This is a genomic window from Sphingomonas natans, assembly GCF_030546695.1.
Lineage (GTDB): Bacteria > Pseudomonadota > Alphaproteobacteria > Sphingomonadales > Sphingomonadaceae > Sphingomonas_I > Sphingomonas_I natans.
This window is the reverse complement of the sequence record NZ_JAUOTP010000003.1, coordinates 573,980-631,650: the sequence shown is the minus strand read 5'-3', so window position 1 is coordinate 631,650 and position 57,671 is coordinate 573,980. Positions and strand designations below refer to the sequence as shown.

40 protein-coding genes and 1 pseudogene (1 of these 41 cut by a window edge) are annotated in these 57,671 nt (G+C 63.5%); 18 read left to right on the top strand and 23 right to left on the bottom strand.

What is annotated here, in order from left to right; all coding sequences use genetic code 11:
* From Q4F19_RS09650 to Q4F19_RS09640, 3 genes are all read right to left on the bottom strand, one after another.
* Positions 1 to 1,265, bottom strand: partial view of a TonB-dependent receptor gene (locus Q4F19_RS09650; protein WP_303541928.1) — the start only. It extends 1,729 nt beyond the left edge of the window; 1,265 of the gene's 2,994 nt are visible here — the first part of the coding sequence; its start codon is at positions 1,263 to 1,265; the stop codon falls past the left edge of the window.
* Between the two features lie 152 nt (positions 1,266 to 1,417).
* Positions 1,418 to 2,365, bottom strand: a complete 948-nt coding sequence (locus Q4F19_RS09645) for a FecR family protein (RefSeq protein WP_303541927.1) — start codon at positions 2,363 to 2,365, stop codon at positions 1,418 to 1,420.
* A 3-nt stretch (positions 2,366 to 2,368) separates the two neighbouring features.
* On the bottom strand, positions 2,369 to 2,833 hold the full coding sequence (locus tag Q4F19_RS09640) for an RNA polymerase sigma factor (RefSeq protein WP_303541925.1): 465 nt from the start codon (positions 2,831 to 2,833) through the stop codon (positions 2,369 to 2,371).
* 10 nt (positions 2,834 to 2,843) lie between these two features.
* Between Q4F19_RS09640 and Q4F19_RS09635 the strand changes: the two genes are divergently transcribed.
* The gene (locus tag Q4F19_RS09635; protein ID WP_303541923.1) at positions 2,844 to 3,140 is read left to right on the top strand and encodes a hypothetical protein; all 297 of its coding nucleotides are present in this window, start codon (positions 2,844 to 2,846) and stop codon (positions 3,138 to 3,140) included.
* A gap of 366 nt (positions 3,141 to 3,506) precedes the next feature.
* Here Q4F19_RS09635 and Q4F19_RS09630 read toward each other — a convergent pair whose 3' ends face one another.
* The 4 genes from Q4F19_RS09630 to Q4F19_RS09615 all read right to left on the bottom strand — a co-directional run bounded on the left by Q4F19_RS09630 (position 3,507) and on the right by Q4F19_RS09615 (position 9,919).
* Complete coding sequence (locus Q4F19_RS09630; RefSeq protein WP_303541921.1) at positions 3,507 to 4,886, bottom strand: BNR repeat-containing protein; 1,380 nt, start codon at positions 4,884 to 4,886, stop codon at positions 3,507 to 3,509.
* Positions 4,887 to 5,038: 152 nt separating this feature from the next.
* The gene (locus Q4F19_RS09625) at positions 5,039 to 8,239 is read right to left on the bottom strand and encodes a TonB-dependent receptor (protein WP_303541919.1); all 3,201 of its coding nucleotides are present in this window, start codon (positions 8,237 to 8,239) and stop codon (positions 5,039 to 5,041) included.
* An 85-nt stretch (positions 8,240 to 8,324) separates the two neighbouring features.
* Complete coding sequence (locus tag Q4F19_RS09620) at positions 8,325 to 9,326, bottom strand: FecR family protein (RefSeq protein ID WP_303541917.1); 1,002 nt, start codon at positions 9,324 to 9,326, stop codon at positions 8,325 to 8,327.
* Positions 9,323 to 9,919: an RNA polymerase sigma factor gene (locus Q4F19_RS09615; RefSeq protein WP_303541915.1), complete on the bottom strand. Its 597-nt coding sequence runs from the start codon at positions 9,917 to 9,919 to the stop codon at positions 9,323 to 9,325. The genes Q4F19_RS09620 and Q4F19_RS09615 overlap by 4 nt, the downstream gene beginning before the upstream one ends.
* A 47-nt stretch (positions 9,920 to 9,966) precedes the next feature.
* Between Q4F19_RS09615 and Q4F19_RS09610 the strand changes: the two genes are divergently transcribed.
* Together Q4F19_RS09610 and Q4F19_RS09605 are read left to right on the top strand one after the other, a co-directional pair.
* Positions 9,967 to 10,377 carry a hypothetical protein gene (locus tag Q4F19_RS09610; RefSeq protein ID WP_303541914.1) on the top strand — a complete coding sequence of 137 codons (411 nt, stop codon included), beginning with the start codon at positions 9,967 to 9,969 and terminating at the stop codon, positions 10,375 to 10,377.
* Positions 10,374 to 10,673 (top strand): PIN domain-containing protein, encoded by a 300-nt coding sequence (locus tag Q4F19_RS09605; RefSeq protein ID WP_431312382.1) that lies wholly within the window; start codon positions 10,374 to 10,376, stop codon positions 10,671 to 10,673. The genes Q4F19_RS09610 and Q4F19_RS09605 overlap by 4 nt, the downstream gene beginning before the upstream one ends.
* 306 nt (positions 10,674 to 10,979) lie before the next feature.
* Here the strand turns inward: Q4F19_RS09605 and Q4F19_RS09600 are convergent, their stop codons facing one another.
* From Q4F19_RS09600 to Q4F19_RS09580, 5 genes are all read right to left on the bottom strand, one after another.
* Entirely contained in the window at positions 10,980 to 11,192 is a 213-nt protein-coding gene (locus tag Q4F19_RS09600) for a hypothetical protein (protein ID WP_303541912.1), read from the bottom strand.
* A 69-nt stretch (positions 11,193 to 11,261) separates the two neighbouring features.
* Positions 11,262 to 14,522 (bottom strand): error-prone DNA polymerase, encoded by a 3,261-nt coding sequence (locus tag Q4F19_RS09595; RefSeq protein ID WP_303541910.1) that lies wholly within the window; start codon positions 14,520 to 14,522, stop codon positions 11,262 to 11,264.
* Positions 14,519 to 15,964: a Y-family DNA polymerase gene (locus Q4F19_RS09590; protein ID WP_341850181.1), complete on the bottom strand. Its 1,446-nt coding sequence runs from the start codon at positions 15,962 to 15,964 to the stop codon at positions 14,519 to 14,521. Before Q4F19_RS09590 ends, Q4F19_RS09595 begins: the two co-directional genes overlap by 4 nt.
* A gap of 268 nt (positions 15,965 to 16,232) precedes the next feature.
* Positions 16,233 to 16,997, bottom strand: coding sequence for an ImuA family protein (locus tag Q4F19_RS09585; RefSeq protein ID WP_303541908.1), 765 nt, complete (start codon positions 16,995 to 16,997; stop codon positions 16,233 to 16,235).
* A 161-nt stretch (positions 16,998 to 17,158) separates the two neighbouring features.
* Positions 17,159 to 17,341, bottom strand: a complete 183-nt coding sequence (locus Q4F19_RS09580) for a low affinity iron permease family protein (protein WP_303541907.1) — start codon at positions 17,339 to 17,341, stop codon at positions 17,159 to 17,161.
* Positions 17,342 to 18,350: 1,009 nt separating this feature from the next.
* Between Q4F19_RS09580 and Q4F19_RS09575 the strand changes: the two genes are divergently transcribed.
* The gene (locus Q4F19_RS09575; protein WP_303541905.1) at positions 18,351 to 18,686 is read left to right on the top strand and encodes a hypothetical protein; all 336 of its coding nucleotides are present in this window, start codon (positions 18,351 to 18,353) and stop codon (positions 18,684 to 18,686) included.
* Positions 18,687 to 18,714: 28 nt separating this feature from the next.
* Here the strand turns inward: Q4F19_RS09575 and Q4F19_RS09570 are convergent, their stop codons facing one another.
* Positions 18,715 to 19,299 (bottom strand): SOS response-associated peptidase, encoded by a 585-nt coding sequence (locus Q4F19_RS09570; RefSeq protein WP_303541903.1) that lies wholly within the window; start codon positions 19,297 to 19,299, stop codon positions 18,715 to 18,717.
* 621 nt (positions 19,300 to 19,920) lie between these two features.
* Between Q4F19_RS09570 and Q4F19_RS09565 the strand changes: the two genes are divergently transcribed.
* Entirely contained in the window at positions 19,921 to 21,309 is a 1,389-nt protein-coding gene (locus Q4F19_RS09565; protein WP_303541901.1) for a Dyp-type peroxidase, read from the top strand.
* A 166-nt stretch (positions 21,310 to 21,475) separates the two neighbouring features.
* Here Q4F19_RS09565 and Q4F19_RS09560 read toward each other — a convergent pair whose 3' ends face one another.
* A complete protein-coding gene (locus Q4F19_RS09560; protein ID WP_341850180.1) occupies positions 21,476 to 22,030 on the bottom strand; it encodes a Ros/MucR family transcriptional regulator in 555 nt (184 codons plus the stop codon).
* Positions 22,031 to 22,731: 701 nt separating this feature from the next.
* On the opposite strand from Q4F19_RS09560, the gene Q4F19_RS09555 reads away from it, so the two are divergent.
* The 3 genes from Q4F19_RS09555 to Q4F19_RS09545 all read left to right on the top strand — a co-directional run bounded on the left by Q4F19_RS09555 (position 22,732) and on the right by Q4F19_RS09545 (position 25,727).
* The gene (locus tag Q4F19_RS09555) at positions 22,732 to 23,280 is read left to right on the top strand and encodes a hypothetical protein (protein ID WP_303541900.1); all 549 of its coding nucleotides are present in this window, start codon (positions 22,732 to 22,734) and stop codon (positions 23,278 to 23,280) included.
* Between the two features lie 65 nt (positions 23,281 to 23,345).
* Complete coding sequence (locus Q4F19_RS09550; RefSeq protein ID WP_303541898.1) at positions 23,346 to 24,335, top strand: strawberry notch-like NTP hydrolase domain-containing protein; 990 nt, start codon at positions 23,346 to 23,348, stop codon at positions 24,333 to 24,335.
* Between the two features lie 1,110 nt (positions 24,336 to 25,445).
* The gene (locus Q4F19_RS09545) at positions 25,446 to 25,727 is read left to right on the top strand and encodes a hypothetical protein (protein WP_303541896.1); all 282 of its coding nucleotides are present in this window, start codon (positions 25,446 to 25,448) and stop codon (positions 25,725 to 25,727) included.
* 289 nt (positions 25,728 to 26,016) lie between these two features.
* Here the strand turns inward: Q4F19_RS09545 and Q4F19_RS09540 are convergent, their stop codons facing one another.
* The 3 genes and pseudogenes from Q4F19_RS09540 to Q4F19_RS09530 form a co-directional block, all read right to left on the bottom strand.
* Positions 26,017 to 26,337, bottom strand: a complete 321-nt coding sequence (locus Q4F19_RS09540; protein ID WP_303541895.1) for a hypothetical protein — start codon at positions 26,335 to 26,337, stop codon at positions 26,017 to 26,019.
* 43 nt (positions 26,338 to 26,380) lie between these two features.
* A pseudogene (locus tag Q4F19_RS09535) lies at positions 26,381 to 27,192 on the bottom strand (OmpA family protein).
* 1,008 nt (positions 27,193 to 28,200) lie between these two features.
* Positions 28,201 to 28,938, bottom strand: a complete 738-nt coding sequence (locus tag Q4F19_RS09530; RefSeq protein ID WP_303541893.1) for a GntR family transcriptional regulator — start codon at positions 28,936 to 28,938, stop codon at positions 28,201 to 28,203.
* 139 nt (positions 28,939 to 29,077) lie between these two features.
* On the opposite strand from Q4F19_RS09530, the gene Q4F19_RS09525 reads away from it, so the two are divergent.
* From Q4F19_RS09525 to Q4F19_RS09485, 9 genes are all read left to right on the top strand, one after another.
* Complete coding sequence (locus Q4F19_RS09525; protein WP_341850179.1) at positions 29,078 to 30,031, top strand: PfkB family carbohydrate kinase; 954 nt, start codon at positions 29,078 to 29,080, stop codon at positions 30,029 to 30,031.
* A gap of 188 nt (positions 30,032 to 30,219) precedes the next feature.
* Positions 30,220 to 31,917 (top strand): ShlB/FhaC/HecB family hemolysin secretion/activation protein, encoded by a 1,698-nt coding sequence (locus Q4F19_RS09520; protein WP_303541890.1) that lies wholly within the window; start codon positions 30,220 to 30,222, stop codon positions 31,915 to 31,917.
* Positions 31,917 to 39,491 carry a hypothetical protein gene (locus Q4F19_RS09515; protein ID WP_303541889.1) on the top strand — a complete coding sequence of 2,525 codons (7,575 nt, stop codon included), beginning with the start codon at positions 31,917 to 31,919 and terminating at the stop codon, positions 39,489 to 39,491. The genes Q4F19_RS09520 and Q4F19_RS09515 overlap by 1 nt, the downstream gene beginning before the upstream one ends.
* Positions 39,488 to 42,583, top strand: a complete 3,096-nt coding sequence (locus tag Q4F19_RS09510; RefSeq protein ID WP_303541887.1) for a CHAT domain-containing protein — start codon at positions 39,488 to 39,490, stop codon at positions 42,581 to 42,583. Before Q4F19_RS09515 ends, Q4F19_RS09510 begins: the two co-directional genes overlap by 4 nt.
* Positions 42,584 to 42,755: 172 nt before the next feature.
* Complete coding sequence (locus Q4F19_RS09505) at positions 42,756 to 43,181, top strand: Pycsar system effector family protein (RefSeq protein ID WP_303541886.1); 426 nt, start codon at positions 42,756 to 42,758, stop codon at positions 43,179 to 43,181.
* Positions 43,182 to 43,589: 408 nt separating this feature from the next.
* Positions 43,590 to 43,817 (top strand): GlsB/YeaQ/YmgE family stress response membrane protein, encoded by a 228-nt coding sequence (locus Q4F19_RS09500; protein ID WP_303541885.1) that lies wholly within the window; start codon positions 43,590 to 43,592, stop codon positions 43,815 to 43,817.
* 280 nt (positions 43,818 to 44,097) lie between these two features.
* The gene (locus Q4F19_RS09495; RefSeq protein ID WP_303541882.1) at positions 44,098 to 44,439 is read left to right on the top strand and encodes a response regulator; all 342 of its coding nucleotides are present in this window, start codon (positions 44,098 to 44,100) and stop codon (positions 44,437 to 44,439) included.
* 742 nt (positions 44,440 to 45,181) lie between these two features.
* Positions 45,182 to 47,098 carry a hypothetical protein gene (locus Q4F19_RS09490; protein ID WP_303541880.1) on the top strand — a complete coding sequence of 639 codons (1,917 nt, stop codon included), beginning with the start codon at positions 45,182 to 45,184 and terminating at the stop codon, positions 47,096 to 47,098.
* Positions 47,099 to 47,119: 21 nt separating this feature from the next.
* Positions 47,120 to 48,745 carry an alkaline phosphatase D family protein gene (locus Q4F19_RS09485; protein WP_303541878.1) on the top strand — a complete coding sequence of 542 codons (1,626 nt, stop codon included), beginning with the start codon at positions 47,120 to 47,122 and terminating at the stop codon, positions 48,743 to 48,745.
* Positions 48,746 to 48,766: 21 nt separating this feature from the next.
* Here the strand turns inward: Q4F19_RS09485 and Q4F19_RS09480 are convergent, their stop codons facing one another.
* Genes Q4F19_RS09480 through Q4F19_RS09465 form a run of 4 tightly spaced genes read right to left on the bottom strand, consistent with a single transcriptional unit; the run spans position 48,767 to position 54,718 of the window.
* Positions 48,767 to 51,952, bottom strand: a complete 3,186-nt coding sequence (locus tag Q4F19_RS09480; protein ID WP_303541876.1) for an efflux RND transporter permease subunit — start codon at positions 51,950 to 51,952, stop codon at positions 48,767 to 48,769.
* A 4-nt stretch (positions 51,953 to 51,956) separates the two neighbouring features.
* Positions 51,957 to 53,102 carry an efflux RND transporter periplasmic adaptor subunit gene (locus Q4F19_RS09475; protein WP_303541975.1) on the bottom strand — a complete coding sequence of 382 codons (1,146 nt, stop codon included), beginning with the start codon at positions 53,100 to 53,102 and terminating at the stop codon, positions 51,957 to 51,959.
* A gap of 5 nt (positions 53,103 to 53,107) precedes the next feature.
* A complete protein-coding gene (locus Q4F19_RS09470; protein ID WP_303541874.1) occupies positions 53,108 to 54,370 on the bottom strand; it encodes a TolC family protein in 1,263 nt (420 codons plus the stop codon).
* Between the two features lie 54 nt (positions 54,371 to 54,424).
* Complete coding sequence (locus Q4F19_RS09465; protein ID WP_303541872.1) at positions 54,425 to 54,718, bottom strand: hypothetical protein; 294 nt, start codon at positions 54,716 to 54,718, stop codon at positions 54,425 to 54,427.
* A 530-nt stretch (positions 54,719 to 55,248) separates the two neighbouring features.
* On the opposite strand from Q4F19_RS09465, the gene Q4F19_RS09460 reads away from it, so the two are divergent.
* A complete protein-coding gene (locus Q4F19_RS09460) occupies positions 55,249 to 55,713 on the top strand; it encodes a Ros/MucR family transcriptional regulator (RefSeq protein ID WP_303541870.1) in 465 nt (154 codons plus the stop codon).
* A gap of 323 nt (positions 55,714 to 56,036) precedes the next feature.
* Here the strand turns inward: Q4F19_RS09460 and Q4F19_RS09455 are convergent, their stop codons facing one another.
* Both Q4F19_RS09455 and Q4F19_RS09450 read right to left on the bottom strand, forming a co-directional pair.
* Complete coding sequence (locus Q4F19_RS09455) at positions 56,037 to 56,483, bottom strand: hypothetical protein (protein WP_303541869.1); 447 nt, start codon at positions 56,481 to 56,483, stop codon at positions 56,037 to 56,039.
* Positions 56,484 to 56,599: 116 nt separating this feature from the next.
* Positions 56,600 to 56,845, bottom strand: coding sequence for a hypothetical protein (locus tag Q4F19_RS09450; RefSeq protein ID WP_303541867.1), 246 nt, complete (start codon positions 56,843 to 56,845; stop codon positions 56,600 to 56,602).
* Between the last annotated feature and the right edge of the window lie 826 nt (positions 56,846 to 57,671).

Here is a 57,671-nt window from a genome sequence, read left to right as displayed (position 1 = left end):
TTGTAGGCGTTCGCCTTGGTGCGCGAATAAAAGCTGTCGAAGCCGAGCTCGACGCCGTCCGTCACTTCCTGATGGCCCGAGGCGAAGAAGCTCAGCCGCTCCTGCTTCGGATAAAGATCGCCATATTGATAGGTGGTGCAGCGCGGATCGACCGCGCCGGTCGCGGGCTGGATGAAGCTCCCGGTCGCCACGCCGGCTGCATTGTTGGTGCGATAGGTGGCGGGAATGCACGAATTGCCGATGATCCGCAGATCCTGCCCGCCGGTGCCCGAAAAGTCGTTGGTCAGGAAGGGCTTCGTCGAGGCGCGCAGCCGGCTGGTCGCCGAATATTCGCCGGAGATGATGATTCCGCCGCCGTCCCATTTCTTGCCGGCCGACGCATTGCCGTTGAGCAGGTGATAATTGCTGCCGAAGCCCGACCGGATCGTGCCCTCGACGCCGTCATAGTCCCGGCGCGTGATGACGTTGACCACGCCGGCGACGCCGTCCGACCCGTAGGTCGCGGACGCACCGTCCGCGACGATCTCGACCCGCTGGATTGCCGACGGGGGGACCATCGAGGGATCGGGCAGGCTGGAGAGGGCACCGACGCCGACGATGCGGTGACCGTTTACCAAGGTCAGCGTTGCGCTCTGGCCGATGCCGCGAATGTCCGGCCCCGTTGAAAGGCTGCTGTTCGAACGCTGGCCCGGCCGCGGCGCCGTATTGAAGCTGGCGAGCTGGGGGACCGTCGCGAGCAGTTCCTGCGTGGTCGTGGCGCCCGTTTGGATGATGTCGTCGCGGCCGAGCTGGATCAGGTTCGATCCGGTCGGCGGAGTGCCGCGAATGCTGGAGCCGGTGACGACGATATCGGCTACCTGCTCGTCCGACGCGGGCCTGCTGGCGGTTGCCGCATCGCTCGGAGCCGGATCTACGGGTGTGGCAGGCTGCTCCGCGCTGCTGGCCGTCTGCGGGCTGGCGGCAGCCTCTGCGCTTGCCAGAGCATAGGTCTGGTTGCTCGTCTGTTTGGCGGCGAGGCCGGTTCCGCTGATCAGCCGATCGAGCGCGACGGGGACGGTCATCGTGCCGCGGACGGCGTTCGCCTGCTTGCCATCGGTCAGTCGACGCGCCGCGACGATCTGAACATCGGCCTGCTTGCCGAACTCGACCAGTGCCAAAGTCACGGGCTTGGCGGCGATGTCGAAGGGGCGGGCTTGCGCATAAGCGGAGCCGGCTGCGGCCACAGCGAAAATCGTAGTCGTCGCGAGCAACCTGTGATCGATCATAGATATCCTCCCCATCCGACTATCGTGTGCCGGTAAGAGGAAGAGCTTCGGCGGTGGAAAATCCTTGAAAAGAATTTCGCGCTTCGCGAATTTTTTTCGAGCGAGCGGGACGCGCACGGGCCCGCGAGCAGTACCTTGCCCCAGCCAGGCGCCTAAAGACTGTGCGATCCGCGCGATCCGATCCGTATCTCCCCGACGGGGTCGATGGACACCGGCACGTTGAACGTCACGCGGAGGGCTTTGGCGAAGCCCTCAACGTCGTCGGTCCGAAAGAAGCCGTCCAGTCGCTCCGACGCCAGCGCCGGATCTTCGAGCACGAGCTGCCGCTGGTTGTATCGATTGAACTCGTCGATCGCGGCGGACAGCGTCTCACCCTGAAGATCTATCCGGCCATTGCGCCAGGCAAGGGCTTGGTCGATCGATCGCGCCGCACTCCGGCGAACCTGCGCGGTATCAGACAGAAAGACATGATCGCCGGCGCGCAATTGGACACCTTCATGGTCGCGGCCCTCGGTCCAGGCCCTGACGACACCTTCGGTCACCAGGATATCGGCGCCCTGATCTCGACGCCTGACCGAGAATGCGGTGCCGACCGCGAGCACGCGGACCGCGCCAGCCTCTACCAGGAAGGGGCGGCGCGGGTTGCTCGATACTTGGAACCATGCCTCGCCGCGCCTGAGATCGATGTCGCGGTGGTGATCCGCATAAGCGATCTTCATCTCGCTTGCGGTGTTGATCGCGGCGACCGATCCATCCGGCAACGGCAAGCGCCGTATCTCACCGACGGCGGTCGTTATCGTATGACCCTTTCGCCACAGCGCGACGCCGCCGACTAGCGACGCCGCCAGAGCGGCGCCACCTCCGAGCACGAAGCCGCGCCGCACGTGATCCACCTTGGCTTTTGCCGCTTCTTGGTCAGCTGCCGGGTCCAGCGCGAGCCACAAGGCATGGGCATGTAGGAAAGCGCCTTGATGCCGCTTGTCCTGCCCAAGCCACGCGTCGAGCGCTTCTTCTTCGGCCGACGTCCAGTCCTCGCTGTCCAGGCGAGCAACCCATCCGGTCGCGATCTCGTCGATCTCGTTCCCGCTTTCGCTTGGCATCGACTAGTTTCTCGCTGTCCGGAGCACGTCCTCATTATCGGTCTGGCCGCCGTTACTCCAGCCTAATCGAACAGCTTTCAGCCCGAGCCAGATCTGCTTTTCGACAGTCTTTTCGCTGATGCCGAAATGTTGTGCGATTTCCCGCTGCGACCAGCCCTCGAGCTTGCGGAGCTCCACGACCTGGCGACACTTGGGAGGAAGCGCGCGGATCAATGCCAGCAGGCGCTGATAATCCTGGCGATCCGCGGCTTGTCGTTCCGGCGACGACTGATGGACGTCGTGGCACGCATCGATTTCAGCGATCGTCTGAAGCTCCACTACGCGCTCGCGGCGAAGGCGGCGGATTGTGAGGTTGCGAATGATCGAGAAAAAATATGCTCGGGGATCGTCGATATGAGCGACCGTCTCAAGCGTGGCGATCCGGCAATACGCGTCTTGAATGATTTCATCGCTATCCTCGCGCTTCACCCCCCAACGCTTGAGCCACGCCCGCATCCGCTGTTCGCAGGGGATGATGTGCTCCGACACCCAGCGCGCCCGCGCGACCTTCAAAGCTATTGCTGGCGAGACTTTGCTAGCCAAATCATCCTCCGGCTCGTTTTCCGGTCTGGGAGACGGCTCGATTCAGCCTTTTCCGTCCCAGCCGATTTATCTGACAATTGGAGGCGCGGTCCTTGGCTTTGTCAATGTGGATGATCGGATCGATCCGCCGCTGCGGCATCGATCCTGCTTCCTATCTGCCGACGGTCGCTGCGGTACGCTCGGCGAAAGCTGAACGAATGCCGGTTTCGGTATGCCGCTACGCGTTTGGGTGCCCGCTTCCGGGTCCGTGGGCCCGCGAAACCGCCGAACTGCTGCCGCTCTATAAGTCGCCGTTGACACGCCGATACAAGTCTCGACGAAACGAGGCAGGCCGTTTGCGTCGAGACTGACAGCAAGTCGCATCCACGTTCCATTGGGAAGCGGCCGGCGGGGCTGGACATCTGCCTTCGGGTCTTTTCCGAATGCCGGGCAACCCAGTCGTCGCTGGAAAGCGGACCGGCGGCCATGTCGAATTGGCCATCGATAGTCGTCGACCAGTGCGAGGCAGTTATCCACGGCTATCGCTGCAGCGGGTCGTAAGATGGCAGGGATCCTGTCCTTAGCGTAACTCGGCGGCCGTCTTAGGCGGCATCACAAGCGTGAGAACGGTTGGAGTGGGGATAGTCATGTCGGGCACGTCCCGATGTGGAGGGCGCGAAGGCCAAGCGAGCGCGATGCCGGATCCAGCTGAATCCTCTACGGTGTTGAGCATCATTTCCGACGGGATCGCGACGAACGGGACCAGCCGCTCGGCAAGGAGCGTAGCACGCTTTTCCGCGAGTAGCTTCAGCGTCCGCGCATCGAGCAGGAAGTCGATCGCCTTGCCGTCGCGGATCACCGACACCCTGATCTTGTCGCTTCCGACTGGCACCGGGCCGGCCACGAACAACCTGCTGTCGAGCGAACCGCCGCCCCGGAAATCCCAGCGAAAGCCGCGCCATTGGCTGACCTGCGCGATCGTCCATCCCGCAGGATCCCGGCGCGCGACGTAGATCTGCGTATCGCCCGCCGCATCGAACTTGTGGAAGGTGATCATCGCCCGTCCGGCGGGATCGAAGCCGACGACGGTGTTGTTGTTGATCATCCCGCCCCCGGCAGGCACGCGATCGACGATCTCGGCGGTCGACAGCGTGATCGGCAGATGCAGCGGTTTTCCGTCGGAGCTCTCCCAATGCACCAGATCGCGGCTTTGCGCGTAGGACAGATCGTGATTGCTTTCCGCCATCGGCGATTCCCGCCAAACCCACGCAATGTGGAAGCGCTTGTCCGGGCCGAGCACGGGGCCGACGAAATAGGCGTTGCGCTGCCCTTCGCCGTCGGTGAGCGGCACGTCCAACAAGTGGCGCCAGCGCCCGCTCGCAGCGTCGAAGATATTGTAGATCTCGTTGCCGTTGCCGCTGGCCCCATCGCGATATTTGAAGACGAGATGTCCGGCGGCGTCGTGGAGGAAGATCGGATAGGTCGCGCTTCGCTCCAGCGGCGCGTCGGCCATCACCGGAACGCGGACCAGGGTGCGCACGTCGCCGGGCGTCGTCGTGCGGTAATAGAGCAGCGGATCGCGGTGCATGTTCGCCGAGACATGGATGTTGCCGGCCGCATCCACCGCCATCGCAACATAATTGTGCGAGTCCCAATTTACCCAGGAATCAAGCTTCTGATACCGCCAACCCGCGCCATCGCTCCGCGGCCGCGAGGCGATGGTGAGTTGTCGGTTCGCGTCATAATAGCCGACGAAGATCGTCGTGTCGGTGACGACAAGGGCCGATTTTACGCTGTGCCCCGACCAGACCGTGTCGATCGCCGATAGCTCGAACGGGGTAGCGGCCGGGCTCGCGTGCGTTGCCGTCTGACCCGCGAGCGGCGCCGCGGCGACGCCCAGCCAAACGGCCGATGTTGCGGCCGCGAAGAGGAAGCCGGTTGGGCGGCGGACGGTGGACATGAGTTCGTTCCTCGGAAAGCGATACAGTCGTGCACGATGCAATGCGCGTATGTCAGGGTCTGCTCGGCCAGTGTTCGGCCGGGATGGCGGCATAAGGGCAGCTTCGCCGCGGTCGGCGCGACATCGCCGCCCTTTGCCTATGCCTCTTCTCGTCAGAACGTCCCGTGGAAGCTCAGCGTGAACGTCCGGCCGTCATAATCGACCTGGCGCGGGATGCCCTGGACGACCTGATACTGGACCCGCTTCGCATCATTCAGATTGAACGCATCCAGGGACAGCGAATATTGATCGCTGAACTTGAACGAAAGCGAGGAATCGACCTGTCCGCGCGTCGCGACGAAGCTGTTTCCGCCGGTGAAGCTGTTCGCGCCGGTCAGCGAATATTCGTCACGCCATGTATAGACGACGCGAAAGCCGATCTTCGGGCTTTCATAATAGCCGATCAGATTGACGTTGTTCTTCGACACGCCGGGCAGGATCGCCTTGCTGCCGTTGGAATTGGTGCCGGAGATGTGCGTGTAGGAATAGTTGAACTGCCCGCCCAGATTTTTAAGCAGCCCGGGCAGGAAATCGAAATTCTGCTGAACCGTGAACTCGAGGCCCGTAACGGTGATCGGGTTCGGCTGATTGTAATTGCCGGACGCGGTGATGATTGCGGGATTGCCCGCGACGAGGAGGTTGCTGAAGCAGGTGGTGCCGACCGTCGTCAGGCGGCCGAGGCCCAGCGATGAGGCGTCGGCGGGGCACAGTCTGTCGAGCCGATTCTCCGCCGCGATCAGGTTCGTGATGACCTTCCGATAGAATGCCAGCGAGACGAGCCCGCCGGGCCGGTTATACCATTCGATCGATGCGTCTTCCGAGGTGGCGTAATAAGGCTTGAGGTCCGACCCGCCATATTGGATCGCATAGCCGGTGGAGTTCGGGCTGACGGTCGTCGTCGGCGTCAGGGTGCGGACCACGGGTCGGACGAAGGCTTTGTTGTACCCGCCACGCAGAACGAGCTTCGAGGTCAGATTGGCCGCCAGGAAGACCGACGGCAGAAAATCATGATAATTCTGCCGAAATTGCGTGGGCACGAACGCGGTCGCGCCCGTCGAGGTGACCTGCTGCGATAGCGCGTTGATCAGCTGGTGCGTCTGCTCATAGTGGACGCCCGCATAGCCCTTGATCGGGATGTTGAAGATCTCGAAGCCGAGCTGCGCCTGGGCATAGGCCGCGAAGATGTTGCGGCGCGCACCGAAATTATACAGCGAATACGCCGAATTGGTCGGATCGTTGATCCAGCCGGTGGGCGTCACGACATCGCCGGGGCTGGTCGTGACCGGCTGCAGGCGGGAAACGATATAGTCGTAATCGAGCTGCGGCCAATTCGTGAGATAGTCACCGCCGTTGCCGCCGAAGAAGCTGCTCGTATAGGGATTGTCGCCCAGGAATTTGCTGTCGATATTCTGGGTCTGCACGCCCTTCGCGCTCGTGCGATAACCCTGCGAGATGTAGCGGTCCTGCTGATAGCGCGCGCCGAGGGTGATCCCCGACAGGAGCGGCAGCTCGAATTTGCGCTCGATCTCGCCTTGCGCGGCCTTGGTCTTGTTGACGCCATAGGCCGAAGAGCCGGCGACGATGATCTGGTCGCCATTCGCCGCAACCTGGGTCGGCTGGTTGGCGGCAGACCAGGTGAAGGGGCCCGAGGGCACGATCACGGCCGGATTACGGTTGAGCGTCAGCAGATAATTGCCGATGTCGCCGCCGCCCGAGTTGAACGCTCCGTTCGCGCCATTGCCCGCCACCGTCGGCAGGTTGCGGACGTCGAGCTGGGTTTCTACCGAATTGTTCTCGCCGCGCGAATTGGTCAGCGTACCGGTGATCCGCCAATCGTCATGCTTCCACTCGGCGGTGCCGATGACATCCCACATCTGCTCGAGCAGAGGCTGGGAGCGAATCGAGTCGTTGATCTGGACGTTCGCGAAGTTGAACCCCTGCACATAGGCGTTGCCGTCATCCTGGACGACGACGGGCGTCGTCGGGCTGATGATCGCCCGCGTGGAGCGCATGTCGAGCTCCATGAGGTTCGTGAAATTGTTCTTCAGGTTGCGGCGGGTGTAGAAGCCGGTGGCGCCGATCCGCAGCTCGTCGGTCGGTTTCCATTCGGCGCCGCCGGCCGCGGTCAGCAACGAACCTTCGTTGAACTTGACCGCCTGGCGCTGATCGGACGCGTAGAGCACGCCCGTCTTGCCCTTCGCGCCTGTGCCGGTGGCCGCACAAACTTGGCCGGAGGGGCAGGTGCCGTTGCTGTTGAAGGGGGCATAATAATCGGCGAACGAGGCGAAGCCGGGCGTCGTCGTCGGCGACAGCGGCGAGTAGGCATTGAAGAAGATCGAATCCCGCCGGAACCGCTCCTTCTTATAGGCGACGACGCCGAACACGGCGAGGTTCGAGGTCAGATGCTTATTATAGCCGATCGTCGCTGCGGGCGTCTTGTACTTGCCGAGCGTGTCATATTCGCCCGCCAGCTTGAAGAAGCCGCCGTCCTTGCGCGAGAGCGCCGGCTGGATCTGGAGATCGACGATGCCCGAAAGTCCGCCGGCCTGATCCGTCGCGGAGATCGTCTTGCGGACCGCGATCGCGGAAAAGACATCGGCATTGAACGCGCCGAGTGGGGTTGCGCCGTCCAGCACCGGATCGGCGAAGGCCTGCCCGTTGATCGTATAGCGGGCATAGGTTCCTGGCAGGCCGCGGAGATTGATCGTCGCGTCGCGCGATGCGGCCTCGCGGTTGATCTGGACGCCGGGAATGCGTTGCAGCGCTTCGCCGACATTAAGGTCCGGGAAGCGGCCGAGGCCGTCGGAGGAGATGCTGTCCGAGACGCCAAGATCGTCGCGCTTCATGCGCAGCGCGTCGATATAGGACTGGCGGAAGCCCGTGATGACTATATCGGTGCCGGCTTCCTCGGCGCTGGCCGCGGCGGCGGGCGATGCGGGCGGCATCGGCTCGCTACTCGCCTGAACGGGGCGCAAAGGGACTGTCGCGGGCACCTCCTGGCCCGTCGAGCCAGCCCTGGCAGCGACCACGGCGTAGGTATGTTCGCCCATCTGGCGGGCGGTCAGTCCGGCCCCTTTCGTGAACCGCTCGATGGCCACGGGGACCGTCATCGATCCGCGCACGGCATTACCGCGCTTGTTCGCCGAAACGTCGCGGGCCACGAGTATCTGGACGTCGGCCTGCTTGCCGATCTGGACGAGCCCGGGCGCGATCGGCTGCGCCGGGACGTCGAACGCCTTCGTCTGGCCGACGGCGGGTGCGACTGTGGAAACGAGACAGGTCAGTGCGGTGGTACCGCAAAGCAGCTTGCGCATCATAGCATTCTCCCCCTTTTTTGGCAGATGCGATGCATCTGCACTGGGAAAGAGACCACGAGCGCGAATTTACCCTTAAAAAAATCTATGTTGTGATCTGCATCGAGCCGATCCGGATCTCGTCCGGCCTGCTGAAGTCGACCGGCACATCGAAGGTCGCGTTCACCGCGCGCGCAAATCCGTCGATATCGTCGGTGCGGAAAAAGCCGTCGAGGCGCTTGTTCGCGATCTGCGGATCGAGCAGGATGATCCGCCGCCGGTTGTAGCGGTTGAATTCGGAAATCGCGTCGACGAGCATTTCGTCGACCAACTCGATCCGGCCGCTCCGCCAGGCGAGAGCATGTTCTCCCGAGGCGCTCGCCACTACGACGTCCTGCAGCCGGGCGTTGTCGGCGAGGAAAACGCTCTGGCCCTCAACCAAGCGGGTTCGCTGCGATCCGGCATCCTCGGACCAGATCTCGACGATCCCCTCGGTAACGGCGATATCGGCGCCAGCCTCGCGGCGCCGAACCGAGAATGCCGTCCCGATTGCGAGCACCCGGATTGGGCCGGTTTCGACTACGAAAGGCTTGGCGCGATTCTTGGCCACCTGAAACCAGGCTTCGCCTTGGTTTAGGCGGATATCGCGCCGGGCGCTGCCGAACATCACATCGACCTCGCTTCCGGTATTCAGGGCAGCAATCGATCCGTCATCCAGCGGTACATGGCGGATCTCGCCAAGGTCGGTGCGGAGCACCGTGCGCTGCTTAATTAAGGTGATCCCGCCCACCAAGGATGCGGCAAGGGCCGTTCCGCCGCCGACCATGAGGGCTCGCCGGTTCAAAACCGCGCGATCAGGCGCTGGATCGGTGGCGACGTCGTCTTGTCCGGCGATTCGTGCTTTCGGCGATTGGGAATGCGGGCCGCATTTTCGTGCCAGCATCGACCAGGTTGCCTGCGCCTGTAAGAGCGCGCCATGACGACGAGGCTCGCCGGCGAGCCAGGCCTGAAGCTCGGCTTCAAGCTCCGCGGACCAGCCGCCCGCATCCATGCGTGCCACCCAGGCGACCGCGTCATCTCGCATGTTAGAACCGCTGATGCCGCTCATCGGATTTTGGCTCCTGCCTGAAATCGCCCGTCGGACCTGTTCCTGGCCTGCGCCTCTTGTTTGTCCCAAGCCTCCCGGATAGCCCGAAGGCCAAGCCGGATCTGACATTCTACCGTCTTTTCGCTGATTTGCAGGTGAGCCGCAATCTGCTTTTGGGGCCAGTCCTCAAGCTTCCTGAGGCGAATGATCTGACGGCATTTCGGCGGCAACCTGTCGATCAGAGCGATGATCTTTTCGTAGACCAGCCGATCGGACGTTTGGTCTTCGATATCGTGAGAAGGGTGGTCCTGAAATGCATCGACTTCCGCGATCAGTTCGAACGAGACAATGCGCTGACGCCGATGCCGACGCGCCAGAAGGTTGCGAACGATCGAGAAAAAGTAGGGCACAGGACGATCAATATGATCGAGGCTCTCCAGTAGCGCGATCCGGCAATAGGCATCTTGTAGGAGCTCGTCGGCATCTTCGGGCGACACTCGCCAGCGGCTGAGCCAGGCGCGCATCCGCGGCTCGTACGGCACAATTTGATCGGCGACCCATGCGGCCCGCTTCTGTCGCGCCTGAAGTGCCCTGACCGAAGCGCACTCGTTCATATCCATCCCCCGAACGGGCCTGTGCTTCGGCCCTCGATATGGCCTCGTTGGCACAACCGGCATGGGCGGACAAACAGCGTTATCTCACCAATTGCAGCGACCATCCCTCTTTCCTGATGGCGGACGGCTTCATTCCGGGCGACCGGATCGATCCGAAGGCAATGCGGCGGACCCTGGATGCGGTCGCGCGCACCTGGGATCTGCGACAAACTTGGGGTTGGGACTATCCGATGATCGCGATGACGGCGGCGCGTGTCGGCGATCGCGAGCATGCGGTCGACTGGCTATTCGTCGATCGCAAAAACAATCAGTGGGGCGTGACCGGTATGACGCCGCGCGTGCATCTGGACGGGGCGGCCGACGCGTTGAAGGCGGGCGGCGCAGGGGGCGCCCAACTTGCGGACAATCCCGATGGCGCGGGCTATCGCCGAGCGGCCGAGACCTACAGCGGCGAATGACCCGCGCCGTTCTCGACGCATCAGCAAAAATCGCTCGTCTTCAAGGCGAGCGCGGTGCGGGCAAGGTCGCCGGCATCGTCGCCGAAGCAGCTGTTGGCGTGTTCAATCAGGCAGAAGTGGTGAGTCATTGCGTTCGCTTCGGCGCACCGATCGACGAGATCCGTGCCATGCTAGGCGCGCTCCCTTACAGCATCGTCGAAGCCGACGAGGCATTCGCCGGGACGCAGGAGGCTCCGCGCCGTGACAGCCTCTGCAGGACTGTCACTCGGCGACCGTTTTTGCCTCGCCTTGGCTAAGCGAATAGATGTGTCCGCCTATACCGCGGATCACGCGTGGAAGGATGTCGCGACCGCCGTTGGCGCGAAAGTCGTGGCGATACGCTAGAGCGGGGTCGACCTGGCGGTGGGCGTCGAGAAAACCCCGGCAATCGCTCGCATCCCCCGCGCATCCGAAAAGCACATCGTCCGCTAGATCGTGGTTCATCGCGAGCGACGTTCGTAGACCGCAGTCGGACCGCGGCGGCAAAAGCATCCCGGGGAAAATAAGGACCAGAACCGACAACTGTTGGTGCAGGCGACGGCTATCGGTAGGCCGGAGCGCTGCTAATCATCGGCATAACGTCCCGCCGTGCGCAGCTGTCTCACGACGCCGTTGAACGCCGCCGTACAGCCTTGGGCCCGACCGATGTCGTTCTCACCCTTGGCCGCATCCCAGAACAATTCCAACGGCCATCGGTCTGGGCAATGATGAAGGAGGCATCGCAGCGCGAGCCGCACCTCGACCGTATCGACGCGGACCTTCGTGGAGCGGGTCATTGCCCCCCGCAGGACGCGCACAGAGAGGTCGATGACGAGGCGCTGGTGACGCGATAGCTCCCCGACCACCTAGTGGAAGTTCCGGGATTTGATCCTGACCACGTCCTCTGGATCCCGCCCTTCGGCGTGCGGAGGCCAGTACAGATCGCGCGGCTGCGGGCTCCATCCTCGGTCGCCGCGATCCGGCGATCCCGGATGCGTCGCGCCGTCGCCCGGTCCGGTGCGATGCGGGAACGCCATGTCGCCGACTTGCCGCAGGAGATCGCCATAATCGATGATCTTCTGGATGATGACATGGATGACCTCGCCTTCCTTCTGGACGATGCCGCGCATGCCGATCATCGACGCCGACATCACCGTGCGCCGCTGCGCTTCGAAGCGGTCGGGCCACAATATGCCCTGCGCAACGCCGCTCTCATCCTCGATCGTGATGAACAGCACACCCTTCGCGGAGCCCGGCTTCTGGCGGACGAGGATGACGCCTGCGACCTCGACGGATTTGCCGTCGCGGATGCTCGTCAGATCGGCGCAGCGCCGCACGCCGCGGCGAGAGAGATCGTCGCGCAGGAAGGAGAGGGGGTGGGCGCGCAGCGACAGCTGCAAGGTCCGGTAATCCTCAACGACCTCGCGCCCGTCCGTCATCGGCCGCAACGCGACCTCCGGCTCCATGCCTTCGGGGCTGAATTCCGCCTCTCTCGCATCGGCGGCCGCGAACAGCGGCAGCGGCGCCTCGCCAAGCCCCTTGACCTTCCAGATGCCCTGGCGGCGGTCTTCGCCGAACGCGTGGAACGCGTCTGCCTCCGCCAGGCGTTCGATCGCGGCTGGCGGCACACCCGCGCGACGCCAGATTTCTTCAACCGACCCGTAGGCCGCATCTCCGCGGGCCGCGACGATCGCCGCGCCATGCAGGTTGGCAAGCCCCCGGACCTGGCGAAAGCCGAGCCGGACAGCTTTGTAGCGATCGCGGCTCTCCTCGAGCGTGCAATCCCAGCGGCTGGCGTTTGCGCAGACCGGCCGGACCTCGACATTATGCTCGCGCGCGTCGCGCACGATCTGGGCAGGCGCGTAGAAGCCCATCGGCTGGGCGTTCAGCAGCGACGCGCAAAATACGTCCGGATGATGATGCTTCATCCACGACGACGCGTAGGCAATCTTGGCGAAACTGGCCGCGTGGCTCTCGGGAAAACCATAGGAGCCGAAGCCCTCAATCTGCTTGAACGTCCGCTCGGCAAAGTCACGCGGATATCCGCGCTCGACCATGCCGTCGACGAGTTTGTCGTAGAAATGGCTGACCCCGCCCGTCACCTTGAACGTCGCCATCGCCCGGCGGAGCTGGTCGGCTTCGACCGCGGTGAAGCCAGCCCCGACAATCGCGACCTTCATCGCCTGCTCCTGGAACAGCGGCACGCCGAGCGTCTTCTCAAGCACGGCGCGCAATTCGGGTCGGGGATATTCGGGCTTCTCGCGTCCCTCGCGGCGACGCAGATACGGATGGACCATGTCGCCCTGGATCGGCCCTGGCCGCACGATCGCGACCTGGACGACGATGTCGTAGAAATTGGCTGGCTTCAGACGGGGCAGCATCGACATCTGCGCCCGGCTCTCGATCTGGAACACGCCGAGCGTATCGGCCTTCTGGATCATGGCGAAGACGTCGGGATCGTCGTCCTGGAGATCGGCCAGCCCGACGCGGACGCCTTTGACTTCCTCCAACATGTTGAAGGCGCGGTTCATGCAGCCGAGCATGCCCAGGCCCAGCACGTCGACCTTCATGAACTTGAGCAGATCGATATCGTCCTTGTCCCATTCGATGACCTGCCGATCGACCATCGCCGCGGGCTCGATCGGCACGAGGTCATCGAGCCGGTCATGGGTCAGCACGAACCCACCGGGATGCTGGGACAGATGGCGCGGCGTGCCGATCAGCTTGGTCGCCAGATCGAGTGCCAGGCGCAGCCGGCGGTCGCCGAGATTGAGGTTGAGCTCCTTGGCCTGCTTCTCGCCGACGCCATCAGCTGACCAGCCCCAAATCAGCCCGGCCAGCGCCGCGGTCATGTCCTCTGGCAGGCCGAGCGCCTTGCCGACCTCGCGCATTGCGCCGCGCGCGCGGTAGCGCGTTACGACCGCCGTCAGCGCGGAATGCTGGCGACCATAAGTCTCGTAGATCCACTGGATGATCTCTTCACGCCGCTCATGCTCAAAGTCGACGTCGATATCAGGCGGCTCCCGGCGCTCGCCCGACACGAACCGCTCGAACAACAGCTCGTGCTTGATCGGATCGATGCTCGTGATGCCCAGCACGAAGCAGACGCAGCTGTTCGCCGCGGAACCGCGCCCCTGGCACAGGATGCCTCGCCGCCGGCTCTCGGCGACGATCGCGTTGACGGTCAGGAAGTAAGGAGCATAGCCGAGCTCACCGATCAGCCGCAGTTCGTGCGCGATCTGATCGCGATAGGCTTGCGGGACGCCTTCCGGGTACAGCCGCGCGACGGCCTCATGCGACAATTGTTCAAGCGCCTGCTGCGAGGTCAGCCCATCGATCACTTGCTCGTGCGGATATTGATAGCTCAGCTCGCCCAGATCGAACGTGCACCGCCGCGCAATGTCGGCGGTCGCGGCGATCGCATCGGGGAAGGCGGCGAAGCGGCGCTCCATTTCAGACGGCGCCTTGAGATTGCGATCGCCATGCCGCTCGCGGCGATGCCCGAGCGCATCGACGGTGGTCTTCTCCCGGATCGCGGTGACCACGTCCTGAAGCAGCCGGCATTCGGGCGCGTGATAGAGTATATCGCCCGTCGCGACGGCGCGCACGCCGGCATCCCGCGCGTGCGTCGCCAGCGCATGCAGGCGGACGAGATCGTCAGGCCTGCGCCGGAAGGTCAATGCCACATAGCTGCGATCGCCGAACGCGGCCCGCAGCTGGCTCAGATCGCGCGCGACGGTCTCGTCGGCGGCCTCGGGCAGCAATATGGCGATCATGCCGTCGGCGTGCGCGACGACCTCTCCCCAGGAGAGCGTGCAGCCCCCCTTGCCGAAGCGCGCTTTCCCGATCGTCAGCAGCCGCGTCATGCGTGACCAGGCAGGCCGATCGGTCGGATAAAGGAGCAGGACGCGTCCATCATCCAGCACGACCCGAGTGCCCGCGATAAGGCGGACGCCGGTGGTGCGCTGTCCGTCCCATGCGCGCACGATCCCAGCAACCGTTCCCAGATCGGCGACGCCGAGCGCCGTGTGACCCTGCAGAGCCGCCGCCGCGAACAGCTCCTCCGGGCTTGATGCGCCGCGAAGGAAGGAGAAGTGGCTCGTGACCTGGAGCTCAACGTAGGTCACCCGAACGCCCCGTGCATCCACCAGCTCAGATCGCCGGTGCTGTCCTCGACGCCGTCTCCTCGCCTGAAGAGCCAGAAGCGGCCGCCGGCGCGATCCTCAACCCGGAAATAGTCCCGCACCGCCCAGACCTCGCCGTCGCGCACCCACCATTCGCCATGGATGCGCTCGGGGCCGTCGCCCGCGACCACGTCATGAACGTGGCCGCGCCACGAGAAGCGTCGTGGAGGACTGTCTGGAAGGAGTGCGATGACGTTGGACAGCGGCTCTGGCCGGCGCAGCAGGCGTGCCGGCCTTTTCCAGGCAGGCCAGCCGTGCGACTCCGTGAGCGGACTGATGCGCTCGACCGATCGCTCCGGCACATCTGTCTCGCGTTCTCCCGTCTTGAAGATCGCGGGTTCGCCGACGCGGCCGGCAAGTTGATCGACCAGCTGCGCGATCTCCTCGCCGGGCTGATCGTCGAGCAGACTGCTGGAGAGGGGCTTCGCACCCAACGGCTCGGAGCGGACCGCCCGCAGTCTGGCGACCTCGATCCCCAGGCCGGGGTCGATCTTTTCCATGCGCAGGTGAAGCAGCCGGACAAGGTGCCGGGTGTCGCGGCTCGCAGCCGCGATCCCAACCACAATCCGCTGCTCGTCCCCGTCCACACGCAGCATTGTCATCTCGAGCCCGCGCGCACCGAGCCCGCGGGCGCGAAGCTCGGGCACGAGGTTCGTTACGAGATCCTCAATCACCTGCGCGATCGCGTCCGGCGTCGATATCGGCTCAAGCAAGCGCAGCTCGGCAGCGGGCGCCTGCTCGTCCACAACCGGCGCGATCGGTTCGGCGATGCGTCCGATGGCCTGATCGAGACGCTTCACCGCATCGCGGCCCAGACGGCGCGCCAACGGCGCACGCGGCATTGGCAGCAGGTCCGCAATCCGTTCGATGCCGAACCGCCTGCATGCGGCCAGAGCGGCGTCCTCCAGCCGCAGTGCGTCGACCGGCAAACGAGCGATCGCCTGCGTCGCCTGGCCGGCCACGGATATTTCGATCGCCTTCGACCCAAATCTCGCGAGCGCATGCGCGGCGCCGGGCGTATCCGCGATCGCGATCCTTCCCGTCAGACCGAACCGGCGGAGGAAGCTCAGCAGCCTGCGGCAGAAGCGCTCCTCGCCGCCGAACAGGTGGGTCGTTCCAGTCAGGTCGAGCCACAGGCCATCGCTGTCGCACACCGATGCGGTCGGCGTCCATTTGCGAGCGGCGTGCAGGGCGAGGCGTGCGAGCAAGCCGATATCCCCGGCGGGATCAGCTGGACGGACGCGCAGGTCAGGGATCAGCGCGCGAGCCTGCGTGAGTGCCATCCCTGGGGAGAGCCCCAGGGCCAGGGCGGCCGGGCAAACGGCAAACACGAGCTGCTTTTGCCCGGCCTGCGCAGCCAGGACGGTTGGCTGCTCGAAGGCCACGTCCGCCGCTCTCGAGAGGGCAGCAGGCGTCCGGCCTTCATCAGGCCGCCGCGCGCGAAAGGGATGCTCAGCGGCCTCCGAACGACGGCCTAGCTCCTGCATGGCCGGCCGCTGGTGCGCTGGCAGGCGCTCGATGTCCGCCGTGATTTGACTACGACTCGGCCGGGCGTCCTGCGCCCAGCGCGCACCTGGGCGCCAGCCGCCGCCGCGCGGAACCGAGCAGGCACCGGGATCGTCGTCTACCGGCAGTGATAGGAACGCGGGCGGCTCAAGCCGCGCGCGCGGTCGTTCCTGCCGCCACAGCCGCTCGATCGGGAGCAGCGGCAGGCAGAGCGAGGCGACCCGTAGCATCGCAGCCCTCCATTATGAGTGAGAAAGGCGCGCCATTCCGCTGCCGGACGAGCTCCACATTCCAGCGAGGCGTTCCGACGCCGGGAATGCCAAGCGGCGCGGACGGCGCGCTCGCGATTCGCCACCGCGTGGTCGCCGCCGACGGTTCAGTGAGCGGGCACGCACCAGAGCGCCGCCACCGCCGAAAGAGAAAGACAGGCACCGCCCGTTCGCCAGCAGCAAGCTGGAGGCGACGCGTCGCGGTCATATCCGCCCGGCGGACCTCCCCCACGACTGCCGCAAGCGACCCATGGCGGACGCTGTCCTCCATGACGGCCAGGACGTCCTTGTCCTCTCTCGCTTCAACGAAGAGCGTCCGGTCAGGATGCAGTCCGACCTGCTCAAGCCCAGGACTGAAGAGGTCGAAGCGGGTCACTGCCCAGACAATTATCTCTCCGGCCAAGCTCAAGCGAGCGGCGATGCCTGCCAGGAAAAGCGTCGCAGCCGCGTCGTCGACGAGACCCGACCCGGCGGCCGACACCTCATGCAACGCTGATCGGCTGAGCCCACGACCGGACAGCCGCGCATCAAGGGCGTCGATCCCGAACGGCAGGCAGCCGACCTCACGGAGCGGCGCGCCCGCGTCCGCGATCTGCGCGCGCAGCCGTTCGATGAGCTTGGGTCGTGGCGATTGCGCGTCCATCAGGTTCCAATAGAATCATATGTTCGCCTTATGTTCCGACGATGAGCAGGATGCGTCAAGGATTCGAATCTCGCTGTGACGCCGCTTTGTATGCCGGGTTGCATGTGGTTCGTTCGCGCAACGCGGGGCGAACGCCTGTTGCAGTCAACGAAATGGGGCTGTCACTGACGCGATCGAGCCGCCTCAATCTCCTCGGGTTCCTCATCGTCGACGTTTTTGAGGCTCGTTTGCGCGCTATCATCAGCCTTCAAAAGCTCGTCGAGCTTCGCATGGATGGCCTGCGTGTCTCGGTGCTCGGCCCGCTGAATGAACAGCGTCATCAGCCAAGTCGCGATCGTCGCCACGCCATTGCCAATCGAAAGTCTCGGGTTCGAGTATGAGCCAGGCGACCGTGTAGACGACGACAATCAGAAAGGCGGCCGGATGAGCGGCAAGCACGCCAATCTTGGTGAGAGCGCTTCGGATGAGCTGAGATGACATCGGCTGCTAACGGGCGCCCCTAGCCGCCGTTCCTCTTCACCTACCGAGCAACACTTTGACACGCTCGCGCGATCCGTCCCCCATTGCCCCATTCGCGATGATAAATGGCGTGTCGCCCCCGGAGCTGCCAACGGCTTCGGTTCGCCTTGCTCGACAGCACGGCGCCAGGGGGCGGCCGTATCGTCCCGGCTATCACGCTCGATCTGCATCCGCGGCGTGAGCGCGGTTGTCCGCAAAGCCGTCGATCCCATGGATTGCTCGATCACGGATGACACCAGGCCTGGGGAAGGGGCGGCAGCGCCCGTCGGCGGGGGCGTCAGGGGCGTCGATACCAAGCAAGCGGATGCGCACCGGCCCGGCGCGTAGCGTGTCGCCCTCCACCACGCGGAGAGGGCTGACAGGACGGCTAGGGCAAGGCGATGATCAGCATAGACGCGACCCAGCGCCCTATGACGCGCCCTCCACATCGCCGCAGTCCAGAAGGTCGTAGAACGAAGGCGTGCGAATTGGCAGAATAGACATGAGGTCGCCTCCGGTCGCTGAGGGGGACCGGGGAGGGGCCATCAAGCATTCCGACAAAAAATGGTGGATGCTACGGCAACGCCCTGACACCCCAGGCTCCGCACCGACCGAGACCGCTTCGACCGGGCGGGCGCCCCCGTTGCTGGCGCAGCTCCGGGGGGTAAACATCCCGGTCGTTCACGGACCCGCTGTTCACTTGGACCCTACCAGAAAGATAGGGTGTCAAGATGATCGGGTGCGTTGCCGGACGTATGCTCGATGCCTCGGCCAGTGGATCATACACGCGCCGTTGGCGTTACCGAGACGCTCTAACGTTATGCATCCCGTCCCGGCGTCATCGAGGAACGTGCTTTGAATCAGACGAAACAGGATGATCTTGCGGATACCGTCGGAATGGACGCGGCTCGGTCTGAGCTGCTGACCGAGATCGTCGCCAAGGTTGGCAGCCCGGATCCGGAAGCCTCGGACGATGATCTCGATCTATGGTGGGGTTTGGTCGAGATCGACCGTCTCGCAAGCGGGCTCACGTTGGCCACGATCGCCAAGCTGTCGCACCCGGGCGGTGATGAGCATCCGGCCGGTCCTTGGCTTCAAACGTCGGATGAGACAGGTGATGCGCCCACTCAACTCACACCGCAGGGTAAATTGGCCATCAGACAGTCTGGCGCCTTACACCGAGAAGCATGATCCGGTGCGCCACCCGCACCTGGCTTGGCTAGCCGATCTGCTCGACGAGAAGCGATCCCGCCGGTAGCGGCTTCAGCACCTCGCGCGCCGGTATCCTCGGGTCCAGCCAGTCGATCCAGCCGCTACGGTCCAGAACGACGATCTGGCGGTCATGGTAGGGCGCGATGTCGGGTCCCGGCGGCATCGTGAGCATCGTGAACGCCTCTCCGACCGTAGGATCCGTTCGCCAGATTCCCGCAATGCAGAATAGCGGTTGATCCTTCCGCGTGAACAACCACTTGTCCTTGCGCTTTTTCGAAGCGTCGCTGGGGGCGGTGAACTCGTAAAAGCCATCCGCCACGATCAGGCAGCGTCCTGAGTCGAACTCGCGACCATCAGAACGGAAATTGTAAACCGGCTTGCCCGTGGGCCCAGGCCAACTCCAGCGGCGCTGCACGAGATCGCCGCAACCGCGCTCCAACGTGCGGACGATTGGCGCCATGTCCGTTATCTTGATGTCCTGCCGGGCCTCGATGTTCGGCATTCCTTCGGAGAAGTCGATGCGAATTTTCAAATCCGCGAAATCTTCGACGATCGACGCGGCGTCCACCAAAAGACGATAGTCGTTACACATTAAAACCGCCCGCACCGTGCATCAAACGTCGTTCCTATTATGTTCGACCTATGCAGGCAATAGCGTTCGAGTCCGACGCGCCGCTGGCCGCCAGACGCTCTGAAAACTGGTTCTACCTCGCCGGTATCAGGCGCCCGTCCGTCCATGGGTACCCCGAGACTTATGCGATACTGACCTTAGCGGCGAAGCCGGAGGTGGCCCGATATCAGGATCGCCAGAGGCGCTGATCAGGCGCAACCGGCACCTACACTTGTTGAATATGACGCGGCCGGAGGATGAGCTGCCCAAGACGCCTCCGCCACGAACATTCCTTTGCGAAGAAATCGATCCGCAGCCGTCTTTTGTCTCTCTAGGGGCAATGTCAGCGCGCCTTCGGAGCGAAACGTGTGCGCGTGTTTCAAATCCGATCGTGATTGCACGGCCGCTCGCCTCCAAAGCTATCGTTGAAAGCCGTCTTGTATGCACCAACGACCGATCGCAGGTCAGAGGTTGAGCGATATACCCAATTCGCGGCCGCCATCAGACTCCCATGTTGGCCCTTGCCAATATCGACCCGTACAAACAGTATCACACAGCTAGAAATTGGTTCGACTCGGAGTCGAATTGTTATGGGAGGAAGGAATGGCAGTATCCGACGAGACTCTCGCGCAACCGCTCGAATGGCGCGACACGGCGCTCTGGCCGATGCTGGATGATCTGCAAGGCAATATCCTAAAAGGGCACGGCCGAGATCATACGATGAACCACTTTCTGCGGTTCGACAGCGCGAAAATTGCGGCCGTGAAGGGGCAAATTCAGGCGATCGGGACGCAGGTAACCAGCGCAATTCGACAGCTTCATGAGGCTGAGGCCTTCCGTGAGTTTGGTCGGCCGGGTGGCACGAATGTCTTTTTCTTCTTGAGTGCCAGTGGTTACGCGAAGCTGGGTATCACGCCGCCTTCGGGTGACGCTTTCAAAAATGGGATGGATTCCCGTTCGCTTGGCGATCCTTCGATGAGTGAGTGGGAGACGCATTTCCAACATATTGATGCCCTGCTTATCGTGGCTGACGACAGTGTAACGAAGGTCGCGAATGCGGCTGCACATTTGACCGCACGATTCCAAACAAGCGGCATTGAAATTGTGGGTGTCGACGCCGGGCACGCTCTGAGAAGCGATCCTTCGCTCAATGAGCCGAAGGGGCGCGGCATCGAGCACTTCGGTTATGTCGATGGTCGCAGTCAGCCGTTGCTCCTGGTTGACGAAGTCCAGCGCGAGATCAGCCTCGAAGGTGAATTTAGCGGATGGGATCCGCAGTTCGGACCGGGCGACGCGGCGCTTGTCCGCGATCCGGGTGGCAAAACGCCTGACAGTTTCGGCAGTTTCCTCGTGTACCGAAAGCTCGAGCAAAATGTGCGGGACTTTAAGTTGCGGGAGAAAGCCCTCGCTGCCGAATTAGGTTTGACTGGCGACGATGATGAGCGTGCTGGCGCAATGGTCGTGGGGCGTTTCGAGGACGGCACGCCTCTCATTTCTGCGCCGGCAGCTACCGACCCTAATCCTACACCGAACAATTTCAATTACGACGACGACCCGCTTGGGCTTAAATGTCCCATACATGCCCATGTTCGAAAAGTGAATCCGCGGGTCCCCAACGATGCCGAACAACGCTCACATTTAATGCCCAGACGTGGTATCCCATTCGGCGACCCGGATCGCGACCTCGAAGATGAAGACAGCTTTCCCACAGGCGGCGTTGGCCTGCTCTTCATGGCGTACAACAAGGAATTAGAGCGGCAGTTCGAGGTAACTCAGCAGTTCTGGGCAAACAGCTTTGATTTTCCGAATGGCACCGCACATGGCGCTGACGGCATAATGGGCCAGGGCATCAATGATGATCAGATGTGGAACTCGGAATATGGAGAGCCGGGGGAAGAAAAGCCGTTCCGCTTTGCCAACTTCGTCACGATGAGAGGCGGGGGATATTTCTTTGCGCCATCCAAGAGCTTCCTAAAAACGCTCATTCAGTAAGCTAGCCGTTGCGCGCATGCCTCCGTCTTGAGCGAGGCCCGCGCAGGCGAGCCGTCCGCCATGAAAGCCAACCTCTTGGACGCAGGCTGCGGGTTCGATCAGGATCGGTCCTCGATGAGTGCCCCGCGAAGCACGTGATGAGTTTCGCGGGGCATCGAGCGGACTCCTAAGCGTCGGTAGCGTCCGGTTTTGGCTTACGTCCGCGCTTTGGGGTGATCTTCTCAATCACTGTCTCTACCGCTGCGCTCACGGCGCCCGCCGCTTCAGCTAAATTCGAGTTGCGGACTCGCTTGGCGGGGACATCAATCGGAGTCTCTTCCACCATGGGCTTCCGTCCGAGACCGATTTGGTGCGCAAGCGCGCGACGTTGCTCGGCATATTCGGCCGCGACCATCGGATAGTCCTGGGCGAGGCCGAAAGCCTCGCGGTAGCTCTCGGGCGTGTGACCGTGGATGCTGAGATGGCGGCGGAGCACCTTGTAAGGCTTGCCGTCAATCATGCTGATCAGGTGGCTGGGCTTGATCGAAGCGCGAGCCGACACCGCACCCTTCGGTTTCTCTGGAGCATCCGGGGCTGCAGGCGTGCCGAGGCCGGCCAATGCTTGATGAACTACGCTGATCAGATTAGCGATCTCACCCGTATGCGCCCTATTATTGCTAACATGCGCCGCTACGATGTCAGCCGTCAGTTCGATCAGATCATTATTGTCAGCGTCGGCCACGTGTTGCTCCCAAATCCAGCCAACGGCTTGTAAATCAACCCTGTCTCATTTTCGAGCTTTTTTCGGAGCTTGGTTTGCCCGAGAGACTGCAATTCATCTGCCGATAAAATCGGTGCAGATCTGAGATTTTTCTGCGATTGGCGTCGTTGCGGCCGCTTGAGGGCGATGAACGGGACGGTTTGAAGCACGCGGAGGCGCGTGCGTACCATTTGCGGCCCGCGCACATATCGCTCAACATGCATTCGGCGGCCCCAAACGCGCCTGTATCATTGCGGAAGAAGGAAGCTCGGGTTTCCAGGGTATTGATCGAGCTAGGAAATGTCTGCAACCAGCGCTGGCGGCGCCAAACGAACATTTCGAAATTTGGCATAATCAGCGAAGTGTCGTCGAGAGTTCTGCTTTTCGGAAAGTCGAGCGGGCGCCGCCTCCGACCCCGTCGCCAGGGCAGACCCACGCGCAGGGCACGGTCGCCGCAGTACGGGCCGGCCGCTGCTGCCTCCCCCTATGATAAACCGCCACCCGCCGTTGATAGCGACAAAGTTTGCCGCGCCACGCTACGACGCCGTCGCGCCGCGTCGATCCTCAATCATAATGGACGGGCCGCCGCGCGTGCCGCTTACCTGGCAACGATGCTGCAGCACGGTCGGCCCGGCCAACCGCGACAACGGGTGTGCTATATCCAAACGATCAAGGAGTCGGACGTGATCCCATTTGCAATGGTAATGCTGGCATTGGGAGAACAGCCGACGGACGCGGTCCTCCCCGTCTCGGGAACGATCTCTATGAGAGCGATGCAATCGGGAAACAGCGCGCGATCGCTGGAGGCCCCATTTGTCAATGCGGTGGGGCAGGCCTTTTCCGATCGGGGCTTCACCACGCTGGATGGCCAAGGCCACGCTCGGTTCACGGCCGACATCAAAGTGAGCAGGGATCAGCTCGGCACGACATCAGCCGCTGCTTCAAAATCTCGATCGGGTTTGCGGAGCGGCGAGGGAACGAATGTTGTCGGTGCGGGGCTGAGCTTCTCGCTTCCCAGCAGCAAATCGCGGATCGTGCCGCTGTTGCGCACAAGGCTGGAGGTCCAGATACGCAGACAGGGTGATCAGGCGGTTCTCTGGAAGGGAGCTGCGGTGACCGTACGACCCGGATCTACGCCGACAGGCGACGACGGAGCAGTGGCGGCTGACTTGAGCGACGCGCTGCTACGCGGCTATCCCGCGCAGTCCGATGAGGTCATCAGCATACCCTGACAATAGCGAAGAGGATCGGCAAGATTTTCTCAAAGGCTCGCGAGATGGTGATGCTCCGTTTTTAGATGACCGGGCGTTCAAAAGCGTTCTCGAGCATCGGGTTCAGGAAAAAAAGGCGAAAACGCGGCGCTGCTCAGGTCAAGATCCGCGAGCGGCCCGGACGGTCGATTGTCGATGCGCGGCTCGACGCGCCGGCCCGCTGGCCCGGTGTCTCCCTTCCTTACCGGCCAAGCCGGATCGTCTTCGACACGGCCGACGAGCATCCCACCACTCCGGTCGAATCTGTTGCGATGGAACCGGTTCCGGCGCCTATTCCAAATCATGATCCTTGCCTGCCCAAGCGCACCGTCCCGGAGCGACTGCTCTCGGCGTCGCAGCTCGAAATGTGGTCTATGCGGGCCACGCCTGGTCACAGACCATCCCCGGCGAGCTTCAAGGCCAATAAGGAAGGCGTCGGTCTGAAGCTCGCCGAGGATGTCTATCGCAAGGGCTTCTTCCTGAGCAACGGCACCGGCGCCGGCAAGGAGCGCCAGATCGCCCGCTGGCTTCTCGATAACTGGCTGGAGGGCAGACAGCGCAACATCTGGGTGACGAAAAAAACGCGCCTCTGCTGGACGATACACTTGCGATTGGACCGGGCTTGGTGGTCTCAGCGACGACATCCAGCCGGTCTCCAACTGGAGATCGACGAGCCAATCAAGCTCGATCAGGGCGTCCTGCTGTGGACGCCTGCCCGGCGGTTGCCTTCGTTCCCCCGCAGCGGCTCTGAAGCCAAACAGTCAAGAGCCGATCTGCGCTGTGACGAAGACAAGGAGCCAGCCTCGATAGCCGACGCAGCGCCAGCAGATGCGCGGCAGGAGCACGGCCCATCGGGACCAAGCCGTGCTCCGCCGCGCGAACACGTCGGCGGTGGAACCACCCCTCACCGAGACATGCGATTAAGCCAGCGGGCGTTACGGCGGCGCTATCGAAAAAGAACAACGCCACGTTCGGCAAAAGTTTTTAGCTGTACCGCGCCTCCCGCTGCGGCTTTCTGGTGCCGCGGCGCCTCTTAAAATCAGCTAAGTAAATTTTTTGTTGTTGGCCGGCGACCGCCTCGTGAGACGATCCGCTGCATTGAGAATATACCTGAGCGTGCGCCGAAGCTCGCCGACCTGCTCAATCGGGCCGGCGGATGGTTGCGACGGGGCCGACGGCTCGTTTCCGCTGAGTAGTGCCTTGGAGCGGATTGCAGCTCGGCAGCTGCAATCGATAGATTGATACTGGGCGGCCTTCCCCGGTGGGCGCCTGGGCTGCAACGCCCGTCATCGGGTGGCGGTTCAGGACGCACCCCCAGGGGCCGTTGTCCGGCCACAGAGCTGCGGCAAGCCCGCTCCCACGCTAATCCGCAAAAGTGTCGCCCATCTGTTCGTTTGAGCTAAGGCGCTTGAGGCGGATTGCCGCCTTCAACTCGACACCGCTAACTGACTCTGGGTCCATCCATCCGGACCCTGGCTCGCAAGGCGCCAAGCCCTGGTCGAGATCATCATAACCCTGCATATCGCGGCCCGCGATGTGTGCGCCGAACCAATTGACTCCGCCATGCAATCGAGCCCGGCCGCACACCCGCGTGCTCCTCGCATGATGGAAAATCGGTCTAATCCGAACGAGCTAACGCCGCAATCCCAGGCCTATGTCATTCGTCAGGACGATCGCGGCATCGGACTCGATATTATGACCGGGACGTACGTGGAGGGCAAGCAAGTGGCTGACGACGAACTTCGGTCAGCTCGGCCTCCCTTACTGAGATCGCCTAGCCGACCGGCCTGCGAGTTGCTGCCTGATCCCGCTGCCGCTGCTCGGCGAACGGAAACAAGACACTTACGCCTTCTGCAAGCGCAAGAAGCGGATGCCGGGCGCGATGTGGTTGCAGGTAACCGACAAGCCGCCGTTTGCGGCAGCCGGCGTTTGACAGCCAGTATGCGATGGCCTCGGCTTTTGCATGGTGGCTGCGACCCGATCGAGATGGCCGCTCCGGTCCACTCGAAGGCCATGGTCACAATTCTCGAGCCTGATGAAACAGGCGGTGGCTGATTGGCTCGTAGGATCATAGCACCGCGTTGCAGGCCCTATCTCGCAGGACCTTTGGCGGTGCGCGGCCCCGAATTTCCGACTAGGACGCTGATATGACCGAACCCCAGCAGCCGGCCGTCCCGCGCTTCGACCTTCCCGGCCTCGAGCGACACGATTATGCGGCTCTCGATTGGCAACCGATCGAAACGTACGAGCGCGGGAGCAGCTTCCTCGCGCTGCTCATAGATGCGCAGCGGCGGATGATACTTGGTGCCTTGGCCGACAACGGCGAATGGTGCGAATATCTCGACGGTGAGCTTCTCCCGAAGGATTTCGCCCCCGTCGAGTGGGCAGCGCCAACCTCCCAAATGATACAGGCGCTGGCTTTCGGCTGAGCCGCCGCTGCTGGTAGGTCGGCTCTCAAGCTGCCTTGGGGCCGCTATGGCTAAGAGCCGCTTCTCCCGCATGCCAGGAAACCGCGCCGCGTGATTTCAGAACGAATTATGGGCCTGCGCAGCAACGGTTCTCAAGCAGCATGGCGAAGCGCGATCGATCATGCCGCTGGTCGCGTTGCGCGGAGGTCGCCTCGTTCAATGCGAATGTGCCAGATCTGCTCGCGAAATTGACGGACGGGCGGGAGGCCCTTCTGCGATAGGGGCGCCGGCGCGAAGCGATTGTCGCTACTTATCGACGTTGCTTGCGGCACATGTCAGCGATCTCCATCCTGCCATCCTGCTCGCGCAGCACCGTGATGATCTTCCCCTCACTGAACCTAGTCTCTTTAACGTTGTCTGCTCGCGAGCCGGACTCTAGCTCAAAATGGGTGGAGTTTGAGCGGAGCACGTCAGATCGGCAGATGATCTCAGCAATCGGGATCAACAAGCTACTGGCTTCGCCGATCCAGGTAGACGTGCCTGGATCGGTCAGAAGCTCCGTGCCGCTACCCCGCTCCTGCGGTTCAATCTGCATCGCTTCGCAGCGCAATTCCCACCCCTTAAGGGCCATCGACGCTCTTGCTGACCAGGATGTTGACCGCGACGCGCCGCCTCTAAGCCTTATCTTCGGGCGTTTCGTTGCTGGCTAGCCGATTGGCCTTAGCCATGCCTGTCGGGGTCAGCATACGGTATGGCTTCCATCCGCAATTCTGCTGAAGGTAATCGATTACGCGAGCGGCGCGCTTCTCGCTGAGCTGCTCGTTGAAGTCCTCGCCTCCAGTCGAGTCGGTATAACCTACCACGAGCATCAACGCGTTCTCGGTCGCTTGCGCGGCAGATCCTGCAGTGCAGAGACCGGTCTTGTCTTCCGCAGACAGCTCGGCCTTACCCGTGTCGAAGTGGACGTTCGTTGTGCTCTTGACATTAAATTTATCAATATCGCCAACGCGGCCTCGCAGAGCCTCGGTAGCGGCTGACTGCTCCTCAAAGCGCTGAGATGTTCCGTTGTGAATCATAGTCGCCGTCTTGAGGTCGGTTCTTCGATAAGTGATCCGGCTCGCTAAGAGGCCACTACCCGACTGATCGCCCCCGCCCTGCAGAGTTTTGACGGTGACCGGAAGGCCATTGAGCAGCGCATCTGCCGCCGTCGGCTTTCTCCGCTGGCTGCTAAATAGTCCACTTGCCGCTTTGATGCGGGTAGCGCCGTTGATCGCGACGTCCGTGTTGCTGCCATAGCAGCAGTAATTCTTATCCTATCGCCATTCCGCGCAGAGATGACGCCTTTAATCTCTGGCCCACGGGCACCGCCATTCACGATGATGGTGGGGTTAAGCGTGGTGAGCTGCTGCGCAAACACGCTACCAGGCAACGACACAGTCAGAACGACAAGGATCACGCGGCCTGAAACTGGAAAGGTAGTACGCATTGAACCACTCCCCTTGTTTTGCTGCTCGGGTCTGGTCCGCTAAACCTGTCGGCGCGATGACGAGGATCGGCCCCATTCCGAGGGCAGCTAGTTGGAATGTGCTGTACGCCAAACCGATCGCATGCTGTCGTTTGGACTGTGCTTTTGCATCCAGGGTGGGCAAAACGAAGCCTATGTACGGACCTCTGCGTGGGTGGGCGGATTACCAGAGGGCAGCCGGTCCCACGGGCGTTGCGCTCGGAAGGTGCAATGGGCGGTGCCAGAACCCCGCGCACTGGGCCGTTTAATGGATGCTAATAGTGTAGGAGAGCGGCACGCGCGCTTTCGGTCAGCTCGGTATAAACCGCCGCTCGCTCACACAGCGAATTGGGGGCTGCGAGCGGCCAAGGCCTTGAGGAAAATCCACCTTTCTCGTTCGATAGGGTCCGGTCCATTCGGGGCGAAAAACAGGCTGCGGAAACGCCCGAATGCTATCTTTCTGCGGTTCCAGCTTCAGTCGGCAAAGCCGGCTATGACTGTCGTTTGGCTGATAACGCATTGATGATATCCATAAGTCATCTTTTACGGCGCGCTCACCGTGTGGCGGCAACCATTCGGCTTTTCACAGCGAATTGTTAGGACAGCGTGATATGGTCGGGCAGTGTAGCTTCGGAGTTCTTTGTGCAGGCCATCGAGCCACTTTTCGAGGACGGAACTATTGACTTGAGAGACGGCATTTTTACTCGCTTCCTTTTCAAGGACTGCCTATTGCTTGCCGGTGACGGAGGCTTCTTATTCGTGGGGCCGATACGCTTCATCGGCGCGGTCCGCGTTCGAACTGGCAGGAACATGTCCGCGCAAGCCACAGAGCCTCAGCGAGTGGCATCGGACCGGCGGCGAGGGCAGTCTGATCTTTGAAGATATTTGAGCTGAGAACGTAGCGTGTGCCAAGTCATGCTTTTGGAAGGCATTGCCGACCAGATGTGCGGATTGCCAATCAAATGCAGCCTTCTCAACCCCTTCGGCGCTTCAGGTGTCCAGGCGCAGTCGGTAGATATATGTATCGCCACGGAAAACGCCTTCGACATATTCGACCATCGGCCCGTCGCGCAGATAGGTACGCCGTTTGATCAGCAGGCAGGGCACCTGCTCGTCGAAGCCGAAAATATCGCGCTCCGACGCGGTCGGCACCGTCGCTTCGATCGTCTGATCGCAATAGGCCGGGATCAGATTATGGGCGGCCAATTGCCCGTAGATCGAGCCGCTGTAGTCGGCTTTTTCCAGATCGGGTGCAGCATCGAGGCTGTACCAGGCGGTCTCGCGTGACAGCGGAACCTCGTCACCCAGCCGGACGCGCACGAGATAGAGGAAGCGCGCGGTGGAGGGCAGGCCGAACAGGGACGCCACCGACCGGTCCGAAACGATCCGCTGCTCAAGCACGCGCGTCGACGGGCGGCGGCCAAGTTCCGTCATCTCCTGCGTGAAACCGCGCAAACGATCCATGCCGGAGCGAAGCTTCGTCGCCTCTTGCGGAACGGTGGAGCCCTGCCGGCCCTGCCCGACGATCAGCCGCCGTTCGCGAAGCATGCTGTAGCTTTGCTGCACCGTCGATCGGCTCACACCAAGGTCTGCGGCAAGCTGCCGCTCGGAGGGCAGTTTGGTGCCGCCGGCGATCTGGCCGCTCGCGATAAGCTGCGACAACTGCTCCTCCAGCTGGATATAGAGGGGCCGCGTCGTCTCGTGATCGAGCCTGATCAGGTCATGCATGGAACGGAAACCTCCGCCATGCCTGTCGTAAGAGCGTAAAGAGCCCGCCGGCTGATGGGTTGGGCGGAATGCATGCGTCGGGGTATCTGGCCGAGTATATGAGGGGGGAGCGCGTTATCATATCAGTAGCGTCTGCACGATGAACGTCACTCCCTCCGTCTTCGTGCTTGGGAGCTTCGTCGCCGCATTTTCGATGAAGGTGGCGCGGCTTCCATCATCCGGCGAATCCCTCCGGGGCGAGTCATTGCTGCTCGAGGCCGGAGGCAAGGGTCTGAACGTCGCGATCGCCGCCCGACGGCTTGGAGCCGATGTCGACGGTATCGTCGCGGCCGGCAGCGATCGGTTCGCCGGCATGGCGGCGGAGGCACTCGCGGGCGCGGATCTGCCCGAACGAATGCTGGTCCGATTTCCCGGCGCCAGCGGCGCTGGCGTCGGGCTGATCGACGCCCATGGCGAGAATGTCATCGCCGTATATCCGGGCGCGAACGAACTGCTGTCCGCCCGCGATATCGAGGCGACGGAGGACCGGCTCGCCCACAGCCATGCAGTCCTCGCCCAGTTCGAAATCGGCGACGCGCCGATCGCGGCGGCCTTCGCGTCGGCACGGCGTCGCGGCGTCGAGACCGTTCTCAATCCGTCTCCGTTTCGTCCGGTCGCGCCGGCGATCCTTGCCGTCACGGATATCCTCGTCGTTAACGCGACGGAAGCAGCCGCCTTGTGTGCGGCGCAGACGGAGATGGGGGGCATAGCCGGCGGCCATGCCGACGATTTGGCAGCCCTGGCCGGCGCTTTGTTCGGCGCAGGGATCAAGGTGGTCGTCATGACGCTGGGTGCGGACGGCGCCGTACTGTGGCACCGCGACGGCACCTGTTTGCGGCAACCCGCTTTCGCGACCGAGGCGATCGACGCTACGGGGTGCGGCGACGCGTTTCTGGCCGGCCTCGTGGTCGGCTTCGCGCGCACGCGCGACTGGGCGAGGGCCTTGCAGGTCGCCTCGGCCTGCGGCGCGATCACCTGCAGCAAGATCGGTGTGATCGATGCCCTGCCGACATGGGCAAAAGCTGCGGAACTGGTGGATAGGCTGATCATCTAATCAACCGTCCACGTCGCTTCGGTCGGTTATGGTATGGACTTTCCGGTCCAAAGCGGCAACCGTATGCGCGATAGGGTTAACGGAGTCGAAAGACGCCGGAAGGCCATATCGGGTCAGCGGTTGGGGGGCGTTGCGTCGAGATGAGACGGTATGCAGGGCTTGCATGCGCCGTGCTTGGGGGTGTCGGCATGGGTCACGGTGCGGGCGCACAGCGCGTGGCGCAGCCACCGTCCGCGCTGGCCAATGGCGGGCTCCCGACCCGCGAAGAGGTGACGCGTCCCGGTACGACACCGCCTGCGCAGGGCGCCCGGCTGAAGGTCGAGGGCGATATCGAACGCGCGGCGTGCCCGCTCGACGATCCGTCGTACAAGGACGCGCGGATCGCGATCACGGGCGCGACCTTCCACAATCTGGGACCCGTCTCACCGGCCGAACTCGCGCCCGTCTACCAGCGCTATCTGGGTAACGATCGGCCCGCCGGGACGATCTGCGAGATACGCGACGCCGCCGCGACGCTGCTGCGGCAGAAAGGCTATCTGGCCGCCATCCAGGTGCCAACGCAGAAGATCGAAAACGGCGTGGTCATATTCGAGGTGCTTTACGCGCGGCTTGCCGCCGTCCGGGTGCGTGGCGATGCCGGCCGAAACGAGCAATTGATCGCGGGCTATCTGAACAAGCTGACGGCCGATCCGGTGTTCAACCGCTTCTCGGCCGAGCGCTATTTGCTGCTCGCCCGCGACATGCCCGGTTATGATGTGCGGCTCGTTCTTCGGCCCACCGGCGAAAAGCCGGGCGAGCTTCTCGGCGATGTGATCGTCACGCGCACGCCGTTCGAGGCGGATCTCAACATCCAGAATTTCGCGGCGCGCAGCACCGGGCGGTTCAGCGGTCAGCTGACGGGCCGCTTTTATGGGCTCACCGGCCTCGGCGATCGCACGACGATCGGGTTGTTCTCCTCGTCGGATTTCCGCGAGCAGCAAATCCTGCAGCTCGCCCACGATTTTCGCGTCGGTCCCGAAGGGCTGACCTTCGCCGGCCGCTTCACTTATGCGTGGACCAAGCCCGATATCCGCTTGAACGGCAACTTGCGTGCGCGGACTCTCTTCGCGACGGGCGAGGCGTCCTATCCGTTCCTCCGCAGCCAGCGTGCCAACCTGCGCGGATCGGCCGGGTTCGATTATGTCGATCAGGACGTCCGCTTCGCTGGCACGCTGTTGAGCCGCGACCATCTGCGCGTCGCCTATCTGCGGCTCGACGGCGATAGGACCGACGTGCGCGAGCGCGCGCCGGCCCGCTGGCGCGGCGGCTATTCGCTGGAGCTTCGCCACGGCCTCGGCATCTTCAACGCGACGGACGGGACGCTCGTCCCCGGAGCCATCGGGCCCAGCCGGTCGAACGCGGATTCCGAAGCGACCCTGGTCCGCGCCTCTGGTTTCGCCGAACTCGCGTTGACGCCGCTGCTGAGCGCCTCGATCGCGCCCCGCGTTCAATATGCGTTCGACCCATTGCTCAGCTTCGAGGAGTTTTCAGCCGGCACCTATACGATCGGGCGCGGCTACGATCCGGGCACGATCATCGGCGATACCGGCGCGGGCTTTTCGGCCGAATTGCGGATCAATCGGGTCGTACCGTCCACCCGCACCAATCTCGTGATGCAGCCCTTCCTGTTCATCGATTCTGCCTGGGTGTGGAATCGCGGGGCGACGGGCGATCCTCAGAAGCTCACGTCGGTGGGCGGCGGTGTCCGCACCAGTTTCGCCAGCAAGGTACGGCTTGATCTCACCGCTGCGGTGCCGACCAAGCGCGCCGGCTTTCAAACGCGGCGCGGCGACACGCGCATCCTGATGTCGCTCACGACCCGGCTCTTTCCGTGGAAGGACCGCTAATGTCCGCTTCGTCGTTCACGACTCGCGCGCGGCGCGCGCTGGCCCTCACCGCATCGACGCTGGCGTTCGCGACCGCCGCGACGCAGCCAGCACATGCCCAGCAGTCGTCGCCCAATTCCTACAATGCAGGCGCTCCGACCACGTCCAGCGGCAACGTCCTGACCGACTTCAATACTGCCAATACCGACATCTACACCGTCACCACGCCGACCGCGGTGATCAACTTCACGCCCACCGACACCGCGAGCAATGCGGGAGCGGTCATCGATTTCCAGAATGCCGGCACACAGGCGATCTATCAGAGCACGCCGGGCGGCCCAGACTTCACGGTCCTCAACCGGATCGTTCCCGCCGACCCATCGCGCCCGATCGCCTTCAACGGGCAGGTGACGAGCCAGCTGGTGAGCGCGGGCAACGTCGTCTCGCGGGGCGGATCGGTGTGGTTCTACAGCCCGGGCGGGATCGTCATCGGCGACGGCTCCGTGTTCGATGTGGGCAGCCTCTTGCTCTCCACCGCGGACCCGACCGGCGGCACCGGCACGATCAACTTCACCTCCGGCTTCACGCTGGACAGTTCCGCCAGCCCGAATGGCATCGTCAACGTGCTCTCCCAAGCCACGATCAACGCGACCAACGCCAACTCGTATGTCGCGATCGTGGCGCCGATTGTGTTTTCGCGCGGGCGGATCAACGTGAACGGGGCCGCGGCGTTCGTCGCTGCGGAGCAGGCGTCCCTGACCTTCAATCAAGGCCTGTTCGACATCAACGTGGCCGTCGGGACCGACGGCACGAATGGTGGCGGCTTCCCGTTGCAGCTTCGCGGCACCGTGAATTTAGACAAGAGCAGCGGCGCCGCCACCAACAATCGCGGCATCTATGCCGTCACCGTTCCCAAGAACGACGCGATCTCGATGGTCGTCGCGCCGGACGGCTTCTACGGCTTCGACGTCGCGAACGGCGTCAGCATCACCAACGGCGGGGTCTATCTCGTGTCCGGCGGCAACCTCGCCGTCGATCAGGTTTCGATCGGGTTTCCCGTGCGCGGCCAGATCCGGGATCTGCCGACGATCTTCAACGCTGGCATCATCGTTCAGGACAACAGCACCGGCACCAGCAACTTCAACGCGCCGTTCGTCGCGCGCGCCAGCGGCCAGATCCAGGTCTCCAACGCGTTCCACGATCTGAACTTCGCCGGCGACGCCGCCTTCTTCGGCGGAACGCGCAGCGCGATCGACATCAGCGTCGGCACAATGCGGGTCGGCGGCCGGCTCGACGCCTTCTCGTTCGGCCCGAACGCGCCGGGGATCGTTCGGGTCAACGCGACCGGCGGGTCGATCGACGTGACCGGCGATTTCTACGCGCAGGCCAACGCCGTCGACAATGTTCCTTATCCAACCAGCATCTTCCCCTTCCATCAAGGCGGCGACGCGCAGATCGGCGCCGTGAACGGCGCAACCCTGCGGGCCGCGAACATCACTGTCAGCGCGACCGGAACGGCCGACACGTTCAATAGTACGCTTCCCGCCCGCGGCGGTTTCGCCGCTCTCGGCGTCGACAGCGGCGGTACGATTCGCGCGGACGGCAACATCGCCGTTCTTGCTGGCGCAAGCGCCGAGCTGCCCGCGTCCGCAAGTGTGGCCGCGACAGGCGGCACCGCGTCCATCGATATCTTCACGGGTGCGGTTCGCAGCGGCGGGACCATCTCCGTCGGCGCCAACGCCCGCAGCGCCGGTGACGGGCTCGCGACGGGGGGCGAAGCGTCGGTGGTCGTGCGCTCGGACGGCGTGCTGACGGCCACCACGTCCCTCCAGCTAAATACCGAAGCACAAGGCGGCGCCTTCCTGACCGCGACGAGTTCGGGCGGCGCGGCGATCGGCGGCAACGCGCATCTGACCACGCTCGCCACAAGCGGCCCCGGCGCCAGCATCACGACCGGCGATCTGCAATTGTACGGCATCGCGCGCGGTGGAACGGGCGGGTCCGGCGCAACCTCGGTCGGCGGCGACGCGACGGGCGGGCTGGCGACGATCGATCTGGTTGCGGGCGCGACCCTCACCTCCGGGTTCACGATCCTCTCGACCTTCACGACGGGCGGCGCCTCGGCCGGCGGCGGCACGGCGGGCGCCGCCACGATGATCAGCGCGCCGTTCGGCAACGCCGCCTTCACCTCGGCGGGGACCGCCACGCTCAGCAACCTCGTCCTGTCGGCCGATGCGATCGGCGGCGACAAGACCGCCGGGACGGGCGATGCCGGCAATGCCGACAGCGGAACGGCACGGATGTTTCTGAGCGACGGCGCGCTCACCGTAGGCGCGCCGACGGATACCACCGCCAATATCAGCATCAGTTCGGCGGCCTTTGGCGGTTCCGTCACCGGCGGGGCAGGCTCGGGCGGCTACGGCAATTCGGGTGGCGCCACCTCGGGTATCGGCGGCGCCCGCACGTCGGTAATCGGAACCGCGGCGCTGTCGCTGGGCGGTCCGCTGGCTTTGATCGCGAGCGGGACCGGTGGCGTCGGGCGAGGTTCGGGGGATGGCGGCTTCGGGCGCGGTGCCACGGCCTCGGCGCTTCTGCAGAGCGACGGGGCGATCCGGATCGGCAGTCTGTCGGTGCGTTCGGAGGCGACCGGGGGCGCCGCACCGGGCGGCATCGGCGGCGACGCGACCACGGGGATGGCCGAATTGGTGTCGGCGCCGTCCTCGGGCGCGACGGCGGCGACCGCCGTCGTCGGTGGGCTCACTCTGTCGACCAAGGCCACGGGCGGTAACGGTGCAACCGGCGGCGCGGCGCAGGCGTCGCTGATCCGTCTGTTTCAGAGCGGATCCCAGGCGACGACCATCGGCGGCTTGGGCATCCTGACGGCGATCGGACGCGGCGGCACCGCCACCGGTGCAGACGCGGGCGCGGCGCGGGGCGGCCAGATCCGCATTGAATCCGCCAATAGCAGCCTGATCTTCGCCAATTCGCTCACCGCCACGGCCGACGCGGCGGGCGGCTTTGTCAGCGGTACGGCGTCGTTCAGCGGCGGCAATGCCGATGGCGGCTCGGTCCAGTTGCTCGGCTCGCGGGGAAGCGTGAGCGTAGCGAACGGCACCGAACTCAGCGCCAATGCCGCCAGCGGTAGCGGCAATTCCGCCGCCGGCGATGCGACGGGCGGCAGCATCGGCGTCATTAGCTATGCGGGCGCGATCTCGCTTTCGGCGACCACGCGCCTGAGCGCCACGGCGCAAGGCGGGGTAACGATCGGAAATGGCGGCGACGCCACGGCCGGCACCGTGCGCGTCGTCGCCGAGACGGACCCGGATTCGGGGCTCAACGGCGGATCGGTCACGACCGGCGGGCTGGCCGTGAGTCTCAACGCGGATGCCAGTCAGCTCCAGGATCAGGGTAAGATCGGTGGCGCGGCGACCGGCGGCACCTTCACGCTGCTCGCCGATACGGGCGCGGTCACGGTCGCCGACCTGAGCGCCGGCGCCAGCGCCAACGGTTATGGCGGCAGCGATCCGACGACGACCGTGATGCGGGGCGGCAACGTCCTGATCGAGGCGCGCGGCGCGAACCTGACGATCGGATCGGCGATCGTGTTCGCGCAGGGGCAGGCGGCCACGGTCTTCAACGCGCTCCCGGCTGCGGGGCCGGGCGACAGCATCGGCGGCACGATCACGCTCCGCGCGGGCGTCGGCCGGACGCTGGCCGTCACCAACACCTTCAACGGCGCGGTGGATGCGATCAGCGGCCGTTCCGGCCTCAACGTGCAGGCGGGATCGGGCATCGGCGGTCAGATCACGATCGAAGCGGCGGGCACGATCGTGGCGGGCGGCCTCGCTTTGGGGGCCAGCGGCTTCGGCGGCAACACCTTCGGCTTCAGCACCGCGACCGCTGGCGATGGGCGTGGCGGTACGATCGCGGTTGGCGTGACCGGTTTGCTCGATGTCGCGAATGGTATCGGCATGACCGTCGGCGGACGGGGCGGCAGCGTGCAAGCCAGCAGCGGCACGAACGGCGCCGGCTATGGCGGCACCGCGACCATAGCCGTCACGCAGGGCGGCGTGATCCGGACCAGTTCGCTCTCCGTCGACACCTCGGCCAGCTCCTCAGCCGGAGCGACGGTCGCCGGCAGGAGCACGTTCGACGTTCTCTCGGGCAATGCGACGCTCGGCGCCTATACCGTCTTCAACGCGGGTGCGACGCTCTCGCCCGGCGGACCTTCGCGCGCGCTCGTCCGTGGCGGCGCGATTGCCGCGGATACGCTCACGGTCGATGCGGTCGGCGATTTCGGGCTTACGATCGGCGCAGGCGGCGCGATGAATCTGGGTAGCGCCACGCTCCGGGCGACGCGCAGCATCGTCTATGGCGAAGGGACGCCGCCTTCGAACGATCCCGGCGCTCTCAACGTGACGCGCGATTTCTATGCGGACGTCGGCGGCGATTACCGTCTGAGCGGCAATGTCAGCGTCGGCGGCGACTACAGTGTCAACGCGGGTGGTCTGATCAGCATGCAGGCCATCCAGGCGGGGGGCAGCGTGGGCCTGACCGCCATCGGCAACGTGACGACCGCCCAGATCGGTGTCAGCGGCGTCGCCGGCGCGAGCGCGGTCAGCGGCAATACGGGCGTCGTCGCGATCGCATCGCGCACGGGCAGCATCACGACGGGGTCGCTCGGCGGACCCAACATCCTGCTTCTCGCGCCTGGGGCCGTATCGACCGGGCCGCTGGCAAGCGGGACCCTTTCCAACGGATCGATCCTGATCTCGAACATCAGTCTCGCCGCGACGACGGGTTTTGATTTCCTGCCCGCGAGCGGCACGTTCGATCTCAATCGCGCCTATACCGGGCTGGGATCGATCGTGCCGATCCGTCTCGGAGGAGCGCTGAATGTCGGCGGCACGATCGTGACCGGGAATTTCCGGGTCGCGGCCACCGGCGGCTTCGCCACGATGGATTCGCTCGAGGCCAGCACGAGTATCCTGATCGACAGCGGCACGACGATCGCGCTGGCCGATGTCGATACCCCGGCGTCGCTCTCGCTGCGCGCCGACGGCGGGATCACCGCCGGGGCGCTTTCGGCGCAAGCGGTGTCGCTCGTTTCCGGCGCCAACATTGCGACGGGCACGATAACCTCGGCGAGCAATGTCAGCGCCCGCAGCGGAGCCCGTCTGGAGACGGGCGCCATCCAGGCGGGCGGCAACGTCGCTCTGGCCGCCAACGGCGACATCGCGCTGGGCAACGTCACGGGCGTCGATATCGATATCGATGGCACCGATCTTGGCAACGGCCCCTACGGCAACATCACGTCCGGTAACCTCCTCGGCGAGTATATCGAATTGCAGAGCGGGGGCACCGCGCGAATTGGCAACGTCGTTACGCGCGAAATCGCGAGCGGTGGCGTGGCGCCCGGCAATCCCTATGCGGTGGAATTCGGCGCGGCGGGCGATCTCACCGTCGGCACGATCACGAGCGGCGGGTTGACCGCGCTGGCTTCGCTATCCGGAAACGTCACGGCCGGGGCGATCACCACGCCATCCAGCCTCGTCGTGCTGGCTCCGGGCAACATCACGCTGCAAAGCGTCGCGACCGGGACTGCTGAGACGGCACTCGTCGGAAACATTTCGCTGCTGCAGAGTTCGGCGGCTCTGGCCGCGATCCTTGCCGACAACGAACCGGCGTTCAACACAGCCCTGCTCGGCACGATCGCGCCGCCGCGGATCGGGGGTGCGCTCGCAACCGCCGGGCCCGTTTCGACCGGCAATCTTCTGGTCGCCGCTACCGGCGGCGTCGCGACAGGCGCGATCGATGTGCGCACCCGGATCGCGATCGACAGCGGGACGGCGATCGCGCTCGGCAATGTTACCACACCCGCCTCGCTGACCCTTCAGGCCGACGGCGCGATCACGACGGGCGCGCTGTCGGCTCAGAGCGTCTCGCTCACGTCCAACGGCGCGACCGTGACGACGGGGGCCGTTACTTCCGCCACCGACATCCTTGCCGTGAGCCGCACCGCGCAGGTGTCGACCGGAACCCTTCAGGCGGGCGGCAATGTCGCGCTCCTCGCCCGGACCGGCATAGCGACGGGCGGCATTGCCGCCAGACGCGCAAGCGGAGCTTATGTCCTTCTCGCTGACGCCGCCAATACGGGCGCAATCGACATCGATGCGGTTGGGACGGCGATGCCGGGCCCGGTCACCGTCGGTGGCCCAATTAGCGCGGGGGCGCTGCGGATCTCGACTACGGGAACCGCGAGCTTTGCCGGTCCGATTGACGCCGCCCGGTTTGCCCGGATCCTGGCGGGCGACATCGCTCTCTCCGGATCGGTAGGCGGCCCGGACCTAACCTTCTCGAGCGGCAATATCCGGCTGGGGGCCAATGCCTCGATCGGCGACGCCGCCACGCAGACCGTCGCGTTCACGGTCACGGGCGGCGGCCCGGCCCTCCTCGGCGGCGCGACCGACGGCAGCGGCTACACGCTGGATGCCGGCGAACTGTCGCGCGTGCGAGCCGCAAACATTGTTGTCACGGCCGGCCCGTCGCTCGCCGTGCGGGATCTGAGCGTCGCCGGAATAGGGGCGGGCGCGGCCGCCAATCTCACGGGAACCAACGGCGCGCTAACTCTGGCCTCGCCTGGGACGATCACGGTGACGGGCAATCTGCGCCTCGCCGATGCAGGGACCGCGCAAAGTCTGGTCCTCAATGCCGGTGTCGTCCGGCTGGTGACCGACGGTGGATCGATCGGCGTCTTCGCCGACAGTGCGCCGGCGGGCCGCCTTGCAATTACGGCCGGGCGGATCGAGGCGGGAACGGCGCAGTTGCTGGGCAGCATCGCCAGCTTTGCCGGCGCGATCTCGGCCGACACGGTCGCCGCGATCGGCGCCGCTGCCGCGCAGCCGCGCGCCGAGGGCGCCATTCAGGCGGGCCGAATCGAGCTGTCCGCGATCGACGACATTGTCATCCAGAATATGGGATCGGCGACATTGGCGGCCGGCTTCAGCGCCGGGGCGGGCGGGCTGTCGATCACCAATCGCGGTGGCACGCAGGCGTTCGATGGCTTCAACGTCCTGATCTATGGCCGTATTCAGGGCGCCAGCGGATTCCTGACCAACAGCGATACGCTCGGCGTCGTCCGGTTCGCGTCCGCACAAGGCGGGTCGCTGGCGGGCTATTCGACGCGCTCGGTCGTCAATGGCTGCGCGTTCGTCCCCAGCAACAGCTGCGTGGTCACGCCGCCTGTCACACCTCCGGTCACCCCTCCCGTGACGCCCCCTAGCACGCCGCCGGCGGACCCGGTGGCGGCTCTGCCGATCGCCGCGATCGTTCGGGACGTGATCGATGGCAGCTTCATCACCTTTTCGCGGGATACGGTGATGCTGCCCAGCTTCACCCAGCCGGCGGCGATCGACATGTCCATATTGCAGTCTCCCGCGATCGTGACCGATCCGGTCGCGAGCGCGGGCAACCCGATTCTGTGGGAGAGCGCCGGCGGGCTGACCTCTGCGACGCCGGTTGGGCCGGCCACGGGCAAGAAGCAGGACGATGACGACCGGCGTCGGAATCGCACACGGACGGAGCAACGGCCATGATTGCGCGGTTCGTTTCTCGCGTTGCGGCGCTGACGCTCGTCGCTACGTCCGTCCAAGCCGCCCCTCGCAGCCCGAATGCTACGGACCGAACGAGCGGCTTCGCTGCGCAGGACAGCTTCCGGATCGGCACCGGCGGCGTTCTGTGCACCGCGCAGGCCAAGCCGCTGGATCCGGTGCTGAAGGGGATGTTCGATCGGGGTTACGGCATCGTCTGCCGCGATGCCGCCGCACAGGTCGGCGCGCTTTACGCCCTGCGCGATCCCGCATCCGATCCCGTCGCCGCGATCCTAACGGTGCGTCACGGCGCGCTTTCCTGCCGTCCCCCCGTCGCGGTGCCGATGGAAGGCGTGGGCACCGTTCAGTACACCGCGTGCGAGCAACCCGACAGCAAGCTTGCCTATCGCGCCTATGCCGTCCGGCGTGGCGGGACGTGGTATGTGGCCGAAGGGCTGGGCGGCTATGACAGCGCCTTGCAGCTCGCGCTGCGATCGCTCGCCTCGAATGCGCCGGCCATGGGAGACGTCCAGGTTGCGACAACCGAATCCGGAAATCCGGCGGCGTTCGCGCGCGTGCAGGCCGGCACGCTCGATCCCGATCTGGCGCTGAGCCAGGGCTATTTCCGCAACAATGCCGGCAGCTTCGCCGAGGCCGCGGAATTCTTCGAGACGCTCGTGGAGCGGGAGGGCGGCGGCGACGATGCCATCCGCAAGTCCGAATATCTGGCCAACCAGGGGCTGCAGCAGTCCAATCTGGGCAATTTCGCCGCCGCCGACGCGCTGTTCGCGCAGGCGACCGCGATCGCCGCCAAACCCGATCCCGTCGCCAGCCGGCTGCTTCGCAACTACCGCGCCATGCACGCGCTGAACCAGCGACGGCCGGACGAGGCGATCGCCGCCCTTGACGTCCCCGTGCCGCCGATCAACCGGTCGGCCGGCGACGAGACGATCTCCGGCGGCATCATCAGCCCGTCGCTGGCCGAGCAGATCAACCGTCAAAATGCCTCGCTCGACCGGCTGGCCGGGCTGGACGGCAAGCTCCGGCCGTTCGAGCGCGCGCTCATTCTCGACGGACAGGGTCAACAGTTGCGTGGCGTATCATATCGTATCCTGACGCGCTTTCCCGAGGCGATACAGCTTATCGAACAGGGCAATCGTACCTTCCTGTCGGTGCGCGAGGGGCGTGTCGCATCCACCGCGTTTCTCCGATCCGAAGGCCTTGGCGAACTCGCGCTGATCAACGAGGCGAAGCAGGACTATGGCACGGCGGAACAGCAGTTAGCCGAGGCCTTGCAGATCCTCAGCACCGATTATCCCCAATCGGCGGTCGAGCTCGTAGCCCGAGCCCGGCTCGCCGCCTTCCTCGCCCGGCGGGGCGCCGCGGATCGCGCACTCCCGCTGTACGGGGCGATCGTTACTGAGAGCCTCAAGCTTCCCGGCGCCGCCGTGCCCATGCAAAGCCTGCTCGCGCCGTATTTCGCGTTGCTGGCGCCGCGCGCGAACACCGATCCGCAGGCCGCCGCGGCTCTGTTCGCCGCCAGCCAGATCATGGTTCGACCCGGGGTCGCCCAGACTCAAGCGGTGCTCGCGCGCGAATTGTCCGGCGGAGACGACGATGCGGCCGCCCTGTTTCGCCAATCGGTATCGCTCGCACGCGATGTCGCGCGGGCGACGGGCGAGGTCGCCGGCGTGATCGACAGACAGGCGGCGGGATCGGCGACCGATCGTGACGTGGCGGACGCCCGACGCGCGCTCGCGCAGCTCGAGCAGGACCAGACAGCGCTGCAGTCGCGTCTTGCCGGCTACCCTCGCTATCGAGTCCTGGCGCCGTCGGCCATGAGCGTAGCGGACCTCCAGCGTGCCCTGCGCCCTCGCGAGGCTTATTATCAGCTGCGGATCGTCGATCAGGATGTCTACGCGACCCTCGTCACGCAGGGATTGGTCCGTGCGGCTAAGCTGCCGTTCGCCTCCGCCATCTTTAACGCCGAGGTTGCGCGCCTGCGGGCAAGCGTCGTCACGATCGAAAACGGCAAAACGGTCACCTATCCGTTCGACGTAGAACTGGCGGCCAGTCTCTACCGCGCGATGTTCGATCCGTTCTCGGCGGAAATGAACGATATCACCAGCCTCGTGTTCGAACCGGACGGCGCAATGCTGCAATTGCCGCCCAATCTGCTGGTCGTCGAGCAGAAGGGCGTCGACGATTATGCGAAGCGGACGGCCAAGCCGGACGGCGATCCCTTCGATTATCGCGGCATTGCGTGGCTGGGACGCGATCGCGACATCACAACTTCTGTTTCCCCGCGCGCCTTCGTCGATGTGCGCGGTGCTGCACCAGCCGAGGCGACTCGACCCTATCTCGGACTTGGTCATAATGCGTCACCCTCTCCGCAGCAGGCATATGCCCGCGTCGCAAGCGTGCAAGCGGGGGCCGATTGCCTTTGGCCTATCGGTGCCTGGAACCATCCGATCTCGACGGCCGAACTTCGGATCGCCGACCGCGCGGTCGGCGCCGGCCGCGGCACCGTCATCACCGACGCGGCTTTTAGCGACCTGGCGTTAAAGGCACGAACCGATCTGGCCGACTATCGGATCATCCACTTCGCCACGCACGGGCTCGTCACGGCGCCGAACGCGCGCTGCCCTGCCCGACCCGCACTGTTGACGTCGTTCGGCGGTGATGGCTCCGACGGGTTGCTGACATTTCGGGAGGTCTTTGACCTGAAGCTGGATGCCGACCTGGTCGTGCTCTCGGCCTGCGATACGGCAGGCATGGCAACCGAGGAGGCCACGCGCGACGCGGGGGTGTCGACCGGCGGAAATTTCGCGCTGGATGGGCTTGTACGAGCGTTCGTCGGCGCAGGTGCCCGATCCGTCGTCGCAAGCGCCTGGCCGATCCCGGACGATTACGGCGCCACGACGGACCTGATAACGGCACTCTTTCACGCCGCGCCCGGGACCTCGATCGCATCAGCCATCCGCGCTGGCCAGAACAAGCTGATGGCGAAGGCGGACACGTCGCATCCCTTCTATTGGGCCGCTTTCATGATCGTCGGCGATGGCGAGAAAGCGCTATCTCCAGGCAAGGCCGATTGAGACAAAGCGGGCTGACCATGCACCTGTCGGGGCGACGTTAGTTTTAACCTAGCGATGGGAAGAGCGCAGGACATGAAAGCGAATGAGTGAAATGGAGCAAACGCCGAGGCCAGCTGCGCGCGCGCACGAGCTATTACGGGCAAGCCACGCAGCCCATTTTACGCTGAGCCAGATGGCTGACACGAAGGCCTCCATATTGATGGCTGCGACATTCGTGACTTTTACGATTACGGTGGGCCAAAGTCGGGACGGTGCTGGCCCGCCCCTTCCGTTGCTTGTGCTCGGCGGCTTTGCCTTCATCGCAGCAATCTTGACGGTGCTGGCGATCATGCCGGCAACGGCTCCGCCTAAAACGGGCCGCTTGAATCTCTTATTTTTTGGCGCATACGCGCCACTGAGCGAGCATGAGTATCTCACGAAGATGAGAATATTACTTCAAAGCGATGAACGTATCTTCGATGCAATGGCGATCGATATCTATCAAAACGGACAAGTGTTAGCCCGTAAGAAATATAAGCTTCTGAGCTACGCCTATCGGGTCTTCGTTCTCGGAATGAGCGCTAGCCTCTTGACGTTTGTGATTGAGCGGTACTTCTGAGTCTATAGTCCTCACCTCACCGCGTGGTGAAAATCCTGACGGGCCCTGATCTTAACGATTCAGATGAGCACCGCGTCGGCAACCGCTATCAAGCGGCAAAAAAAATGACAGATATCCGGTATTAATTTTTTGGGCAGCGCGCCCGAAGTGATTTACGGATCGTTAGGCCCGTCATGGATGTGTTTTTTATTCCGTTTGCCGCGGTCATCACATTGGGAATGCTCGGCTGCGGTGCCGCTCCGTTGAGACCGGTCGGTTGGATCGGCCATGTCACTCCGCAACTGACGCCCGCCTGGGTCCAGCCTCTGTCTTGCACCCGGATCGGCCGCCGGATGATCTGCTGAAGACCTGCGCTGCAGTCGCTTGGGTCCGCCCGGACAGTCCTCACTCTCTTACGCGAGTCAGATCATGGGTCTCATCATCGCGATTGCAGTTGGCTGGATCGCCGGTTGGTTTTTGACCACGGTGAGCCGGGACGATCGGTCCGGCCTTCTGATGAACAGCGTCGCGGGGATTTCTGGCGCCGTGTTCGCTGGCTATTTCTTCGGTGCATTTATCGGTGGCCCGCAGGTCATCAGCGAAATCGTTCGCAGCGTTTCTTTTTCGTCTCCCTGCTCGGGGCGGTTGAGGCTTTGACGACGGTCAATCTGCTCCGACGCGCCTTGGCACGCTACGCGGGATGGCGGCGAGCGAAGGCCTGATACCGTTCACGATCACGCGCTAATAACGACGTGGATCAGCTTGTCCTCACCGAGGATTGGGGCGCTGGCAACGAAAGGCTCGCGCGAGAATGTGGACTTAGGATTTTTGAAACACATCATAGCATAGGCAGCCGATCGCCCTTTACAGGCGGCCAAGCTTGTCGCGGAGCCCGCTCAGGTCCGAAGGTAATGTCATAGCAAATGCCGAAACGGTAGTGCTCATTGTCGAAGACGAGCTGTTTATACGGCTGGCGGCGACGGAATTAATCGCGCAGCTGGGCTTAACTGTTTGTGCCGCGTTCAACGCCGACGATGCGATCTCAATTTTGGAGGCCCATTCCGAGATAACGGTAGTCTTTACCGATATACAGATGGCGGGCTCGATGGACGGTTTGGCGCTCTGCATTTGGGCCGTAGAGCGCTGGCCCCAGCTTCGCTTCATTGTCGCGTCTGGCGGCGTATCGCCACTGATTACAGACATGCCTGCAGGCGCGGTATTCATATCAGAACCGTACACGGTTGCGGATATTTCGATGGCGATCGCAAGCTTCCGGTAGGGTGGGTTAGGCTGCAGCAACGGCCATTTCTGTTGATCCCGCGCTGCCCAGCTTGTTCAATGCGCCACCCGGCGTTCGAGCCAAACGATCAAGGTCTTGCGGGGAGGCTCACGAGCTCGCATTGCACCGGTGGTTAATCTTTTTCTGCACCACGATCCCGAATATGGCCGCCGGTAACGATGGCACCGATGCGAACCTTACCGACAGCGCAACCGCGCAGCTTGCTGTCGATCGCGAAGTCGAAAAGCGCTCGATCTCGCGGGGACGGGGGGTCGCCGCCGGTTTCGGAGACTGCGGCGATCAATGCGTTAGTTCGGTACGCCTCTCGCAGCGATGGTACAAAAGTGCTTCTGCAGATCACCTGCCAGCCGGTGTCGCCTAGCGGCAGTGATTCGGCGGTTATGGAAACGAACTATTGCGCATGAAGGTAGCTCCTGGCGGCTGCGACAGCAAAGCGATGAGGTCTTCAGTTGGTCGGGCAAGTTGCAATTAGTCGGCAAGGGCGTATGCTCTGAGCTCTGCACGGCGTCTAACAATCTGCCTGCAGGATACGACGATTTGCCTCGGCAGGCGTCGGCGATTGGGTCGATAAAGTATCTGAGAAATGATTGTTAGGCCCGCTGAGATCAGCCCCTCGCGTCTCTTATGTTTGCCTTCAGGCAATCGGATGCAACGAAGTGCAGTGACCATGCACCAAGCCTAACTTTCTAACCTTGCGCTTTAGCCGTGAAAGGACAGATCGATGGCTGACGTTGAGACACTGCCGCCCGTTGAAATTCCCTGGAAGTTTGCATCGACAACCCAACCCCTTTTGTCGACGGGACCAGCCGAGACGGCTCTGTCGTTGTTTACCTTTGAGCCCGATGATGCCGCTATTACCCGTCAGTTTCCCGACGAAAAGTTGGTATACGTTAAGGTCGTAGCATCGGTTTCGCCCGCAGCCTTCCCGCGTGGTGTCTCAACGATAGCTGCCACCTACCTGGGTGATGGCATACCGTGTTTTCATCTCCTGTTAGATCTCAGTGTCGAACGACAGGGTGGGGACGGCGGCGAGGCGCAACCCTACTTCCACACCGCAGCGCCCCTCTCGCGCAGTTATATACAGACAGGCGTCCTCGGCACGTCGGTATATGAAGGAGAGTCGGACGGCATCGCGATCGGCAAGAGTGGGTCGCAGATGCATGAAACACTGCGAAGCCACTCTAATACCTCGAGTGCCAGCGCATCGGCTGGTCTCGCAATCCCGATCCCGATCGTGGGGGGTATATTCGGCGCGTCCGGTTCGGTTCGCAGTTCATCGACCGACGTGGCGAGCGCGCGAAATGTATCGCAAAGCACCGACACCCTATCCCGAAACGCCTCTGATGAACGTCGCGAACTGACCAGTCACACGACGCGAGTCGAGAACATCGTGTCGCTATTGTCCGCGAAATTCGTGGGCACTCCCTATCTCCGCTTTTCGGTCGCGCCGCAGCCACTTCAACAGCTTTCGGTCGACCCGAACGATCCGAACGTGTGGTTTCAACAGTTACTCGCCCGCCGATCATCGGGGCTCGAGGGAATCCAGGAGTTCGTGGGACTCGTAGTGATGCCGAAGGATGCCGATATCTGCGTTCATGCGCGCTTGCGCAGAGTCTGCTTGCTCGACAGCTCTCCCTCGCCGTTAGCCTTCGAAGAACGATTTACGGGATCACTGATTCAGCTTTCGAGGATGGTCAACTATCTGAACCGGACGTTTCCGCCGGGAACGCCGCTCGACGATTTAGATATTGACATCGCCGGAAATCTGGATCTGACCGGACCTAGTGTGGGATCGCTGAAGCGGCCGGTCTTATCCTTGTGGGGCCTTCTACTGGGTGAGCAGCTGGTTGTTGGCCACTTTGTCTCACCAACGAAGAACGCTGGCGTCTCTGGAAGCGCGCGCGCCAATTACAAGCACATGCTGGAGGTCTGGCTCGATACCCTCCGGGATGAATATGAGATCGAGGTCTCCCGGTCCCCGCTCGAGCGTGGCGCCTTAGTTGGTGACAATCGGTTCCTGCACACCTGTTTCAAACGAGCGGTCGACGGAGGCAACCTCAGCGTGGATAGCAGTGACGCAAACGTCACGCCGCTGATCCGAATCCCGGTTAACAAAGGATCATTCGACATCGGCGGCGCCAAAACGTCGGCGTTGATGGGTAGTGCATCCGCTCGGACGCTCGGCGTCTCTACAGCAGTGCGATGGAACGCTCTGGAAAGCGCCGTAGGCAGACTTCTCGCAAACGACCGCGCGGTTGAGGAGGTGGCACTCGATCCGGCCAGCCCAGAGATCAGATCCATCTTGATCGACGTCTGGCGCAAGCTGCCAGTTGACGATCCCCGGAACGTCTCCTTCGATGACGCGGCTTCGATGCTAAAATTGTCGGGAGAACAGCAAAAGCAGCTTCGGGCCGCAGGCGCCACAAATCTGTCGACGATTGCCGCAGCGCTGGCGTCCACGACCAACGTGCAAGCTTACAACACTCAAGCCGAGAAGGTACGCCAAGCCGATCAGGGACGAAAGGACGTATCAGCTTCACCTGACGCGCTCGATGGCGCGATTTCGCCAGAAAGCGGCTCGGATATACTAAAATCGATCGGACATGCCGTTGCGTCGACCACGCGACCGGGGGGGTGATCGGTGCGGGCTCGACCTCATGTGCGAAAGTTAAAGCTGGGACCGATCGTTGGCCACACTGACGATGCGAGTACAAGGGTATGGATCCAGGTCGACGACAATCCCGCAAACTACTCGCTTCGTGTTGACGAAGTCGGCCTCTTTCCTTTCGAAGCGACAGAGGGCGACGCAATTGAGTTCGGCACGGCGCTGGCTCGAGTTGACGGGCTGCAAGCTGATCACAAATACGATTATCGCATCGTGCGGCGGGGACGCTTTGTGCCGGGCGCCCGCGGCTCGTTCCGCACTTTTCCACCTCAAGCATCCATGACCAACCTGCTGTTCTGCGCAGTGTCCTGTAACGGCGCGGAAACACACGGCGCATGGGAGCAGTTCAGCGAATACGTGAAGCAAGCTCAACCATCGTTCGTGCTAATGATGGGGGACCAGGTCTACCTAGATGAAGACCCGCCGAATGTTTACAAGGAACATCTGGACTCAGACAGCTCGACACGACGCAAGGTTATGGCTGAAATGTATCAGGCCAACTGGTCGCGCGAGCCGCTAAAATCGACGTTTGCCAACGTCCCGATCTACATGCTCTGGGACGATCACGACATACGCGACGGTTTCGGATCGCTCGCTCAGGATAGTCCGACGTTGGCTGAGCGCTATCCGCGGGGCCGGCCACTTTACGACAAGATGAACGCGTATTTCGAAGATGCGAGAGACGTTTTTTGGCACTTTCAGGGATGCCGCAACCCAGGTCCGCAAGACAGTACTGACCCCAGCCTTCCAAACTATGTGGGCGGACCGATCTCCCCAGGGGTGCGAAAGGCGATGCCGTACGTGTTCCGCTGTGGTCGGCTCGTTGTTCTGATGATCGACAGCCGTGGTGAGCGTGACGCGTTCAGAAAAGACCTGCCGATCCTCGGCACGCGACAGTGGGCGTTCATCAACGAGGTGTTTGCAAACCTTCCAGACGATGTGGAAGCTTTGGCTGTAGTGACGCCCACACCGATTGCCTCGCAAGACCCGGATGGCCAATCGCAGAAACTGTTAGGCACACGTACTGACGACGTGGACTCATTCCGTAAGGGAGACGAGCAAGCGACCTTCCATCCCAAAGCAACAGGAACGGATGATGCCGCTGAAATCGCGAAAACGATCGTCAGTGCGCGCATATCGAGTCAGTTCAATGTGCAGCCCAATTGGGGGACGTTTCAGCGCAATAATCTAGACGAAGCTCGTGACCAATGGTCGCACCGCGTTGCGCGTCGCGAACAGGCGACGCTAATCCACCATGCCGTGGCGGCACGTAAGTCCATTACTCAGCCGTCGTTAGAGCGTGGTCTGATCTTCGTTTCGGGTGACATCCACATCGGGTGCATCTTCAATCTTAAGGTCGGGCGCTCGCGTGGTATCACGTCCCTCACATCGTCAGGTATCAGCCAGATTGACTCGACACAGCCTCTCGTCGGGGTGTTCATCGATGAAGACTTTAGCGTCGCGCCGGGAATTCGATCGGTTCTGCGGGAGGTGACGAACAAGTATAATTTCGGTGTAGTTCAGGCTCAGCCGACCGGGAGGGGTGCGGTCGTCTCTGCGGCCCTCGAATATGACGGGTCATCGACCGTATTCGGAATTGATACACAGGGAATCTTATGAATGACGCTAACAACCGTTTTGTTATTCATTCTCCAGCCTGACGTCTTTGCTTCCGAACCGCGCGTAAAGCGTGGGTAATACGAAAAGCGTGAGCAAGGTGGCCGATATCAGGCCCCCGATGACGACGGTCGCAAGTGGCTTCTGAACCTCAGCGCCGGCGCCCTGGCCAAGCGCCATTGGCACAAAGCCGAAGCTGGCGACCAGAGCGGTCATCGCGACCGGTCTAAGCCGGGCCAGCGCTCCGGCGCGCGCCGCTTCCGTTCGCTCTATACCGCGATCGAGCAGATCGTGGATCGATGACACCATCACCAGCCCGTTCAGCACCGCCACACCCGAGAGCGCGATGAAGCCCACCGCTGCCGATACTGAGAACGGCATGCTGCGTAGCCAAAGGGCGAGCACGCCGCCGACCAGTGCCAATGGCACGCCCGTGAAGACGATCAGCGCATCGCGGACTGAGCCCAAAGCGCCATAAAGCAGGAGCATGATCACGGCAAAGCAGACGGGCACGACGATCACGAGCCGTTGGCGCGCGGTCGCAAGGTTTTCGAACTGACCGCCCCACTGCAGGTAGGTGCCCGGCGACAGCTGCACCCGGGCGTCAATGGCGGCCTGGGCGTCCGCAACCACGCCTGCCACGTCCCTTCCGCGCACGTTCGCCTGGACGACGACGCGCCGCTTGCCGTTCTCTCGACTGATCTGGTTCGGCCCGTCACCGATCGCGATTTCGGCGACACTCGCAAGCGGCACGAACGATCCGTTCGCGGTCGGCACCGGCAGCTGACCGAGGGTCTGCAAGTCCGACCGCGAAGCTTGTCCCAGACGGATGACCACCGGGAAGCGGCGATCGCCCTCGAAGATCACGCCGGCCTGCTTGCCGCCGACGGTTGCGGACACGAGGTCCTGCACGTCGCCGGCGGTCACGCCGACGCGTGCCATGGCGTCGCGATTGGGCCTGATGTCCAGCAGCGGCAGTCCCTCGGTTTGCTCTACACGCACGTCGACCGCGCCCCGCACCTTGCGCATCACCTCCGCGATGCGGACCGCTGTCGCGTTCATGCTGCCAAAGTCGTCACCGAAGATCTTGATCGCAATGTCGCCGCGCACACCGGCGATCAGCTCGTTGAAGCGCATCTGAATGGGCTGGGTGATCTCGTAGCTGTTGCCAGGGATCGTCGAGATCTTCTTTTGGATCCGCTCGATCAGCTCGGCCTTCGGCAGGTTAGGATCGGGCCACTCCTTGCGTGGCTTGAGCATCACAAACGTGTCTGTGGCGTTGGGTGGCATGGGGTCCGACGCGATCTCGGACGTGCCGGTGCGCGAGAAGGCGTAGCGCACCTCCGGTTCGCGGCTGATCGTTTTCTCGACCGCGAACTGCATGCGCTGGCTCTGGTCGACCGACGTGCCGGGTGGACGCCACGCCTGGACGAGGATGTCGCCTTCGTCGAGCTGAGGCAGGAATTCCTGCCCGAGCGTGGTGAAGGCAAGTGCTGCGAGCACCACGCCGATGACGGCGCCGCCGATCGTGATGCTCGGCCGGCGCATGGCCGCCTCCAGCCCGGGTTCGTATCGGTCCCTCAGCCAGCCCACGATCCCGCTTTCCTTCTCCTCGACACGACCGACGAGGAAAGCGCCGATGGCGGCGGGGACGAATGTCACCGACAGGACGAAGGCGAAGAGAAGTGCGATGATGACGGTAAGCGCCATCGGCTCGAACATCTTGCCCTCGACGCCCGAGAAGGTGAGCAGCGGTGTGTAAACGATGATGATGATAGCCTGACCGTAGAGCGAGGGCCGGATCATCTCGCGAGCCGAAGCCGCCACGACGGCGAGCCGTTCCTTCACGGGCAACGGCGCATCGGTCTCGTGGTGACGCTCGCCTAGCCGCCGCAGCGCATTTTCGACGATGATGACCGCGCCGTCGACGATCAGACCGAAGTCGAGCGCGCCGAGGCTCATTAGGTTCGCCGAAATCCCCACGCGCAGCATGCCCGTCGCGGTGAGCAGCATGGTGATAGGAATTACCAGCGCCGCAATCAGTGCCGCGCGGAAGTTGCCGAGCAACGCGAACAGCACGATGATGACGAGCACGGCACCCTCGGCGAGATTGCGCGCGACGGTCGCGATCGTCGAATTGACGAGCACCGTCCGGTCGAGGACGGGCTTGGCTACCACATCCGCGGGCAAAGACTTGCCGACCACCTTCAGACGTTCGGCGACCGCTGTGGCCACGACACGACTGTTCTCGCCGATCCGCATGACGGCGGTGCCGACGACGACTTCGCGACCATTCTCGGACGCCGAGCCCGTGCGGATTCCCTGTCCGGCCCGCACCGTGGCGACTTGGCTCAGCTGGACCGGGACATCGCGCGTGGCGATGACGGTGCGAGCGAGCTCGTCGGCCGTGCGAACGCGAGCGTCGGAGCGCACGAACAGGCCGGCGCCGTTCAGGTCGACCGTGCCGGCTCCCACGCTTGTATTGTTACGCTCCAGCGCAGTCGCGAGATTTTGGATGGTGATCCGCATCGAGGCCAGGCGCTGCATGTCGGGCACAACCAAGTATTCGCGGTCGTATCCGCCAAGCGAATCCACGCCTGCGACGCCTTCGGTCCCACGCAGCTGCGGAGAGACGATCCATTCCTGGACGGTATGAAGATAGGTCGCCTTGTCAGCCTCGCTGACGAGGTGCTCGCCCTCGGACGTAATGTAGCTGCCATCGCGCTGGAGGCCCGGCTCGCCGTCCCGGTGCTTGACTTGGTCCAGCTCGCGGAACTCCACCGTCCACATGAAGATGTCGCCGAGCCCGGTGGCGATGGGACCCATTTCGGGCGTGATGCCCGATGGCAGGCGTTCTTCCGCCATCCGCATTCGCTCCGCGACCTGCGCCCTGGCGAAATAGATGTCGGTCCTGTCGGAGAAGACGGCGGTGATCTGCGCGAAGCCGTTGCGATTGAGCGACCGCGTGAACTTTAGCCCGGGGATGCCGGCGAGCGAGGTCTCGATCGTGAACGAGACCTGCCGCTCGATCTGGTCGGGCGATAGCGACGGCGCGAGGACGTTTATCTGCACCTGATTATTGGTGATGTCGGGGACGGCATCGATGGGTAAGCGCGGAAGCGCGAAGACGCCGGCGAGCGCAGCGAGGGCAGTGAGCAGCAGGACCAGCCAGCGGCGCTCCACCGAGAAGGTGACGAGGCAAGCGATCATGATTTCACCCCATGTCCATTTCGCCGCCCTTGCCGAGTTCGGCTTTGAGCGTGAACGAGTTGGTGGTGGCGACGCGTTCGGCGCCGTTGAGGCCCGAGGTGATGGTCACCTGGTCGCCGTTGCGTCGTCCGGTCGTGACCGGAACGGCGCGAAAGCCGGACCGCGTCCGCACGAAGACCACGGTCGTCTTCTCGACCGACTGCACGGCGGTGGATGGAACGGTGACGCTGCGGTCGCCGGTCGCCGGCAGCATGATGGCGGCCGTGACCGGTTCGCCGACACGCCAGAGGCCGCCTGTGTTGTTCAGCGTGGCGATCAGCAGCACCAGCCGCGTGTTGTCGTCGAGCACGGGCGAGACGAACGTAACGCGGCCGTCCTGCCTGCGCCCTGCCGCCGACACCTCGACCCGCATTCCGGGCCGAACCCGACCCGCGTCCGCGGGTGAAAGTGAGACCTGAACGGTGACTCGTCTCAGATTTGCGACGCGGTAGAGTTCGGCGTTCGTGTCGACCGTCTGCCCAAGCAGCGCTGGGCGGGCGATGATCTGGCCCGAGATCGGCGAACGCATGGCGATCCGGTTCATCGCTCCGCCGCCTCCGCCGGTGGCACCAAGCTGCTGCTCGGCGAGGCGGAGCGCGATGCCGGCCTCGGTCGCGGCAGTCCGCGCTGCCACCAGATCCTGTTCCGGCGATACGCGCTCAGCGAACAGGCGCTGCTCACGCCGTAAGTTCGACTGTCCCAGATCTGCACGCGCCCGCGCGGCCTCGACCTCAGCCTTGAGCGAGGCTGCCTCGCGACTCTCGATGATCGCCAGCGGATCACCTTGCCGAACAGTCTGGCCGAGGTTGCGGGTTAACGAGACAAGCCGGCCGCCGATGGTGGCGGATACCACCTGCACGCCTTGGGGATCGCCCTGCACGACACCGGGCAGCTCGATAGCGCCGGCGATGCCGCCGACGTTCGGCAAGGCCAACTCGATCCCGGCGTCGGTGATTTGTTGGGCGGAAAGGACGACGGCGTCCTTGTCAGCCGCCTTCCCGGCTACCTTGGGCATATCCATGCCGGTCATGTCGTCGGCGTTATTCTCGGACTTTCCGCACGCGGTCAGCGCGAGCGGGAAGAGTGCGGATAGGAGCATCCGACTGGTCATCGTCTTCATCGTGCGTCCTTCGCGTCGGTCGGCACCGGGGCGGTGAGCCGTTCCAGCCGGGCCTTTGCGTCATGGTAGGCGGCGAGCGCGTCGATCGCGGCCGCGCGGGTGTCGGCGAGCGTGCGCTCCGCCTCCAGCAGGTCGAGCTGCCCGAATTTGCCCTCGCGGTATCCAATGCGCGCGATGCGCGCGGCTTCCTGCGCGACGGCGAGCGTCGGCCCGGCGGCGTTGCGGGCGGTCGTAGCGGCGTTCTCGGCCTCGGCGTTCGCCGAGGCCATCGCCTGCTCGACATCGAGGAGAGCCATGCGGCGCTGCGCGTCGGCTTGCTGGCGCTGGGCAGACGCGAGATCCAAGGATGCCCGCCCGTTATTGAACAGGGGCAGCGGCACCGAGAGGCTGAATACCGCCGTCGTGTCGTTGCTCGCCTCCAGCCGGCGGGCGGCAGCACCGAGGGTCACGGTCGGGACGCGCTGGCTGCGCGCCAGCCGAACCTGCGCGGTGGCCGTGGTCAGGTCAGCTTGGGCTGCCACCCCGGCGAGCGTGTCCTGTCCGCTCACCGGCAGGCTTGGGCCCGTCATCTCGATCCGGTTGAACCAAGCGACATCGAGCGTCGGCGCGTCCCGGTCGATCAGTCGGACGAGATTGCCCATCGCGACCGAGGCGGAGCGCTCGGCACGCTCGGCAGCACCCTGCGCGTTCAACCTTGCGACGTCGGCGCGCTGCGCCTCGAGCGGCGAGGCGCGACCGGCTGAAACCCGAACCTTCGCGCCTCGGAGCACCGCGTTGGCGATGCCGACCTGCTCGCGGGCGTTGGTGAGCCGGCGCTCGGCCGCTGCCGCATCGTTGTAGGCTTGCGTCACCCGCAGGCGCAGATCGGCCTGCATCATCGCCGCGTTCAGCGTGGCGCGGTCAAGCTGCGCGTTCGCCACGGCCACGCGGGCGCCGCGCTTGTTGCCGAGTTCGAGAGGGATGGAGAGACCAAGCGTCGTCTCGGTCGACCGCAGCCCGTTGTAGATTCCGGTGCCGGCAACATTCTCAGCCATCATGTCGAGCGAAGGGTTCGGACGCACGCCCGCGACAGAGCGCTGAGCTTGCGCGGCTTTGACGCCCGACCGGGCGGCCGCGATCGCGGGAGACGCCGCGCCCGCCGCCATCAAAGCCCCATCGAGAGTCAGCACGGGGTCCGCCTTTGATAGCGGGATGGTCTGCGCCTGCAGCGCGGATGCGCAGGCGCTCGCGGCCAGGACGGCCGCCAATATGCGATGCATGGGATTGCTCCTGACGTATGCGGTGCGAGCGCGCGAACGCGCCCGGCGGCGACGTCAGCCCTGGGGAGGTCGGAGAACGGGGTCGACGCGCCGCGCCGTCAACGTGACGGAGGCGAGGGCGGCATATTCGCGCGCGAGATCGGCAATAGGCACCATGGCGCGGAACGGCATCGGCGCTGCGACGTGCTGGCCGTGGCAGCCGGTGTGACAATGGGGAATGTTCTTGTCGGCGTCTGCCGACACCTCGTCGCAGTCCGCTGCAATCTGCACGGCCACCTCACCGATGGTTTCGACGCAGCCTATCCCCGTCGCCCGCGCAGCCGCGCCCGAGGCCGTCAGGACCGTCATAAGGCACGCAAGAATGGCGAGAAGCGACCGCATCTTTTCGTGTGCTACCACAAGGCGTCGGTGCCGTAACCCTTGCGGACGCAGGTCGGCAACCGGCCCCTGCGAGTGACTTCCGATCGCTATGAACAGGTGTCCGCTTTCGGGAACTGCCATGAATGACTGCAAATGGGTCGAGTCTGCCGCTTTCGGCATCAAGACCGGGTGCATCCAAATAGAATCCAGGCACTTCCCTAGATGCAGATGCTGACTCTTCCCGAGACACCCCAGGATGCGCTGCAGCGGCTGATCGACAAACGATGTGAAGTGGCTCCTTGCCGGAGTGGCGATCTGCCGCTCCCATCAGGAACAGCCGGGAAAACTGCGTCCTCCGGGCCAGCGTCGTGGCCTATTCCGCCTGCGGCTCTGGTGGCCACTTCCGCTCAGTTCAACTGTACAGTCCAGTACATTGGTCGATTAACGCATTGTTAGCCTTGCGCAGACGGGCCACGGCGCTATTGGAGCCCGTGTTGGCTATTTGGAATATCATTTTGATGAGCGAAGATCAGACGAATCCTATCGATCTCACGGGCGACATTGTCACCGCATATGTGGCGAATAATCAGGTGGCCGCACGGGATGTGCCCGCGCTTATCGCCGAAATCTACCAGGCGCTGACGCGCCTCGGAACGGAGGCTTCGGCTCCTGCGAAACCCAGCGCGCCACAAGCCGCGGTGAGCGTCCGCAAGTCGCTCGCCAACCCCGACCACATCATTAGCATGATCGATGGCAAGCCGTATCGGATGCTTCGGCGGCATCTGACCAATAACGAGCACACGCCGGCGAGCTATCGCAGGGCATTTGATCTGCCGCACGATTATCCCATGACGGCGCCGAGCTACAGCGAACAGCGCCGTGCCCTGGCCCACAAGATCGGTCTGGGCCGAAAGGTCGCAGCCGTTCCCGCCGCGGCACCCAAGCGCCGTACTGGAACGATCAAGGCGTTTGCCGACGCATAAAGCTGGCGCTGGACTCGCACGCATAGCGGAGCATGTGTGGTGGCCGAGAAGCCACCACACATCGAAGACGATACTCGGAATTTGATTAAACGACTTTGCGCGCATGCCGGCATGATGACGGAGGATAGCAATCCTTCGCGATCATCATGGCGTCGGACAATCTGGGGTCGCAAGCGCGATTGCTCTGTTAAAGCCTCAGACGGTGACCTTGCCGATCGCTCGCCTTGTGTATGCGTCAGGTGTCGCACTTGATGAAGCGACGGTCCTAGCGCGCTAACCTGGGAGGCCCCGTCAGCCTTCGGTCTTCGGCTTGGTGCTCCCTGCTACGTTTCTGTCGTGCTGATAGGCGGCTCACGCATCGACAACCGGCTATCCCTGGATCGACTGAAAAGTATCTGCTGCTCCGCTGCGACTAATTGTTGCATTTGCCTAAGCAAAGACGTCGCCGACACGGTATAACTGTCGCGAACGGGCTGAGGATCGTGCAGAGAATAACGAGCTTTGTGCTCGACGTACATCGTCACGAGCAGATCGGTCAGACGAGAGAGATTCCGGATGCTCTCGGCCCGCTCGCTCGGTCCCTCGGCGAGAAGTGTGGGCAGCACGTCGGCGGTGAGCGTGTGAAGGTGCCGGGATGCCCACCGCTCGAATCGCCATCGGTTCTCTAACAATGCGTCGGGATCGGACTTCTTGGCGTTGCTCAAGAGTTGTTCGCCCATTTGAGCTATAGAAACCAGCTCCTGATGGTCCCTCGCCAGCAAATCGAACACTAGCTATCTCCAGAGTACGAAGGCTTCGGAGCGCCGGTCTGACGGATACAACCGTTCACGAGCTACGCCGACCGCGGCGGGGGTCGTAGAACGTTCCCTGTCTGAGGCGGCACGCGCTAAGCCACTGCATAAGGATGATGCTCGCGAACGATTTCGGCGGCTTCCTCAACCGCGGCCTTTTCATCTGGAGTACCGATCGCGATCACGCGCCAGTTGGATGTGACATGCGATGTGATCGGCAAGATCTCTATCATGCCGACGGCGCGCTTCCACTTCGCGTTCTTCCCACCGGTCGCACCCACCAGCATGTCAATCAACATAGTCTCGAGCATTTCGGCATTCACTTCTGCAAGATGTGCCAAGCAGCGCGGCTATGCAAGAGCAATGTGCTCGGCGTGCTCCGATACGTCTTCATAAATCGCCGGCACGATCACATAGAAGGCATGACGCCCGGATTTGCTGTAGCCGTATCTCGAGTCCTGCCCTCGACAGGGGCAGATGGAGCATAACTCTTCTGGCAACGATTGCCACCATCCTGCGATGGTGCGGCTTGGTCGCAAGTATGGAAGTCCCTGTTGGAGATTAATAGCTTTGCCCCGAATCCTGGAGGAGGACGTTATCTACCAGAACGCTGGAGCCTGCAGCAGATGGGAAGCAACTTTCGCCAATATCTTGAAGCGGCCCGCGACCGTGCGATTAGGGAGCTCGCTCTGGAGCGGGCCAGGGCTACACCGAGCCGCGAGAGGCTTGCGAGGCTGCAGGAAATGGTGCGGCGCTACGAAGGCGAGATGTCCGTGTTCCGAGAATTTCGGGTAACATGACAGGCGATACCATCGCATGAAACTCGCGAACAGGGCGCAGCCCTTACCGGCAGGCTGTCCAGGCGGCATGCGCGGGTTATTTGGGGCGGCGAGGGGAGGCGGGCGATAACCTTGTGTCCATTTATGGACGGACCAGGGCGACACTCGATCGCCCGTGGTGTGCGCTCTGGCCGCTGCAGTCTCGCAAGCCAGAAGAGCGGACGTTCGTCGCGCGAGATCGCAGGCTCACCGCCATATTCACCTGTTTATGAGGACTACCTCGTTTTTGCATGTAACAGAATGTCAATATGCTTGACGCGACCTTTGGGATCAAGCCACATCCGCCTGTAATCAATAGGGATACGATAATCCCAAGTGTGGAGGCGTG

What these genes read in the sequence shown, in the direction of transcription:
- Q4F19_RS09475 (WP_303541975.1), bottom strand. Translation starts at nt 53,102, where the DNA reads ATGACCAGTCGGATGCTCCTATCCGCACTCTTCCCGCTCGCGCTGACC.
- Q4F19_RS09550 (WP_303541898.1), top strand. Translation starts at nt 23,346, where the DNA reads ATGACCGGGCGTTCAAAAGCGTTCTCGAGCATCGGGTTCAGGAAAAAA.
- Q4F19_RS09565 (WP_303541901.1), top strand. Translation starts at nt 19,921, where the DNA reads ATGGCAGTATCCGACGAGACTCTCGCGCAACCGCTCGAATGGCGCGAC.
- Q4F19_RS09500 (WP_303541885.1), top strand. Translation starts at nt 43,590, where the DNA reads ATGGGTCTCATCATCGCGATTGCAGTTGGCTGGATCGCCGGTTGGTTT.
- Q4F19_RS09570 (WP_303541903.1), bottom strand. Translation starts at nt 19,299, where the DNA reads ATGTGTAACGACTATCGTCTTTTGGTGGACGCCGCGTCGATCGTCGAA.
- Q4F19_RS09630 (WP_303541921.1), bottom strand. Translation starts at nt 4,886, where the DNA reads ATGTCCACCGTCCGCCGCCCAACCGGCTTCCTCTTCGCGGCCGCAACA.
- Q4F19_RS09480 (WP_303541876.1), bottom strand. Translation starts at nt 51,952, where the DNA reads ATGATCGCTTGCCTCGTCACCTTCTCGGTGGAGCGCCGCTGGCTGGTC.
- Q4F19_RS09645 (WP_303541927.1), bottom strand. Translation starts at nt 2,365, where the DNA reads ATGCCAAGCGAAAGCGGGAACGAGATCGACGAGATCGCGACCGGATGG.
- Q4F19_RS09585 (WP_303541908.1), bottom strand. Translation starts at nt 16,997, where the DNA reads ATGGACGCGCAATCGCCACGACCCAAGCTCATCGAACGGCTGCGCGCG.
- Q4F19_RS09600 (WP_303541912.1), bottom strand. Translation starts at nt 11,192, where the DNA reads ATGACCCGCTCCACGAAGGTCCGCGTCGATACGGTCGAGGTGCGGCTC.
- Q4F19_RS09470 (WP_303541874.1), bottom strand. Translation starts at nt 54,370, where the DNA reads ATGCATCGCATATTGGCGGCCGTCCTGGCCGCGAGCGCCTGCGCATCC.
- Q4F19_RS09545 (WP_303541896.1), top strand. Translation starts at nt 25,446, where the DNA reads ATGACCGAACCCCAGCAGCCGGCCGTCCCGCGCTTCGACCTTCCCGGC.
- Q4F19_RS09530 (WP_303541893.1), bottom strand. Translation starts at nt 28,938, where the DNA reads ATGCATGACCTGATCAGGCTCGATCACGAGACGACGCGGCCCCTCTAT.
- Q4F19_RS09615 (WP_303541915.1), bottom strand. Translation starts at nt 9,919, where the DNA reads ATGAACGAGTGCGCTTCGGTCAGGGCACTTCAGGCGCGACAGAAGCGG.
- Q4F19_RS09510 (WP_303541887.1), top strand. Translation starts at nt 39,488, where the DNA reads ATGATTGCGCGGTTCGTTTCTCGCGTTGCGGCGCTGACGCTCGTCGCT.
- Q4F19_RS09460 (WP_303541870.1), top strand. Translation starts at nt 55,249, where the DNA reads ATGAGCGAAGATCAGACGAATCCTATCGATCTCACGGGCGACATTGTC.
- Q4F19_RS09525 (WP_341850179.1), top strand. Translation starts at nt 29,078, where the DNA reads ATGAACGTCACTCCCTCCGTCTTCGTGCTTGGGAGCTTCGTCGCCGCA.
- Q4F19_RS09465 (WP_303541872.1), bottom strand. Translation starts at nt 54,718, where the DNA reads ATGACGGTCCTGACGGCCTCGGGCGCGGCTGCGCGGGCGACGGGGATA.
- Q4F19_RS09520 (WP_303541890.1), top strand. Translation starts at nt 30,220, where the DNA reads ATGGGTCACGGTGCGGGCGCACAGCGCGTGGCGCAGCCACCGTCCGCG.
- Q4F19_RS09540 (WP_303541895.1), bottom strand. Translation starts at nt 26,337, where the DNA reads ATGGCCCTTAAGGGGTGGGAATTGCGCTGCGAAGCGATGCAGATTGAA.
- Q4F19_RS09515 (WP_303541889.1), top strand. Translation starts at nt 31,917, where the DNA reads ATGTCCGCTTCGTCGTTCACGACTCGCGCGCGGCGCGCGCTGGCCCTC.
- Q4F19_RS09505 (WP_303541886.1), top strand. Translation starts at nt 42,756, where the DNA reads ATGGCTGACACGAAGGCCTCCATATTGATGGCTGCGACATTCGTGACT.
- Q4F19_RS09625 (WP_303541919.1), bottom strand. Translation starts at nt 8,239, where the DNA reads ATGCGCAAGCTGCTTTGCGGTACCACCGCACTGACCTGTCTCGTTTCC.
- Q4F19_RS09620 (WP_303541917.1), bottom strand. Translation starts at nt 9,326, where the DNA reads ATGAGCGGCATCAGCGGTTCTAACATGCGAGATGACGCGGTCGCCTGG.
- Q4F19_RS09490 (WP_303541880.1), top strand. Translation starts at nt 45,182, where the DNA reads ATGGCTGACGTTGAGACACTGCCGCCCGTTGAAATTCCCTGGAAGTTT.
- Q4F19_RS09605 (WP_431312382.1), top strand. Translation starts at nt 10,374, where the DNA reads ATGACCCGCGCCGTTCTCGACGCATCAGCAAAAATCGCTCGTCTTCAA.